The 57671-nt window shown below is 44.0% G+C and carries 52 protein-coding genes, 1 rRNA gene and 3 pseudogenes (1 of these 56 running past the window's edge); 9 read left to right on the top strand and 47 right to left on the bottom strand.

Going from position 1 to position 57671, the window contains the following annotated elements; genetic code table 11:
- A protein-coding gene (secA, locus tag DW904_RS15060; protein ID WP_118582194.1) for a preprotein translocase subunit SecA crosses the window boundary here: on the bottom strand, nucleotides 1-954 show its 5' end (the start). 1623 nt of this gene lie to the left of the window's left edge; only the first 954 of its 2577 coding nucleotides appear in the window; its start codon is at nucleotides 952-954; its stop codon lies off the left edge, out of view.
- 237 nt (nucleotides 955-1191) lie between these two features.
- On the opposite strand from secA, the gene DW904_RS15055 reads away from it, so the two are divergent.
- Entirely contained in the window at nucleotides 1192-1812 is a 621-nt protein-coding gene (locus DW904_RS15055) for a 4'-phosphopantetheinyl transferase superfamily protein (RefSeq protein WP_118582191.1), read from the top strand.
- A 3-nt stretch (nucleotides 1813-1815) separates the two neighbouring features.
- Here the strand turns inward: DW904_RS15055 and DW904_RS22975 are convergent, their stop codons facing one another.
- From DW904_RS22975 to DW904_RS14995, 13 genes are all read right to left on the bottom strand, one after another.
- Entirely contained in the window at nucleotides 1816-1956 is a 141-nt protein-coding gene (locus DW904_RS22975; protein ID WP_202187736.1) for a hypothetical protein, read from the bottom strand.
- 70 nt (nucleotides 1957-2026) lie between these two features.
- On the bottom strand, nucleotides 2027-2554 hold the full coding sequence (raiA, locus tag DW904_RS15050; RefSeq protein ID WP_118582188.1) for a ribosome-associated translation inhibitor RaiA: 528 nt from the start codon (nucleotides 2552-2554) through the stop codon (nucleotides 2027-2029).
- 94 nt (nucleotides 2555-2648) lie between these two features.
- Nucleotides 2649-3419 carry a phosphoribosylformimino-5-aminoimidazole carboxamide ribotide isomerase gene (gene hisA, locus DW904_RS15045; RefSeq protein WP_118582185.1) on the bottom strand — a complete coding sequence of 257 codons (771 nt, stop codon included), beginning with the start codon at nucleotides 3417-3419 and terminating at the stop codon, nucleotides 2649-2651.
- A gap of 146 nt (nucleotides 3420-3565) precedes the next feature.
- On the bottom strand, nucleotides 3566-4012 hold the full coding sequence (locus DW904_RS15040) for a hypothetical protein (RefSeq protein WP_118582182.1): 447 nt from the start codon (nucleotides 4010-4012) through the stop codon (nucleotides 3566-3568).
- A gap of 205 nt (nucleotides 4013-4217) precedes the next feature.
- Complete coding sequence (locus tag DW904_RS15035) at nucleotides 4218-5450, bottom strand: amidohydrolase family protein (protein WP_118582179.1); 1233 nt, start codon at nucleotides 5448-5450, stop codon at nucleotides 4218-4220.
- Nucleotides 5451-5464: 14 nt separating this feature from the next.
- The gene (locus tag DW904_RS15030; RefSeq protein ID WP_118582176.1) at nucleotides 5465-5920 is read right to left on the bottom strand and encodes a hypothetical protein; all 456 of its coding nucleotides are present in this window, start codon (nucleotides 5918-5920) and stop codon (nucleotides 5465-5467) included.
- Nucleotides 5921-5926: 6 nt separating this feature from the next.
- Entirely contained in the window at nucleotides 5927-6667 is a 741-nt protein-coding gene (locus tag DW904_RS15025; RefSeq protein ID WP_118582173.1) for an amino acid ABC transporter ATP-binding protein, read from the bottom strand.
- The gene (locus DW904_RS15020; RefSeq protein WP_118582170.1) at nucleotides 6668-7318 is read right to left on the bottom strand and encodes an amino acid ABC transporter permease; all 651 of its coding nucleotides are present in this window, start codon (nucleotides 7316-7318) and stop codon (nucleotides 6668-6670) included.
- Nucleotides 7319-7471: 153 nt separating this feature from the next.
- Nucleotides 7472-8359 carry a transporter substrate-binding domain-containing protein gene (locus tag DW904_RS15015; protein ID WP_118582167.1) on the bottom strand — a complete coding sequence of 296 codons (888 nt, stop codon included), beginning with the start codon at nucleotides 8357-8359 and terminating at the stop codon, nucleotides 7472-7474.
- 394 nt (nucleotides 8360-8753) lie between these two features.
- Complete coding sequence (gene dapB, locus DW904_RS15010; protein WP_118582164.1) at nucleotides 8754-9512, bottom strand: 4-hydroxy-tetrahydrodipicolinate reductase; 759 nt, start codon at nucleotides 9510-9512, stop codon at nucleotides 8754-8756.
- A 173-nt stretch (nucleotides 9513-9685) separates the two neighbouring features.
- Nucleotides 9686-10579, bottom strand: a complete 894-nt coding sequence (gene dapA / locus DW904_RS15005) for a 4-hydroxy-tetrahydrodipicolinate synthase (RefSeq protein ID WP_118582161.1) — start codon at nucleotides 10577-10579, stop codon at nucleotides 9686-9688.
- 24 nt (nucleotides 10580-10603) lie between these two features.
- Complete coding sequence (locus DW904_RS15000) at nucleotides 10604-11107, bottom strand: cob(I)yrinic acid a,c-diamide adenosyltransferase (protein ID WP_118582158.1); 504 nt, start codon at nucleotides 11105-11107, stop codon at nucleotides 10604-10606.
- 266 nt (nucleotides 11108-11373) lie between these two features.
- The gene (locus DW904_RS14995) at nucleotides 11374-11997 is read right to left on the bottom strand and encodes a single-stranded DNA-binding protein (RefSeq protein ID WP_118582155.1); all 624 of its coding nucleotides are present in this window, start codon (nucleotides 11995-11997) and stop codon (nucleotides 11374-11376) included.
- Nucleotides 11998-12273: 276 nt separating this feature from the next.
- On the opposite strand from DW904_RS14995, the gene typA reads away from it, so the two are divergent.
- Nucleotides 12274-14109 carry a translational GTPase TypA gene (gene typA, locus DW904_RS14990; protein ID WP_118582152.1) on the top strand — a complete coding sequence of 612 codons (1836 nt, stop codon included), beginning with the start codon at nucleotides 12274-12276 and terminating at the stop codon, nucleotides 14107-14109.
- 75 nt (nucleotides 14110-14184) lie between these two features.
- Here typA and DW904_RS14985 read toward each other — a convergent pair whose 3' ends face one another.
- From DW904_RS14985 to DW904_RS14915, 15 genes are all read right to left on the bottom strand, one after another.
- Nucleotides 14185-14895 (bottom strand): glycosyltransferase family 2 protein, encoded by a 711-nt coding sequence (locus DW904_RS14985; RefSeq protein ID WP_118582149.1) that lies wholly within the window; start codon nucleotides 14893-14895, stop codon nucleotides 14185-14187.
- A gap of 129 nt (nucleotides 14896-15024) precedes the next feature.
- A complete protein-coding gene (locus tag DW904_RS14980; RefSeq protein ID WP_118582146.1) occupies nucleotides 15025-16218 on the bottom strand; it encodes a pyridoxal phosphate-dependent aminotransferase in 1194 nt (397 codons plus the stop codon).
- A 45-nt stretch (nucleotides 16219-16263) separates the two neighbouring features.
- Complete coding sequence (locus DW904_RS14975; protein WP_118582143.1) at nucleotides 16264-17730, bottom strand: sodium-dependent transporter; 1467 nt, start codon at nucleotides 17728-17730, stop codon at nucleotides 16264-16266.
- 340 nt (nucleotides 17731-18070) lie between these two features.
- Nucleotides 18071-18472: an ATP synthase F1 subunit epsilon gene (gene atpC / locus DW904_RS14970; protein WP_118582140.1), complete on the bottom strand. Its 402-nt coding sequence runs from the start codon at nucleotides 18470-18472 to the stop codon at nucleotides 18071-18073.
- Nucleotides 18473-18484: 12 nt separating this feature from the next.
- The gene (gene atpD, locus DW904_RS14965) at nucleotides 18485-19888 is read right to left on the bottom strand and encodes a F0F1 ATP synthase subunit beta (protein ID WP_118582137.1); all 1404 of its coding nucleotides are present in this window, start codon (nucleotides 19886-19888) and stop codon (nucleotides 18485-18487) included.
- A 34-nt stretch (nucleotides 19889-19922) separates the two neighbouring features.
- Nucleotides 19923-20777, bottom strand: coding sequence for an ATP synthase F1 subunit gamma (gene atpG, locus DW904_RS14960; protein WP_118582134.1), 855 nt, complete (start codon nucleotides 20775-20777; stop codon nucleotides 19923-19925).
- Between the two features lie 22 nt (nucleotides 20778-20799).
- Nucleotides 20800-22329 (bottom strand): F0F1 ATP synthase subunit alpha, encoded by a 1530-nt coding sequence (gene atpA, locus DW904_RS14955; protein ID WP_118582131.1) that lies wholly within the window; start codon nucleotides 22327-22329, stop codon nucleotides 20800-20802.
- 15 nt (nucleotides 22330-22344) lie between these two features.
- Complete coding sequence (gene atpH, locus DW904_RS14950; RefSeq protein ID WP_118582128.1) at nucleotides 22345-22884, bottom strand: ATP synthase F1 subunit delta; 540 nt, start codon at nucleotides 22882-22884, stop codon at nucleotides 22345-22347.
- Nucleotides 22881-23384 (bottom strand): F0F1 ATP synthase subunit B, encoded by a 504-nt coding sequence (atpF, locus tag DW904_RS14945; protein ID WP_118582125.1) that lies wholly within the window; start codon nucleotides 23382-23384, stop codon nucleotides 22881-22883. Before atpF ends, atpH begins: the two co-directional genes overlap by 4 nt.
- Before the next feature lie 143 nt (nucleotides 23385-23527).
- Nucleotides 23528-23806: an ATP synthase F0 subunit C gene (gene atpE / locus DW904_RS14940; protein ID WP_179962564.1), complete on the bottom strand. Its 279-nt coding sequence runs from the start codon at nucleotides 23804-23806 to the stop codon at nucleotides 23528-23530.
- 122 nt (nucleotides 23807-23928) lie between these two features.
- A complete protein-coding gene (locus tag DW904_RS14935; RefSeq protein ID WP_118582122.1) occupies nucleotides 23929-24687 on the bottom strand; it encodes a F0F1 ATP synthase subunit A in 759 nt (252 codons plus the stop codon).
- A 108-nt stretch (nucleotides 24688-24795) separates the two neighbouring features.
- Nucleotides 24796-25221, bottom strand: coding sequence for an ATP synthase subunit I (locus DW904_RS14930; RefSeq protein ID WP_118582119.1), 426 nt, complete (start codon nucleotides 25219-25221; stop codon nucleotides 24796-24798).
- Between the two features lie 86 nt (nucleotides 25222-25307).
- Entirely contained in the window at nucleotides 25308-25571 is a 264-nt protein-coding gene (locus DW904_RS14925) for an AtpZ/AtpI family protein (RefSeq protein WP_118582116.1), read from the bottom strand.
- A 664-nt stretch (nucleotides 25572-26235) separates the two neighbouring features.
- Nucleotides 26236-27336, bottom strand: a complete 1101-nt coding sequence (locus DW904_RS14920; protein ID WP_118582113.1) for a substrate-binding domain-containing protein — start codon at nucleotides 27334-27336, stop codon at nucleotides 26236-26238.
- Nucleotides 27337-27476: 140 nt separating this feature from the next.
- Nucleotides 27477-28208, bottom strand: coding sequence for an RluA family pseudouridine synthase (locus tag DW904_RS14915; protein WP_118582110.1), 732 nt, complete (start codon nucleotides 28206-28208; stop codon nucleotides 27477-27479).
- A gap of 1182 nt (nucleotides 28209-29390) precedes the next feature.
- Between DW904_RS14915 and DW904_RS25780 the strand changes: the two are divergent.
- A pseudogene (locus tag DW904_RS25780) lies at nucleotides 29391-29441 on the top strand (hypothetical protein); the annotation flags it as partial.
- 210 nt (nucleotides 29442-29651) lie between these two features.
- Here the strand turns inward: DW904_RS25780 and DW904_RS14910 are convergent.
- Entirely contained in the window at nucleotides 29652-31910 is a 2259-nt protein-coding gene (locus DW904_RS14910) for a hydratase (protein WP_202187735.1), read from the bottom strand.
- A 279-nt stretch (nucleotides 31911-32189) separates the two neighbouring features.
- Here DW904_RS14910 and DW904_RS14905 point away from each other — a divergent pair, with 279 nt between their 5' ends.
- Both DW904_RS14905 and DW904_RS14900 read left to right on the top strand, forming a co-directional pair.
- Nucleotides 32190-32465: a hypothetical protein gene (locus DW904_RS14905; protein ID WP_118582107.1), complete on the top strand. Its 276-nt coding sequence runs from the start codon at nucleotides 32190-32192 to the stop codon at nucleotides 32463-32465.
- A complete protein-coding gene (locus tag DW904_RS14900; protein WP_118582104.1) occupies nucleotides 32462-33286 on the top strand; it encodes a transglutaminase-like domain-containing protein in 825 nt (274 codons plus the stop codon). The genes DW904_RS14905 and DW904_RS14900 overlap by 4 nt, the downstream gene beginning before the upstream one ends.
- Nucleotides 33287-33372: 86 nt before the next feature.
- On the opposite strand, the gene DW904_RS14895 is transcribed toward DW904_RS14900, so the two are convergent.
- From DW904_RS14895 to DW904_RS14860, 8 genes and pseudogenes are all read right to left on the bottom strand, one after another.
- Nucleotides 33373-33990 (bottom strand): ribonuclease H family protein, encoded by a 618-nt coding sequence (locus DW904_RS14895; RefSeq protein ID WP_118582101.1) that lies wholly within the window; start codon nucleotides 33988-33990, stop codon nucleotides 33373-33375.
- A 128-nt stretch (nucleotides 33991-34118) separates the two neighbouring features.
- A pseudogene (locus DW904_RS14890) lies at nucleotides 34119-35032 on the bottom strand (D-2-hydroxyacid dehydrogenase).
- A 345-nt stretch (nucleotides 35033-35377) separates the two neighbouring features.
- Nucleotides 35378-36016, bottom strand: a complete 639-nt coding sequence (locus DW904_RS14885; protein WP_118582098.1) for a hypothetical protein — start codon at nucleotides 36014-36016, stop codon at nucleotides 35378-35380.
- 432 nt (nucleotides 36017-36448) lie between these two features.
- Nucleotides 36449-37816: a UDP-N-acetylmuramoyl-tripeptide--D-alanyl-D-alanine ligase gene (murF, locus tag DW904_RS14880; RefSeq protein WP_118582095.1), complete on the bottom strand. Its 1368-nt coding sequence runs from the start codon at nucleotides 37814-37816 to the stop codon at nucleotides 36449-36451.
- A gap of 42 nt (nucleotides 37817-37858) precedes the next feature.
- Nucleotides 37859-38893, bottom strand: coding sequence for a D-alanine--D-alanine ligase (locus DW904_RS14875; RefSeq protein WP_118582092.1), 1035 nt, complete (start codon nucleotides 38891-38893; stop codon nucleotides 37859-37861).
- A gap of 196 nt (nucleotides 38894-39089) precedes the next feature.
- Entirely contained in the window at nucleotides 39090-40490 is a 1401-nt protein-coding gene (locus tag DW904_RS14870) for a L,D-transpeptidase family protein (protein ID WP_118582089.1), read from the bottom strand.
- Nucleotides 40491-40806: 316 nt separating this feature from the next.
- Nucleotides 40807-42087, bottom strand: coding sequence for an aminotransferase (locus tag DW904_RS14865; RefSeq protein ID WP_118582086.1), 1281 nt, complete (start codon nucleotides 42085-42087; stop codon nucleotides 40807-40809).
- Between the two features lie 267 nt (nucleotides 42088-42354).
- Nucleotides 42355-43215, bottom strand: coding sequence for a class I SAM-dependent methyltransferase (locus DW904_RS14860; protein ID WP_118582081.1), 861 nt, complete (start codon nucleotides 43213-43215; stop codon nucleotides 42355-42357).
- A 326-nt stretch (nucleotides 43216-43541) separates the two neighbouring features.
- Between DW904_RS14860 and DW904_RS14855 the strand changes: the two genes are divergently transcribed.
- Nucleotides 43542-43730, top strand: coding sequence for a hypothetical protein (locus tag DW904_RS14855; RefSeq protein WP_118582078.1), 189 nt, complete (start codon nucleotides 43542-43544; stop codon nucleotides 43728-43730).
- 120 nt (nucleotides 43731-43850) lie between these two features.
- Here DW904_RS14855 and DW904_RS14850 read toward each other — a convergent pair whose 3' ends face one another.
- The 4 genes from DW904_RS14850 to DW904_RS14835 all read right to left on the bottom strand — a co-directional run bounded on the left by DW904_RS14850 (nucleotide 43851) and on the right by DW904_RS14835 (nucleotide 48819).
- Nucleotides 43851-45224: a radical SAM protein gene (locus tag DW904_RS14850; protein ID WP_118582075.1), complete on the bottom strand. Its 1374-nt coding sequence runs from the start codon at nucleotides 45222-45224 to the stop codon at nucleotides 43851-43853.
- A 12-nt stretch (nucleotides 45225-45236) separates the two neighbouring features.
- Nucleotides 45237-45821 carry a DUF308 domain-containing protein gene (locus DW904_RS14845; protein WP_118582072.1) on the bottom strand — a complete coding sequence of 195 codons (585 nt, stop codon included), beginning with the start codon at nucleotides 45819-45821 and terminating at the stop codon, nucleotides 45237-45239.
- Nucleotides 45822-45986: 165 nt separating this feature from the next.
- A complete protein-coding gene (locus DW904_RS14840; RefSeq protein ID WP_195590897.1) occupies nucleotides 45987-46568 on the bottom strand; it encodes a TetR/AcrR family transcriptional regulator in 582 nt (193 codons plus the stop codon).
- Nucleotides 46569-46701: 133 nt separating this feature from the next.
- Nucleotides 46702-48819, bottom strand: coding sequence for an EAL domain-containing protein (locus DW904_RS14835; protein WP_118582066.1), 2118 nt, complete (start codon nucleotides 48817-48819; stop codon nucleotides 46702-46704).
- A gap of 460 nt (nucleotides 48820-49279) precedes the next feature.
- Here DW904_RS14835 and DW904_RS14830 point away from each other — a divergent pair.
- Nucleotides 49280-49974, top strand: a pseudogene (locus DW904_RS14830) (response regulator transcription factor).
- A 90-nt stretch (nucleotides 49975-50064) separates the two neighbouring features.
- The gene (locus DW904_RS14825) at nucleotides 50065-52953 is read left to right on the top strand and encodes a HAMP domain-containing sensor histidine kinase (protein ID WP_118582063.1); all 2889 of its coding nucleotides are present in this window, start codon (nucleotides 50065-50067) and stop codon (nucleotides 52951-52953) included.
- Between the two features lie 72 nt (nucleotides 52954-53025).
- Here DW904_RS14825 and DW904_RS14820 read toward each other — a convergent pair whose 3' ends face one another.
- Nucleotides 53026-53442: a hypothetical protein gene (locus DW904_RS14820; RefSeq protein WP_227198921.1), complete on the bottom strand. Its 417-nt coding sequence runs from the start codon at nucleotides 53440-53442 to the stop codon at nucleotides 53026-53028.
- Nucleotides 53443-53819: 377 nt separating this feature from the next.
- Complete coding sequence (locus DW904_RS14815; protein ID WP_347562164.1) at nucleotides 53820-54215, bottom strand: Rrf2 family transcriptional regulator; 396 nt, start codon at nucleotides 54213-54215, stop codon at nucleotides 53820-53822.
- Between the two features lie 582 nt (nucleotides 54216-54797).
- Here DW904_RS14815 and DW904_RS14810 point away from each other — a divergent pair.
- Complete coding sequence (locus DW904_RS14810; protein WP_118582060.1) at nucleotides 54798-55622, top strand: RNA methyltransferase; 825 nt, start codon at nucleotides 54798-54800, stop codon at nucleotides 55620-55622.
- Between the two features lie 43 nt (nucleotides 55623-55665).
- Here DW904_RS14810 and DW904_RS25775 read toward each other — a convergent pair whose 3' ends face one another.
- The 3 genes from DW904_RS25775 to DW904_RS14800 all read right to left on the bottom strand — a co-directional run.
- Nucleotides 55666-56334: a PD-(D/E)XK nuclease domain-containing protein gene (locus tag DW904_RS25775; RefSeq protein WP_347562163.1), complete on the bottom strand. Its 669-nt coding sequence runs from the start codon at nucleotides 56332-56334 to the stop codon at nucleotides 55666-55668.
- Nucleotides 56335-56418: 84 nt separating this feature from the next.
- Nucleotides 56419-57345 (bottom strand): AAA family ATPase, encoded by a 927-nt coding sequence (locus tag DW904_RS25770; protein WP_347562162.1) that lies wholly within the window; start codon nucleotides 57343-57345, stop codon nucleotides 56419-56421.
- Nucleotides 57346-57513: 168 nt separating this feature from the next.
- Nucleotides 57514-57671: ribosomal RNA gene (locus DW904_RS14800) — 23S ribosomal RNA — on the bottom strand; the annotation flags it as partial.

Below are 57671 nucleotides of genomic sequence, written 5' to 3'. Positions count from 1 at the left end.
ATTATGAGCACGAAGTGCAAGGATGATATTGTGCTGGATCTCAAGGTTCTCCGGATCTGCAAGGTTCTCAATATTAAAGAATTTCTCAACCTTCTTCACACCCTGCTCGGTAAGGTTGACAATCTTATCCTTCTCATTTACAACAAAGTCACCGGTCTCGATAACTTCCTCACCCATGATGGCTGCCATCTTAGTCATCTCATGGCTGGCTTCTCCACGCTCCAGCTGCTGTGCAAGGATATCGCAAACCTCATACAGCTTGGTGGATTTACCACTCTGACCGGAAATGATCAGAGGTGTACGTGCCTCATCAATCAAAATGGAGTCAACCTCGTCGATGATACAGTAGTGAAGGTCACGCTGTACCAGCTGCTCCTTGTAGATAACCATGTTATCACGAAGATAGTCAAATCCAAGTTCGTTATTAGTAACATAAGTAATATCACAGTTATATGCCTCGCGGCGTTCTTCCGGCTTCATGTCGTTCAGAACTACGCCTACAGTCAGCCCAAGGAATCTGTGAACCTGTCCCATCTCGTCGGCATCACGTTTCGCCAGGTAATCATTGACTGTGACAACGTGAACACCTTTGCCCTCCAGGGCATTCAGATAGGAAGGCAATGTAGCTACAAGGGTCTTACCTTCACCAGTTTTCATCTCGGCAATACGACCCTGGTGAAGTACGATTCCACCGATGAGCTGTACTTCGAAATGCTCCATTCCCAGTACTCGCTTGGCAGCCTCACGGACGGTAGCAAATGCCTCTGGTAAAAGATCATCCAGGGTAGCTCCCTCTTCCAGGCGTTTCTTAAACTCTCTTGTCTTACCACGAAGTTCTTCGTCGGTTAATTTCTGCATTTCGGGACGCAGATCCTCGATTTTCTTAACGAGAGGCATGATACGCTTAACCTCTCGCTGGCTGCGGGTTCCGAAAACTTTTGAAAACATGTTCATTTAGCTTTTATACTCCTGTCTATCTTTTTAGATGCTATATTGTGTAATATAACTGATTTCATTTCATTTAAAATTATTTATTTTGTTTAACATACCAGTCTATTTTAACACTTTTTGTCATGGAAAACAATAAATATTTGATGAACAAAATATGTCTCCCATATGATATATTAAAGTAAAATGAATTTATACCCCAAATCAGCCTCAAATTATTTTATGTTTTAGGAGAATTTTTATATGATTTATCTTTTTCAGGAACTGGACTTAATTTCAAACGAATTGCTTCACCAGATGATTTTCTCATTGCCTGTTGCACGCAGGGAATATGTTCAGCATTTTAAATTGCCGGAAGACCAGAAGCGTTCTGCCCTGGCCTGGCTGCTTTTGCGTTATGGACTTAAACAGGAATATGGTTTCCGGGAAATCCCGGATTTCCAAAAAACCTCTTCTGGGAAACCATTTTTCCGTGGGGAAAATATGCCGTTTTTTAATCTCAGCCACAGCGGAAATTTCGTAGGCTGTGCCTTGCATGACAGGGAAATTGGTCTGGATATCCAGAAGCTCACCGAGCCCCGGGAATCTCTTATCCGAAGAGTCTGCACTCAGGAGGAGCTTATTTCCCTAAAGTCCCCCCAGGATTTCTGCCGGATCTGGGCTATGAAGGAAAGCGCCGTCAAACTTACCGGAGAAGGGATCACCGGAAATTTCCGGGAGATTCTCACTCTGCATCCGGATATGCACACCCATACCATCCCATTAGAAAATGGAACCGGATTTCTGGCCTACAGTATTTATGACGAAAGCAAGCTCCCTGTCCGCGTACTATCCGCCAGGGAGCTTGCTGAAGAATTACTTTAAAATTCAAATTTTTATCACTTTTTCATCAGGGAACGGATCATCCAGAAATCTGGTCACATGATACTGATCCGTTTCTGCCAGATGAAGCTGCAGCAGTGCCAGACCAATTCCAGCTGCTCCGTAAAAGCAAAAAAACAAGGGCATGTGAAAAAACTTTCGTTTTCACATGCCCTTCCTATTCACCTGTTTTATTTTTCAAACAGATATATCTCTATTAATCCTCCGGCTCGATCAGTCCGTAGGTATTCCCCTTACGCTTGTAAACTACATTCACCTGATCAGTCTCTGCATTGCAGAATACGAAGAAATTATGTCCAAGAAGTTCCATCTGGACACATGCATCTTCTGGATACATAGGCTTGATATCGAATTTCTTGGTACGAATGATCTTAACCTCTTCGTCCTCTTCATAATCCTTGTCCAGATATGCTTTCTGGAAGTTGGCAGCTGACTGCTGCTTATCTACGATCTTGTTCTTGTATTTCCTGAGCTGACGTTCAATTACTTCCTCTACAAGGTCGATTGATACATACATATCGTTGCTGACCTGCTCGGAACGGATGATGTTGCCCTTAACCGGGATCGTCACCTCGATTTTCTGTCTTTCTTTTTCTACACTAAGAGTTACGACAACTTCAGTGTCAGGAGTGAAATACCTTTCCAGTTTACCGAGCTTATCCTCTACTGCTGTACGAAGCCCGTCTGTCACTGTGATGTTCTTTCCGCTGATAATGAATTTCATGCTTCCATCCCCTTTGCTGTTTGATGGGTATATTATAACACATTACTCTTAAAATTAACATCATTTTCTGAAAAAATTACGAATTTTTTCACATTTATAAATTACCTATCAATTTTACAAATGGTATGGTACCGCCGAACAGATCCAGGGCACTTCCTACTGTCACATCCAATTTTCCTCCTGCTGCCTGTTTCAGGAGCTGGATATCCTCCACGCTTCCAACACCGCCAGCGTAGGTCACAGCATGGCCTTCGTATTTTCCCAGAAGCTTCGCCAGGGAAACTTCTATACCTTTTGCCTTGCCCTCCACATCCACTGCATGGATGAGAAATTCATCGCAATAGGCACCCAGCTTTTCCATCAGTTCCAGAGTTACCTCCTCCTCTGTAAATTTCTGCCAGCGGTCTGTGACTACATAGTATGCATCCTCTTTTTTACGACAGCTGAGATCAAGGACAAGGTGTTCTTTTCCGGCTGCATCTACCATCTTCTCCAGATTTTTCCAGGAAATATGGCCATCACGGAACACATAGGAGGTGACGATCACATGACTGGCTCCAGCAGCAAGATAATCTGCCGCATTGTCCGGGTTTACACCGCCTCCGATCTGAAGACCTCCTGGATAAGCACCAAGGGCCAGCATGGCCTGGGCTTTTGTAGCCTGGAAGTATTCAGAATCCGCACTGTTCAGAAGGATAATATGTCCTCCCTTCAGACCTTTTTCTTTATATAATGAAGCATAAAAAGCTGCATCCTGCTCTGACACAAAATTCTCCTGTGCCTGGTTTCCCTCATCCTTCAGACTTCCTCCTACGATCTGCTTTACCTTTCCATTATGTATATCTATGCATGGACGAAATTTCATGATGATCCTCCTTTTCTTGCATTTGTAATTAAGTTGTAGCTATCCTGTATTTTGCTCACAAATTTATTGAAATCATATCACAAAAAGGCGTTGAATGAAACACCTCTCTTCATTCAACACCTTTTCATTTTACCTCTATTTTTTTATTATCTTCCATTCGCTGCATTATCCACAGCATCTCCAACATCTTCTACAGCGTTGCCCACACCTTCACCAACATCACGGACACCATCAGCTACTCCATCACCTAATTCTTCCACACCTTCTCCGAGAGCACCGGAAACGGAATTGTTATTGTCTGTCACATTATCACCGGGAACATCTGCATCTCCGGCAGTGCCTGCATCATCTGGTACTGCGGTATCAGCAGTTCCAGCTCCGTCTGCACCATTATTTACGCTGTCGCCCGCGTCATCCACCATGTTTTCATCCTCTGCAGTTCCATTCTCCACGTTATCCTTATCAATGGCGTCCTCATTTGCATTATTTTGAACCTCATCCGCTGCATTGTTATTGTCATTTCCACAGGCTGTAAGCATACATAATGTAAATACCAGCAAAGTACCTATGAGCATTCGTTTCATTTTTTTCATCTCATCTGTCTCCTTTTCTTATTTTCAGCTGAAAACACGTTACTGTCCACTTTCGCGAAAATGACCGTTCCGCCTGGCGGAACTCAGCCTGCGAACAGTAAACATTGCTGTATGCTTCTAATATGTACAGATGAGAAAGAAACTATTCTGGAAGAAATTTACATTTTAAAAATCCATCAATCCGGACATTTTCATTCTTCACTTATCACTGTTGTTTCCGCACGATCCTGCCGCTTTTGGAATTTCTCCACACGTCATGGGCTACCGCAATCTCTCCGCCCACCAGCACATAATCAAATCCTGTACAATACTGGTTTGGATTCTGGAAATCTGCATGAACGCTTAACTGGTCCAGATGAAATACATTGATATCTGCGGGCATTCCTTTTTCCAGGGTACCCAGAGGGAGACCCAGCACCTGCGCCGGTTTTGCTGTCATCTTATATACAGCATCTTCTATGGAAAAAATCTTTTTATCACGCACGTAAGCAGTAAGAAGCTTCGGAAAAGCCCCGTAAACTCTGGGATGATATTTGCCCCCTGCGGGATAGATCGCATCTGAGATCAGATTTGCCCGGCTGTCTTTCAAAAAATACAGCATGTCCTCCTCTGAGGCAATGGTATCCAGCATGGTAACCTGGCAGCGCTCTTCCAGGAGAATGTCATACAGGGTATCATAAGGATCCTGTCCAAACTGCTCTGCGATCTTCGCAATAGACTGTCCTGCAAAGCTGCCGAATTTCTCCGTATGTAAAGTGCTGGCATAGATCATATCAAAGCCAGCCAGCTCCACAATGTTCTCAAAAATATCGGAAGGCTGCTTCAGCACCTTCGTAATCTCCTTCCTGCAAAACGGATCTGCCAGCCTTGCGCAGATTGCATCGGTACCGCCCTCCTGAAACTGTGGGGGAAGAAGATGTACCAGCTGGGTGGAACCAGTCAGATAGGGATACAGGTCAAAATCCACCTTCACGCCCCGCTCTGCCGCCTGGTCAAACAGCTTCAGGATTTTCACCGGAGTCCCGCCCCAGTTTTTCCGCCCGATACACTTCATATGGCTTACATGCAAGGGAATCTGCAGCTCTTCCGCCACGGAAATCACTTCCTGCAGAGCCAGCAGGATTCCATCTCCTTCATTTCGGATATGGGTGGTAATGGGAATGTCCGTCCCCTTCAAGGGCTGCAGTGCTTCCACAAGCCCATCTCTGTCATATTCAAATTCCGGGGCATAGGCAATTCCAAGGCTGATTCCAAGCGCTCCTGCTGACAGAGCTTCCTCCACAGCCTTCCACACCTGATGTAATTCTTCCTTGGAAAGCTTCCCGGAAGCATAGCCTTTTACACTGGCGCGGATGGTTCCATTTCCTGCAAGCATTCCAGTGTTGACGCTGCGCTTTTCTTTTCCAAGAGCTGACATGTAGGCGGACATGGTTGACATAATTCTAAGAGCAGCTATCTCGATTTCTTTCTCTGAAATTCCGCAAGACTCCTCTTTCTTTTTTGAGAAAAGTACACCTCGGTATCATCTGTATTTTCATCTTTTCCCCAACGAAAATCCCCAGTCACACTGCTGAGAAATCTGGCAATCTCTTTCCCAAATTTCTCCCCGGCCGGAGCCACCGAAAGCCCACAGTTTCCATTCACAACAGTCGTCAGTCCCTGCCGGTTCAAAAGCTCATCATCCCCGTTTCCAAAGGCCTGCCAGTCTCCGTGTCTGTGAATGTCAAGGAAGCCGGGGGTTATATAACCACCGGCCGCATTCAGAACACGCTCTTTTGGAAAATCGGCTGGAATCTCCACATGAGTTCCCACTTCCGCAATTTTCCCATTTTCTATTACAAGATCTCCATGAAATGGCTTTTCCTTTTTCCCATTTACGATCCAGCCATCTTTGATTATGTAGTCCATCCCGAATTACCTTTCCTCAACTTTCCTGATAAACTGACGAATACGATCATTCTTCGGATGCTCAAAAAACTCTTCCGGAGGCGCATCCTCCACGATCACGCCATCTTCCATAAACAAAATCCGATCCGCTACTTCTCTGGCAAAATTCATCTCATGGGTGACAATGACCATGGATACTCCTTCCGCTGCTACTTTACGGATAACACTTAAGACCTCTCCAACCAGTTCCGGATCCAGTGCGCTGGTAGGCTCATCAAAAAGGATCACTTCCGGATTCATAGCCATTGCTCTTGCGATCGCAACCCTCTGCTGCTGGCCGCCGGAAAGATTCTTTGCCATTGCCTCTTCCCTGCCTTCCATCCCAACCATTTTCAGCAAATCTTTTGCCTTTGCAATTGCCTCCTGTTTGGGGACTTTTTTCACATGGACCGGTGCCTCGATCACATTCTGCAGCACACTCATATGGGTAAAAACGTTAAATCTCTGGAAAACCATTCCAATATGCTGCCGCAGCTCATGCAGCGCCTGACCGGAATTCACAGGTTTTCCCATATAATTGATTTCACCGCTGTCGTAGGTTTCCAGCTGGTTGATACATCGAAGAATTGTGGATTTACCAGAACCGCTAGGACCAAGGATTGCAATCTTTTCCCCTTTATGTATGTCAAAACCGATTTCCTTCAGCACCTGAAGATCCCCAAAGCTTTTGCTGATATTTTTTACACTTAAAATAACATCTTCTGCCATTTATGCCATCCTCCTTTCCAAAACTCCTGCAATCTGGGTAAATATAGTTGTCAGGATCAGATATAATACCGCAACAGCTATGTACGGCTCAAAATAATGGAAAGAATTATAAGCGATCAGGGTTCCCTCTCTTGTCAGCTCTGTCAAAGTGATGGCGGACAAAATAGAGGTATTTTTGATGGTGGCAATAAACTGGTTTACAAGAGGAAGAATGCAGATCTTGGTTGCCTGTGGTGCCACAATTCGAAGCATTTCCAGATGCCAGGGCATTCCAAGTGCTTTGGCTGCTTCTCTCTGCCCCGGGTCAATAGCATGGATACCGGAACGGACAATTTCTGCAATGTATGCGCCTGTATTTAAAGACATGGAAAGCACACCTGCTGTCATAGCGCTGAAAGTAATGCCCAGGTTTGGCAAACCGAAATAGATCAGAAATGCCTGCACCATCAGCGGGGTTCCTCTCCAGATCCAGATGTACAGCTGTGCCAGTCTGGATACCACTTTTATGTGGCTGTCCCTCATCAACGCAAGCACAACACCCAGAATCGTACCAAAAATAAGTGTGAGAACCGATATTTCCATCGTCACTGCGCATCCCTGGAGCAGTGATGTCATTTTATCAAATACAAGTGACCATTTCAATGTTACCATACTATTTCCCCTGTGGCCAGTAATTATAGCCGGTTTATCCTTTCTTCCTTACTCTTCCGGTATTACTGTTCACTCCGTGACCAGTAACGCGTTTTCTGCATAGAAACATATCTGTGTTTTATTGTAACTGTTCAGTCCTTTCACTATTATGCTTTATTCAGCGGTTTCCGCATCTTCTGCTGCAGCTGCTTCTTCTCCCTCGCCGGAAGCATCGATCCATTTTGTCCAGAGTGTATCATAAGTGCCGTCTGCATAATACTCGTCAATACATTCATTGATAAATGCAAGCAGATCATCTTTTCCCTTCTGTACGGCAATGGCGTTCTCTGCGTGAGTAAATGGATCACACACGATTTTAGCACCTTCGTATTCCTGGGAAAGGATCTTCTGGTTCAAAAGGTCGTTTACCACAACATCCACACGGCCTGCCAGAAGGTCTGATACACATCCTACCGTATCCTTGTACTGAACAATTTCATAAGAAACATCCGGATTCTCATCCAGGAAGCTCTGCGCTACGTTATAAGAAGTTGCGCCCTCTTTTACTGCAACCTTCAGACCATCGCAGTCTGCCAGACTCTTAACGGTGTCTGCATACTCTGAATCCTCTTTCACGGCAAGGATCATACCACTGTCGCAGTAGGATTTGGACATATCCACAACCTCGCATCTTTCGTCTGTCTTATACATTGCTGCGATAGAAAAATCATACTCGCCATTCTGGATAGAAGGAACAATAGACTGGAATTCCATATCTGTCACTTCCATATCAACTCCAAGCTTGTCTGCAATGTACTGTGCCAGGTCAATATCAAAACCTACAATATTGTCGTCATCATCTCTGTATTCAAATGGTACATAAGTTCCGGTTGCGACGGTGATCACACCTTTCTCCTTAATTGCTTTAATATTTTCACCGTTTTCCCAGTCAACTGCTGCCGTGTCCTCTGTATCTGTACTCTCTGCGTAAACCGGGGTAAAAGCTGTCATAATCATAGAAGCTGCTGTAAGAAGTGCCATTGCTTTTGCTGTTTTTCTCATAATAATTTCTCCTCTCTGACTCTCGCCGGTACAGATAGTCTTCTGTTATCGTTTCCAAGATGGACAATAACAGCCTGCGCAGTTATGCTATCCCGATTTCCAGCTTTACTAACGCAAAAAGGACCGCCCTGTGGCAGCCCTTTCTGCATGGCAGAAATGCGATATTGCATTTCTCTCTTATGAAGTTTCGGTACGTTATGGAAACAAGTGCAAAAATGCTTTATCAGCAAATACTCTGACCTGCCATACCATAAACGCAAAAAACGGAGCAAACTCTCTAAGTAGTTTGCTCCGTTGCAACTTATGATGGAATTATAGCAAACACATTGCTATCTGTAAATCCATAAATTCAACAATTATTTTGTATGCATTTTACAATTTTTGTATATTTCTGTTAACCTTCGATCACGTTGCTCATATCATATCTTCCAGCTGGTTTTCCGGCAAGATATTTCGCAGCTTCTACAGCACCCTTGCCAAATACAGCCTTAGAATATGCTGTGTGCTTAAATTCGATCACTTCATCCGGTCCGGCAAAAATCACTTCATGCTCGCCAACAATAGAGCCTCCGCGAACTGCGGAAATACCGATCTCCTTAGCGTCACGTTTCTCTCTTCTCTGGCTGCGGTCATATACGTAATGATACTGGTTGTCCATTGCCTCGTTCAGACTATCTGCAAGGGCAAGAGCTGTTCCGCTTGGTGCATCCACTTTCAGGTTATGGTGCTTCTCTACAATCTCCATGTCAAAACCAGCTGCTGCCAAAACCTTAGCTGCATCCTGAACCAGTTTCAAAAGAGTATTGATTCCAAGGGACATGTTGGCAGATTTCAGAACGGCGATCTTTTTTGCACTCTCCTCTACTCTTGCAAGCTGCTCTTCACTTAAACCTGTGGTGCAAAGAACTACCGGCATATTTCTCTTCTCGCAGTAGTCCATCAGCTTATCAAAAGCCTTCGGGGAGGAAAAATCGATAACAGCATCTGCTTCCACCTGGCAATCGTCAATGTTTGTGAATACCGGATAGCTGTTTTTCCCCTGGTCTGCAATGTCGATTCCTGCTACGATCTGGGCATTTGCATCTTTCTCAACAATATTGGAAATAACCTGTCCCATATGACCGTTACATCCGTGCATGATAATTTTAACCATTTTATTTTTTCCTTTCTTACTGTAAATTAACGAGCTTGTAAAAATTATTTCAACAATCTACGCGCTCTGTTTTTCTCTGCTTACATATTACAAAGAAATCCCGTCAGCCGCTGTCAGACAATATGCTGCCGCACACCAGAGCTGACAGGCTCTGTCCGGGATTTCAACATTATTTATGCAAGCTTAATTCCATAATCAGCAAGAGCTTTTTTCAGTCTCTCCTCGTTCTCCGGCTCCATCTCACAAAGAGGCATACGGGTCGGTCCGACTTTCCAGCCCATCAGGTTCAGGGCAGTCTTAACCGGAATCGGGTTTACCTCGCAGAACAGTGCATTGATAAGAGGAACAGCCTCAAGCTGAAGTCTGGCAGCACCAGCAAGGTCTCCCTCCATAAATTTCATAACCATGTCATGTGTATTCTTCGGAGCAACATTGGATAAAACAGAGATTACTCCAAGTCCGCCAAGGGAAAGAATCGGAAGTACCTGGTCATCATTTCCGGAATAAAGCTCGAGAGCTCCGTCAGCCATGGACATCATCTTGGCGATCTGGGAAAGATCTCCGCTTGCAGCCTTGATTCCCACAATGTTCTTCACATTCTTCGCAAGAGCAACTGCTGTAGCAGGCTGGATATTGCAGCCTGTACGACTTGGCACATTATACATAATGATCGGAGTTTCCGGTACAGAATTGGCAATCTCTGTATAATGACGGATAAGACCCTTCTGGCTTGCCTTGTTGTAATATGGAGTCACGATCAGAAGTGCATCAGCGCCATAAGAAGCAGCTTCCTGCGACATCATGACTGCAGTCTCTGTGCAATTAGAACCGGTACCTGCAATAACAGGAACTCTTCCAGCTACCTTGTCAATTGCAAATTTGATGGTCTGGAGATGTTCTCCGTGTGTCAATGTAGAAGACTCGCCTGTAGTGCCGCAGATAACGATTGCATCTGTGCTGTTCGCAATCTGATATTCCAGAAGTTCTTCCAGTTTCTCATAATTTACCTTTCCATCTTCATGCATCGGGGTTACAATTGCAACGGCTGCACCTTTGAAAATTGCCATATTATTTCCTCCTATTCATCTTTATCATGAGTTCTGCTCTCTTCCAAGAGTGGTAATGGTAGTCACACTGTCCACATAATCCAAAATGCCAGGGTCTACCCGATTTCCTGTAAGTATCAAATGCATAGATTCGTCCTTCTGTTTCAAAAGCCCGACAACCATATCAACAGTAGCAATATGCTTATCCAGAAGTCCCAGAATTTCATCCAGTACCAGGAAATCACATTCCTGTGTAGCAATCACTTTACGGGCAAAATTTAAACCATTGAGAATATTGCGCTCCTCTTCAACCTGCTCTTCCTCATTCAACTGGTCGTAACAGGTCTCCATCTTTTCGAAGCGGAAGATCTTGATATCCAGCTGATCCAGTTCTTCCAGAAAGTCCAGCTCGCGCCGTTCATTTCCTTTCAGGAACTGAATGATGATCACACTTTTGCCCTGAGAAGATGCCCGCAGTGCCTGACCAATTGCCAGTGTGGTCTTACCTCTGCCATTTCCGCAATATACTTCTGTTATTTCTTTTTCCATACTGATTCCTCTTATTGTTAAAAATAATGTTACCGTCTGCCATAGATCAATAACATTCCTCGCAATGCCGTCTCCGCAAATGATACCATTCATTCAGATATCGCGCTTTGCAAATAGAAACCGCAAACTGCGCCATTTTTAATATGCTTATATTACCGCAAAACCAGCAGAAATGCAAGCAGAAGAAACTTGGAGAAAAATTGGGCTGGCTGCCTTCCATAAAGCAACTAGCAGACCATGGCGTATTTCCCGCCACTGCAGTTGGTTTACACATACTCCAGCTTGCTCACCGATACCTCATAAGCGATTCTCTTCTGTGTCTCATTTTCCCCGATTCGCTTCATGTATTCCCTGCTTTGGATCCTGCCCCAGATCAGTACATGACCGCCCACTTCAAAGGCTGAAGCATAGCGGGCATTTCGTCCCCAGCAAATACACGGTATGTAATCTGATTTTCCATAAGGTCGGTTCACTGCAAGAAGCAGATCGGCAATCTCTCTTCCCAGCGGTGTTTTCCGGTAAACAGGCGGCTTACAGATATATCCGTCCAGGAAAATCTGGTTTACCGGTGCCAGAGAATCCTCTTCTTCCAGAAATTTTAATTCCCGTGCAAATGCGGAAAGCACCAGCCGGTTGTGTTTTTCTTCATGACGGTTATAGGAACGGAACTGTCCGTGAATTTCCACATACTGTCCCACGTAATCCTGGGTAACGTCCACCAGCCTTTCAGATACCATCACCGGAATCCTGTCTTCAGAATCGCTAAGCCTCTTTACCAGAAGATCCATGGTATAAAATCCTTCTCCGTAAACCTGGTGGCTGAATGTGAAACCTGTAACGATTTTTCCCGTGATGGAAACCTGATTGTTTTCAATAATTTTATCTGCCATGTTGTAGTTCTCCTTCCTTATTTTCACTTTTTTCTGCAGACATATAATACTTGTCTTACTTGTTGGTCTATAATATCTATGAGAAAATCACCCTGTTTAGAACCAGAAATTTAAAATATTTTTTTCATAGAAATTCAAAAATTTTTTTTCAACACCTTGTAATTCGCGAAAAATGTGGTAAACTGAGGTTTTGGACAATATAAAGAAGAAACTACATTAATATGGAAAGAAAGAGGCAGAATCCCTCTGCCCGATAAAGAAAGGATTTCGATTTTTATGAAGACGAAACGCGAAGATGTACGTAACGTAGCCATCATTGCCCACGTTGACCATGGTAAAACCACTCTGGTAGACCAGCTTCTGAAACAGAGCGGTGTTTTCCGTGCCAATCAGGAGGTTCAGGAACGTGTCATGGACTCCAACGATATTGAGAGAGAGCGTGGTATCACAATTCTCTCCAAGAACACAGCAGTTCATTACAAAGACACAAAGATCAACATTATCGATACCCCAGGACATGCTGACTTCGGCGGCGAGGTTGAGCGTGTACTGAAAATGGTAGACGGCGTTATCCTTCTGGTTGACGCTTTCGAAGGCGCTATGCCTCAGACCAAATTCGTTCTGAAAAAAGCTCTTGAGCTGGATCTGCACGTAATCGTCTGCATTAATAAGATAGACCGTCCAGAAGCAAGGCCAGACGAGGTTGTTGACGAGGTTCTGGAACTTCTTATGGATCTTGGTGCTTCCGATGAGCAGCTCGACTGCCCATTCCTCTATGCATCTGCAAAAACAGGACACGCTGTTCTGGATCTGAAGGATACACCAGAGAACATGGAGCCGCTGTTTGAGGCTATTCTGAAATACATTCCGGCTCCGGAGGGAGACCCGGATGCAGACACACAGGTACTGATCAGTACCATTGATTATAACGAATATGTTGGACGTATCGGCGTTGGTAAGGTTGAGAGCGGCACTATTGCCGTAAACCAGGAGCTTACTCTTCTGAACCACCACGATCCGGACAAAAAACAGAAGGTTAAGATCAGCAAGCTTTATGAGTTTGACGGTCTGAATAAAGTTGAGGTAAAAGAGGCAACTATCGGATCAATTGTTGCAATTTCCGGTATTGCTGAAATTCATATCGGAGATACCCTTTGCGGCGGAGATAACCCGGAGGCAATTCCATTCCAGAAGATTTCTGAGCCGACTATCGCCATGAACTTCCTGGTAAATGACAGCCCGCTTGCAGGACAGGAGGGTAAATACATCACCTCCCGTCATCTCCGTGACAGACTTTACAGAGAGTTGAACACAGATGTCAGCCTTCGCGTAGAAGACACTGAGACAACTGAGTGCTTTAAGGTTTCCGGACGTGGTGAGCTTCATCTTTCCGTTCTTATTGAGAATATGAGACGTGAGGGATATGAATTTGCAGTCAGCAAGCCAGAGGTACTTTACAAAATTGATGAACGTGGCAAGAAATTAGAGCCAATGGAAATTGCCTACATTGATGTTCCGGAGGAATTTTCCGGTACCGTTATCCAGATGCTCAGCGAGCGTAAGGGTGAACTGCAGGGAATGAGCACTGCAAGCGACGGTTCCGTTCGTCTTGAGTTCCACATTCCTTCCCGTGGACTGATTGGTTTCCGAGGAAATTTCCTTACTTCCACAAAGGGAACTGGTATTATCAATACTATTTTTGATGGCTATTCTCCATATAAGGGAGATTTCCAGTATCGTAAACAGGGTTCCCTGATTGCTTTCGAGGGCGGCGAGGCTGTTACTTATGGTCTGTTTGCAGCTCAGGAGCGTGGTACTTTATTTATCGGACCTGGTGCAAAGGTTTACAGTGGTATGGTTATCGGACAGAATGGCAAGGCAGAGGATATCGAGCTGAATGTCTGCAAGACCAAGCATCTGACCAATACTCGTTCCTCTTCTGCTGATGAGGCACTGAAACTGACTCCGCCAAGAGTTCTCAGTTTGGAGCAGGCTATTGAGTTTATCGATACAGATGAGCTTCTGGAGGTTACTCCAAGCAGCCTTCGTATCCGTAAGAAGATTCTGGATTCCCGTGATCGTAAGAGAGCTTCTATTAAGAAAAATGCGTAAGGGATTATAAGAAAATAGAGCAGATAGATCTTAGGTTGAGTAAGATTTATCTGCTCTTTTTGTATATAGCAAGCTCTAAAGCTCTTTCTTTAGTTTATAGAAGTCCTTCACAGCCTTCCAGCCAATTTTCACAATCTTCTTCACATTAATGGAATTAGTTCCGCCCTGTCTGGGTTTGAAGGTGATGTCTATGAATTGTACTTTTTCTTTGTAGTGGACAAAGTATGTAGTAAACATAATGTTTGGAATATTGAAATCTTCTGGGAGTTTGTCGATATATTTGGCTACTAGGCTGGATTTCATCAGGCGGTACGGCGCATTGGCGTCGGAAACTTTTACACCGAAGATCATTCTCAGCAGAAAGCATACAACATTCTCTACGAATTTTCTGGATTTTCCGTCGCCACGTACAGCGCGGCTACCGATTATTGCATCATACCGACCCCTCTGGTTCCAAAATGGCTCGAATTCGTCAGGGTTCGTCTGACCGTCTGAATCAGTCTGGAAAATATAATCGGCTTTCTGACGGATGGCATAGCGATATCCATAAAGTACTGTAGGGCCGTGACCGCCGTTTGGCTTATCCAGAGGGACAAGAAGTGGTCTTGTAGCAGCGCATTTCTGCAGAAGTTCATAGGTGTTGTCTTTACTTCCGTCGTTAATAATTACCAGTCTGGATTCCCCCTCGTCGTTATGGCGTTCCACTACTTGGTACCACTGATCAATGGTTTTCTCAATATTCTCCGATTCATTATATGCCGGAATTACGATATATAAACTGGACATAACTTCCTCCCATTTACTGATTTTTCAAACAGGCTTTAAGCTTTAACAGCATATCTTTAACCGTACTTTATATATCATATTGTAACTGTTCAGTACCTTCACTGCTACACGCTTCGCGGTACACAGAAATCATGCTTTCAGCCCGAATTCTTCTGCTAATTTTCCAAACTGGGGCAAAGAGTTCATAATCGTGTCATACGATACACAATAAGCCAGTCTTACATATCCAGGGCAGGCAAAGGAGCTTCCCGGCACCATAAGGATATTGTATTTTTTGCCAGCTTCGCAGAAGGCTTTTTCATCTGTAACTGGAGATTTCACGAATAAATAGAACGCTCCCTGTGGCTTAATACATTCAAATCCCAGTTCTTTCAGTCCATTGTAAAGAGCAAGGCGGTTCTTGTCGTAAGCTGCCACATCTACCTCTGCATCTACGCATTTCGCGATTACTTTTTGGATCAGGGATGGAGCATTTACGCAGCCGATAGTACGATTAGCAATGGCTGCTGCTGCGATCAGTTCCTCGCTTCCGTCTGCCTCGTCTGGAATAACCAGATAACCGATACGCTCACCTGGAAGAGAAAGGGATTTGCTGTAGGAATAGCCTACGATTGTATTTGCATAATATTTTGTCAGATAGGGTACCTGTACGCCGTCATAGGCCAGTTCTCTATATGGCTCATCAGAAATCAGGTAAATCACTGTGCCAAATTCTTTCTGCTTCGCTTCCAGAATTGACGCAAGTTTCCTGATTGTTTCTTCTGAATAAACAACTCCAGTCGGATTGTGAGGAGTATTCACAATGACAGCACGGGTCTTCGGTGTGATTTTCTCCTCAAATTCCTTCAGATTCGGCTGGAATGTGGTAGTATCCGGTGAGATTTCCACAAGATTGCCGTCATAATTGCGTACATATGCACCATACTCCAGAAAATAAGGTGCAAAAACGATCACCTCTTCTCCAGGATTCAGGATTGTCTTAAATGCTACGTTCAATCCGCTGGCTGCACCAACTGTCATGATCAGATTTTTTGCTGCAAAAGAAGTGCCAAATCGACGGTTCAGGGACTCTGCAATTGTCTGGCGAACATCCTCGAATCCTGCATTGCTCATATAGCCATGGAGAACTGTCGGCTCTTCCTCATTTACCAGATCAATAATGGCCTGACGAACACAATCCGGTGCGGGAACACTTGGATTTCCAAGGCTGAAATCAAATACATTTTCCGGTCCGTAAATCGCGCGAAGGCGATTGCCTTCCTCGAACATCATACGGATTGCAGAATTGTTTTTTACATATGGTTTCATTTTTTCTGCTATCATTTTATGTCACTCCTCTTTTGCTTATTTCTTATTAAGATTTCTCTATTATTTCGTCTTATTTTTCCCAAATATAATCCATCCTACAAGTCCCAGCACCAGCAGACTCACAATCATCCACACGGTCAGCACAACCGGTCCCTTCGGGCTGAACATATCATAATATCCTTTCAGATAAATCACAACTACAATCGCCGGAATCACATACAGCATGTATTTCTGTACGTTTGCAGGGAATTTCAGCCCTTCTCCGGTATCCGCCTCTTTAATAAAGCGCTTCCAGCCCCAGCCATATTTGGACACGCAGAACATTACAAATACTACAGAACCCAGTGGAAGAATATTATTGGATACAATGAAATCTTCCAGATCCATGATGTTCGTTCCTGCTCCAAGCGGCTGTATTCCTGACAAAATGTTGAAGCCAAATACTGCCGGCAGAGAAAGAAGGATCATTGCCACCATGTTGACTATAACAGCTTTTCCACGGCTCCAGCCTTTTCTGTCCATTGAATAGGATATAATATTTTCAAAGACCGCAATTACAGTAGACAGGGAGGCAAAGGACATAAACAGGAAAAACAGAGCTCCCCAGATTTTCCCTCCTGTCATCTGGTTAAATACATTAGGCAATGTAATAAATACAAGTCCCGGGCCTGCTCCTGGCTCCACACCAAATGCGAAGCATGCCGGAATAATGATCAATCCTGCCATCAATGCGACAAAGGTATCCAGAATCGTAATATGCAGAGATTCTCCCAGAAGGGATCTATCCTTTCCAAGATAGCTTCCGAAAATCGTCATAGAGCCTGCACCAATACTTAATGTAAAAAATGCCTGCGACAGTGCCCCAAAGATCACATTTCCGATTCCGATCTCGGCCATAGCGGCAAAATCCGGCACCAGGTAAAATTTCACTCCCTCCATCGCTCCGTCAAGCGTAAACGAATGAACCGCAAGCACTACGATCAGCGCCAGAAGACATATCATCATTACTTTTGTGATTTTCTCCAGGCCACGCTGCACTCCCAAAGAGCACACTCCGAAGGATAAAACAACTACAATGATCATCCATAAAGTCATTGTACCAGCTGAATCCTGAAGTCCTGTAAAATAGTCTGCCACCTGTGCAGAATCTTTCCCGTCCAGTTTGCCGGCTGCCATTGCATAACAGTAGTAAAGCATCCATCCTGCAACCATGGTGTAGAACATCATCAGCACATAGTTGGAAACCATGCTCATGTAACTGAAATTATGGAAGTTGGCGCCCTCCGGCTCCAGATCATGAAATGCCCTTGCCGTACTTTTACGGCTTGCACGTCCTACAGCAAATTCACATACCAGTACCGGAAGTCCTAACAGCACCAGAAATACCAGATAAATGAGAATAAATGCTGCACCGCCGTATTTCCCTGCCATGTATGGGAATTTCCACACATTTCCCAGCCCAATGGCGCATCCTGCAGAGACCAGGATAAATCCCAGCCGTGATCCAAATGTTTCTCGTTCTTTCAAATCGTCCCACTTGTTTTCTTTTTCATTTTATAGTGCCTGGCAGCTGCACCTTCCAGGCTTTGTTTTTGTTGGAAAGTAATAAAAAGGACCGGTTATATCCAGCCCTTTTTCATATTTTTCCCGATATCTTATTGTAACGCGCCCACACTTTTATGTCAACGCTTTTATGTGATGGGAATTTGACGTTTTAAAGTCGAAAATAAATCATTGGTGATAATTTACGATTTTTTTCGCAGTAACAGAGACCAATGTATTGGTGTCCGCAAACTTTTATACATAAAAAGAACAGTCTCACCTTAAACACCATTTTCCAGGCAAAACTGTCCTCTTTCATTATTCCTTAACTTTTCACACTAAGTCTCACCAGCGCCCTCTGCAGCTTGGCTTCAACGATCTTGTATTCCTTATCGGAAAGTCCACCCTTGGCCAGCTTTTCCTGGGCACGCTCTTTGGCTTTTCCAGCGCGGTCGGCGTCGATGTCCTCCTGCCATTCCCAGGTGGTTGCAAGAAGACTGCAATTGCCATCCATTACGGTGAGCATGCCACCGATGCAGGCTGCACTGCGGCTGGTGCCATTCTCCAGTATCACATGGGCCTCGCCCATTCCAAGAGCGGTACAGAAGTTGCAGTGTCCTGCCAGGATTGCCAGATCACCGGTAATGCTGCGGCACACAATGCGCTGCACCTCTCCCTCAAAAAGCAGGCCGTCGGGGGTACCGATTCTAAGGGGAAATGTCCTCATAGGCAGCCTCCTTTACTGATTCTGGTTATTTTTTGCTTTCTCAAATACATCGTCAATAGTTCCGGCAAACAGGAAACAGCTCTCTGGAATACTGTCGCACTCGCCATCCAGGATCATCTTAAATCCACGGAGAGTCTCTTTCAGCGGAACATACTGTCCCGGCATACCTGTAAACTGCTCTGCAACAGAGAAGCTCTGTGACAGGAATCGCTGCACCTTACGCGCGCGGCTTACTGTCAGCTTATCCTCTTCTGAAAGCTCATCCATACCCATAATTGCAATAATATCCTGCAATTCTTTATAACGCTGCAGAACTCTCTGTACTGCACGTGCAATCTCATAATGCTCCCGTCCAACTACCTCCGGGGAAAGGATACGGCTGGTGGAATCAAGCGGATCCACTGCCGGATAAATACCCTGGCTGGCGATCTCACGGGAAAGTACGGTGGTCGCATCCAGATGGGTAAATGTGGTAGCCGGAGCCGGATCTGTAAGGTCATCGGCAGGTACATAAACAGCCTGTACAGATGTGATGGACCCCTTTCTGGTAGAAGTAATACGTTCCTGAAGAGCACCCATCTCAGTAGCCAGAGTTGGCTGATAACCTACAGCGGAAGGCATACGTCCAAGAAGTGCGGAAACCTCTGAGCCAGCCTGTGTAAAACGGAAAATATTATCAATGAAAAGAAGCACGTCCTGATTCTTCACATCACGGAAATACTCTGCCATAGTCAGTCCGGAAAGACCAACTCGCATACGTGCTCCCGGCGGCTCGTTCATCTGACCATAAACCAGTGCAGTCTTGTCGATAACGCCGCTTTCCTTCATTTCATTGTAAAGGTCATTACCCTCACGGGTACGCTCTCCAACACCTGTAAATACGGAAAGTCCGCCGTGTGCTGTGGCAACATTGTGGATCAGCTCCATAATAAGAACTGTTTTGCCAACACCAGCACCTCCGAACAGACCGATCTTACCACCTTTTGCATACGGGCAGATCAGGTCAACAACCTTGATACCGGTCTCCAGGATCTCAGTTGCCGGCATCTGCTCCTCATAGGATGGTGCCGGACGGTGGATTGCCCAGTGCTCTTTCGTCTCTGGTGCCGGAAGATTATCTACCGGATCACCAAGAAGATTAAATACTCTTCCCAGGCACTCCTCTCCAACCGGAACCTTAATAGGTTCACCTGTATCCACAGCCTTAGTTCCTCTCACCAGACCGTCGGTAGAATTCATTGCAATACAGCGCACTGTATTATCCCCGATCTGCTGGGCAACCTCCGCTGTGAGCCTGGTGCCTTCATGATCAATTTCGATGGCATTAAGAAGTGCCGGCAGCTCGTCATGACCAAACCGGATATCCAGTACCGGTCCGATTACCTGCACCACCTCGCCAATGTGTTTTTCGCTCATTTAGCAGTCTCCTTATAACATACTATGCGATGGGTCATACACCCTCCGCACCTCCAACAATCTCTGTGATCTCCTGCGTGATGCTTGCCTGACGTGCCCGGTTGTAATGCAGATTCAGCTTCTCGATCATTTCCTCGGCATTGTTGGTCGCAGCCTCCATGGCGGTACGTCTTGCAGCCAGCTCACTGGCAACACTCTCACAAACCGCGCCATAGATCAAACCGGCCAGATACTCCGGAACAATGGCATCAAATACTTCCGACGCATCCGGCTCATACAGAATCAGATTCCGGATGCTCTTTGTATCCTGTTTATCTGTCAGGTCCTTCAGAGGCAGCACCGGAATCGCTGATGGCTGCTGGGAAAGCATGGAAACAAACTTTGTATAACAAAGATCAATGTGTCCAAATTCTCCCTTCTTAAATTCCCCGCAGAGCAGATTCGCCATCTCAAAGCAGTCTGCAACAGAAACATCGGCAATTTCGCCAAAGCTTTCTGTAACACAGGCAAATCCATTTCGCTTCGAATACTCCACAGCCTTTTTCCCAATGGGAAGAACCAGGAAATCCTGATTCACAGAGGCTGCTTCCAGACATTTAAACAAGTTGGTGTTATATCCGCCAGCCAGACCACGGTCTCCGGCGATCAGTACATAGCAGCACTTCTCATTCCCGGATTCTCTGGCATATACAGAAGAAAAATCTGTATTCCCCTGTGCAATATCCACCAGAGTCTGATGCATAGTCTCAAAATAGGGCCGGCAGACTTCCGCCCTTTCTTTTGCTTTACGCAGTTTGGAGGATGCTACAAGCTCCATTGCCTTGGTAATCTGCATAGTGCTCTGCACACTTTTGATCCGCAGCTTTACCGCTTTCATGTTTGCAGCCATAAAAAGTCCTCCTTGTCACAATTTATTTCTCAGGTCTTGTATTTACAAAATTCTCAGTATACTGTTCCAATGCGCCCTTCAGCTTCTCTTCTGTCTCCGCAGATAATGCACCTGTGGAACGGATTTCCTGCATTGCAGCAGCACCCTGTGCATCACTGTCAATCCAGGTATAAAGACCAGCTTCATAGGTTCTTACATCCTCTGTAGCAACCCTGGAAAGGATTCCCTTGGTTACTGCATAAAGGATAGCTACCTGCTTCTCAACTGGAACCGGCGCATTCTGGTTCTGCTTCAGAACCTCCACAATACGGGCTCCCTGCTCCAGTCTGGCTTTTGTATCAGCATCCAGATCTGAACCGAACTGTGCAAAGCTCTGCAGCTCTCGATACTGGGAATAAATCAGCTTCAAAGTACCGGCAACCTTCTTCATTGCCTTGATCTGTGCATTTCCACCAACTCGTGATACGGAAATACCAGGGTTTACAGCCGGCATAACACCGGAATGGAACAGCTCTGTCTCCAGGAAGATCTGTCCGTCTGTGATGGAAATAACATTCGTCGGAATATACGCGGAAACGTCTCCTGCCTGTGTCTCGATAATAGGAAGAGCAGTCAGGGAACCACCGCCGTGTGCCTCGTCCAGTCTTGCGGCACGCTCCAGAAGTCTGGAATGGAGATAAAAAACATCTCCAGGATATGCCTCACGTCCCGGTGGACGACGGATCAGCAGGGAAAGTGCACGGTAGGCAACTGCATGCTTACTTAAATCATCGTAAATGATAAGCACATCTTTTCCCTTATACATAAAATATTCACCCATTGCACATCCGGAATACGGTGCAATGTACTGCAGCGGGCTGGCTTCTGAAGCAGTAGCCGCTACAACGATGGTATAATCCATAGCGCCATTTCTTGTAAGAGTCTCAACCAGGGAAGATACGGTGGAACGCTTCTGACCAATTGCAACATAGATACAGATCACGTCCTTCCCCTTCTGATTGATAATAGTATCTGCTGCCAGAGTGGTCTTACCAGTCTGACGGTCACCGATGATCAGCTCACGCTGACCTCTTCCAATGGGAACCATGGAGTCAATTGCCTTAATACCGGTCTGCAGAGGCTGGTTAACCCCCTGTCTCTCGCAGATACCTGGTGCCGGGCTCTCAATCGCCCTGTATTCACTTGTCACTACAGGTCCTGCACCGTCAATAGGCTGTCCAAGGGCATTTACAACTCGCCCGATCATAGCCTCACCAACCGGAACGGATACCACCTTTCCGGTGCGCTTTACGGTCTGACCTTCGCCAATACCGGAATCATCCCCAAATAAAACGATAGAAACACTGTTTTCTTCCAGGTTCTGCGCCATTCCGAAGCTTCCGTCCTCAAACTCAAGAAGCTCTCCTGCCATACAGTTGATAAGACCGCTGGCTCTTGCAATACCATCACCAACCATAAGAACCGTACCGGTCTCATTCTGTTTGATAGCGTTATCGTAGTATTTGATCTGACTGCGGATGACTTTTGAAATTTCTTCAGGTTTAAGCTGCATTTTCTCTATCCATCCTTATACTATAAGCTCGTTTAATTTCCTGGAAAGATCATCCAGACGGCTCTTTACTGTACCGTCCAGCTGTCTGCCCTCCAGTTCCACTTTAAGACCTGCAAGCACTGTAGGATCTGTCTTCTGGGTCAGGGTAACGGTCTTACCGCTTATCTTCTCCAGCTTGTCCTTAAGCGCTGCCATCTGCTCATCTGTCAGTGCAACCGCGCTGGTCACCACTGCAGTGGCAATGTTATGGTCCACATTGTACCGCCGTGTAAATTCCTCACAGCATCCGGAATACTCTCCCAGGATTCCGCGCTCACACAGCAGTTTCAGAAAATTCACCAGATACCGTTCTGCTTCTGTTCCAAATGCAGTATCAAGAAGTTTTGTCCTCTCTTCCTTCGGGATTGAAGGCTCTGACAACAATTTCACATAATCGGGATTCTCCCGGAAAAGCTGCCGGATTGTCTGCATCTGCTCCAGCACAGTGTCGGTAAGCTGTTCTTCAGCAGCAAGATCATACATGCTGCTGCCATATAATCTGGCAATCTGCGTCATGATGCCTCACCTACATTCGAAATAAACTCGTCGATCAGTTTCGCGTGATCCTCTTCTTTGATCTCACGCTCGATCACCTTGCCGGCAATCTCCATTGCCATGCCGCCGATCTCATTCTTCACTTCATTGACAGCTTTGCGTTTCTCCTGTGCAATGTCGCTCTCAGCCTTCTCTTTCATAGCACGGGCTTCCTGGGCTGCACTTTTCAGGATCTCCTCACTCTGGAGGGAAGCTGTCCTCTGTGCCTCTGTGACAATATCGCTGGCCTTTGCTTTGGCCTGCTGCATATTCTGTTCATACTCTGTCTTCATGGCAAGAGCTTCTTCCTTCGCCTTTGTAGCATCCTGGATTTCGGCATCTGCCATTGCTCTTCTCTTCTGAAGCATTTCATTGACAGGCTTAAACAAAAATCTTTTTATCAGATACATTTGAAGAAAAAGATTGCAGATCTGTGCGATAAACGTCCACGGCACAATTCCTACAAGTTCCTGTACCTGCATGTTCTAACCTCCTGTTGTAACTGCTACCATTCATACCGTTCCAGTATCTTACCAGTATAGAAACCAGCTGCTTTGGTGCCGTCTCTATGGAGCTTCCATAACAGCGGTCTGTGAATGGTAACGCCTGTGATACTTGTCCTTAATTATCCAAGGAACTTCATGAAGGTACCAGGTGCAACAAAGATCAGAAGCAGACCGGTTACGAAACCGTAAATACCTGTAGTCTCTGCGATCGCACAACCAAGAAGCATGGTAGAGGTTACATCACCTTTACACTCTGGCTGACGTCCGATTGCTTCCAGAGCTTTTGCAACTGCGTTACCTTCTCCAATACCAGGTCCGATACCTGCGATCAGTGCAAGACCAGCACCAATTGCACAACCAGCCAGTGCGATACCTTTTGCCAATACTGTAAAATCCATAATCAAATCCTCCTGTTATTTATGATTTCTCTTGTTAGAAATTCAATTCATCCGGAAACTGCAAAATATTTTCTGCATTTTCCGATTTTCTGCCCACTTCGTGAACATCCGCCTTCTTTACGCTACTCTTCTGCTGCATTCGCGATATACATTACAGTCAGCATACAGAAAATAAATGCCTGCATGATTCCGGAAAACCAGTCAAAATAAACTGACATAATTGCCGGAATACCAACGTCCAGGAATGGGATCTTCGACAAAACATCTCCCACAATACCCGGAATCAATCCAAACAGTTTGGAGCTTGCCAGCGCCAGCGCTGCATAGATCAAACCATTGATAACTACACCGGAAAGAATATTTCCAAAATGACGGCACGCCATACTGATCGGTGTGGCGATCTCAGAAAGAATATTAAATGGTGTCATAATAGGGATCGGAGTTGTAAATCCCTTCATATATCCACCGAAACCATTTGTCTTGATCTTCTGTGCCGTGATCATGGTAAATACAACAACTGCCCATGCAGCTTCTGTGGAAAGATCTGCTGTAGGGCTTCGCAGTCCTACAAGGCTGATCAGGTTGGATACCACACTGGTGGCAAAAAGCGCCGCCACAAAAGGAATCATATAGCTGAATTTCTCACCCATATTTCCGATGACGAACTTATTTGCTGTCTCCACCAGAAGTTCAGCCACAGCCTGTCTCCTGGATATTTTCTCCACTTTCAGATCATGTGTCAGCCAGATACAAAGTCCTGTGATCAACAGCATAACCAGCCAGCTTACAACCAGAGTCTCCGTTATCTGGAATTTCCCCAGGATGGGAATCTCGAACGGAAACGTATAGAATATCCTGCCACCGGTTATTTCGATATCCATGTACTCTCACCTCCTGTCATTATAAATTTGTAACTGTTCCGTACCACATCTGTCACACACTTCGCGGAGCAGTACCTGCTGAATAGTTACATAAAATTGTATATATCATTATGCGGCCTTCCTCCCCCCAATGATTCCAACTGTCTTGATCACAATGTTTGGAAAAAGCAATGGTAAGATTCCGGCTACAAACTGAAAACAGGGAACCGCAATCGCCAGAACGCCCCAGATAAGCTGAAGCATCATTCTCTGACTATAGCTGGCCTTCATCTTCGCTGCAGCCTGTTTATCGTCCTCCATGGAAACTATCTTCTGAACGGTCAGTCCCATAAGGAAAAAGTTCAGTACTGCCACCATCCCGCCAATAAATCCGGCGAGAAGCACTGTATAATCAAACGGAATCTGCTCCGGCACTGCCAGATGTCCGATTCCAAATACAGCCCACATCAGGACTACGCATACAAATGTACCAATCGCCACCTTCTTCGTCTCTTTCCTCACTGCCGGCTGCACATCTGCAAACATTTTGCTCATACAAATCTCCCTTCTGAAACGTGTTTGAAAAAGGTTTTCTGCAAAATGTACGTCACACTTTGCAGGAATGATTCCTCAAACACACTCTAATGATGTCTGTTAAATGAAACTTTATTCTTCTTTTTCTCTTTCTTCTGATGTCCGGTTACGGACAGGTAAAGCTTATAGGCTACTGTAAAGGAGCCTCCCAGTCCGAAAAAAAAGCCAGGAATAAAAATCCATTCTCCTATTCCCAGGCTGGTACTCATCCACCAGCAGATCAGCAGGCACAGAAGCAGAGGAGTGATAAAGGATAAGCTAAATTGACTAAGCAAAGTCATATTCTTGATAATATCTCCCCATTTTTTCATAAAAGCCTCCTGTCTCAAGTCTCATTTTATAGACAGATTTTAACACAATTCAGTATGGATAGCAACTTCTATTGTGCACATTATTTAAAAATTGACTTCCATTTTATTGCATATCGTCAATTTTTTCACACTTCAAAAAGTAATTACATGCTAACAAATTCTTGTTATTTTGTCGTTATACAATCGTTAAACATTGACTAAAATTCAGACACGGCAGGTAGTATTGTCTAGTACATTGAATATTAAGTAACCGCCATATTGACTTGTCTGATTTTTCATCTGCTGCGTTGTCGTCGGTCGCCGTAGCCACCGCTACGCCTCCTTCCTCCGCCTTGCATATGAAGAAATCATCCTGCGTCAATATAGCAGAAACTTAATTTTCGATGTACTAGAATGTGTTTGAAACAGGCTCTGGCTGCAATATCCTTTGATATGCAAAAAACTGCCTTGTATCAGCATTCCCATTCCTGGTAAATTCATGCTGTACAAAGCAGTTTCTCTTTCATAGTTTCTTATGAACCGCACTATCTTATTTTAGAGCGTATTTATAAAATCATTCTCGCAATCTGCACGCCCCGCTTTGCGACATATTTTGCCCAAATTCGTAGAGCGTGTTTGTGAAATCATTCCTGAAAATTATGACGTGCCTCTTATGAAAGCTATTTCAATTTGCATACAAATAAGAACTGTATGTAGGATCATCAATGTTTGAGGAATCAATCCATGCCGGGTCGATACGCACATTCCGCTTGATTTCCACACTCTTCTTTGGTGCTGTAGTCAAAAGTGCTGTCCAGATGGTCTGATATCCCATCGCGTAAGGCTGCTGGGAAACCACACCGACCTCTTTACCATTCCGGATAGCCTCCTGTTGTTTCGCTGTGGCATCCACACCAACCATCACAATGGAATCCTTTGTCTCATCCTTTTTCATGTCCAGATACAGATCGGCAATATCTGCATTATCGCAGAAAACACCGTCCAGCTGCGGATATTTGTCAAGAACCTCCTGCATGGCAGCTGTCATATCATCTACCTGATCCTGATAAACAATCTCCACAACTTCAATATCCGGATAATTGGTGATATAATTGGTAAAACCGCTTACACGTTCCTGAATGCTCTGCGTCTTTTCCTGCGCAGAAAAGACTGCAACCTTACCCATTTTTCCGATGGCTGTGGCTAATCTATACGCAGCGATTTCGCCCACCCTGGTATTATCCGTACCACGAAATGCACGGACCATCTTGCTGTCTGTAACACCAGAGTCAAATGCCACAACCGGGATTCCATTCTCCTTGGCAGCTTCCAGCTGCGCCTGAAGGGAATCCATATCGCTGGCAGAAACACAAAGTACATCCGGATTCTCTGCAATTACCGCATCTATGGTATTTACCTGGCTCTCCACATCTTTCTCATCGCTGGCGCCTTCAAAGGTCATGGTCACCTGATCTTCTTTCTTGAAGCCATATGCCTCGTTTACATCGGCAATTGCCTGCTCCATTCCTTTCTTAACCAGTCCCCAGAACTCTCCGCTTGTACTCTTGCTTACAACTGCCACCCGGGATCCTGCCTGGAGTTCTACAGATGTATCAATTTCAGGAATAAGAGGATCCTTTTCTTCCTGGGCTTCTTCTGTGGATTCCGTAGTCTGCCCGTCAGAAACCAGTGGCGCGATCACTTTCTCCACTTCTTCTTTCTTACAGCCTGTGAAGGTGCATAATGCAGCCAGAACAACAGCAGGTATCACTGCTACTTTTTTCATTTTATTCACTCCTCATCTGAATGTTTAAAGTTTTTCATAGAAACTTTTTATAACTATTTTTCGCAGTCTTCATCTTTGTTTAATCTTGCTTTTACATTATACACAATTTCGGTTCCACGTCTATAGTTTTTATGTTTTTTTCACATTTGCGGGATAGAAATCCCCTTAAATTCCGCCCCTTCCGGATTTGTCACGAATTTCATCACCTTTCCGGTTATCGGATGGAAAAAGGTGAGGCTTGCAGCGCACAGAGCCAGGCTGCCTGCCCCGATGGTCACATTCGTTCCGGCACCATATTTCCGGTCACCAGCCAAAGGCATTCCTGCATGAGCCATCTGAACCCGGATCTGGTGATGACGGCCTGTATCCAGATGAATTCGAAGCAGCCATTTTTTCTTTCCGGAAATTGCATCCACAGCTTCACCGAGAACCTCATAGGAAAGTCTGGCTTTCTTCGCACCAGGAGTGTGCGCATTTACCACGGAAGAAGTATTGGATTTTCCATCTTTTTTCAGATAATCCTCCAGAACTTTTTCTTTTTTCCCAGCCTCGGCCTGCTTTCCATATGTTACTGCCAGATAAATTTTTTCCATCTTTCCAGCTGTAATCTGTGCACTTAACGATTTCGCAGCCTCAGGTGTCTTCCCAAATACAAGAATACCTTCTACCGGCTGATCCAGCCTGTGGATTACTGCCAGATATGGAATCCTTCTCCCACCACCGTCTTGCATTGCCAGATAATTTTTCAGGCTGCTCTCCAGATCCATGGCACCGATTCTTGCATTCTGTACCGCAATTCCCGCTGGCTTACGGCAAACTATAATTTCTTTATCTTCGAAAAGAATGTAGTCCTCTATTTTCCCACTAAACATCGTCTGCTTCCCTCATAGTTTCCAATTTTCTCCGCTCATTATAGCGGATTAAAGCCTGATTTACAAGCTCACACTTTCTATTCCGGTATGCTTTATGCTGCATATCGGTTCCTGTTCACTTCGTATCCAATACATCATCCCGCTTTTTTGTCTCTCACAGCATGGAAAAGGACGGTCATCATTTTACTTATATTTCAAATGATGACCGTCCTAAAATTCTTCAGTATTCAATGGTCTTTTCCTCGTTTTTCAAATTGATTTACAATTTAATATTTACGTGGTCTTTATTCAGTTGTTCTATATTCAGTTTTAAGTTTTTATTTAAAATATCTTATCTTATTTCCTGCTCATAAACGATATGATGTTTATCATTCGGTTTATTTAGAAGTTTGATAGATTGAAATTATAATTCACGTTTTATAATTTCTTCTGCAGAAATATCGGATATACTTCTCAGGCTCTGAATCATTATCATAAACAATTTCAAACTTAATTCGGTTAAATCCAAAACCACTTACTGGTTCATATGCTCTCTTATATGTATTATACAAAAAAGTTTGAGCGGAAGTTCCTGATCTATTTCTGACTGGAATATCAATTATGATATTCTTCTAATGCAAAGTTTCGATTCATATTCTAAAGGTTCAATAAGAATCTCAAGATATCCTGCTTATCTGTGATAAGGGGTTATATCCTCTGGAGAAATGTTTCTTTACACAAGTTCCAGATCTTTGTATTAGTGGTGGACAGTTATTCAATATAAGTAATCGCTTCTATTTACCTTGGATACGTTTATAAGTATCAGCTGAATCAAGTGATACTTTATTTTCTATTTACACGGTTCTCGTATCAGGTCTTCTTGCAGGAAATGCGATTCCTGTCTCTCTTATATTGATTAGAAAGATTTTATGTTCCCATTGGAATCACTAAGCTCCTTTCTTTATGAAGTTGTTTTTCTTTTCTTTTGATGAGCTTATATTACCATCTCCTGTCTTATTTGTCAATACTTTTTCGTGTATTTTTTGTTTTATTTCTGTTTTATTTTGGCGCTTCGCGTTGTATTTCTGTGTTTTTTACTAATTATTGTAATTATTCAGAATATTTGTTTATATAACAAGAAAGGCTCCTTTTTGCAAAAGTCTAAATAGGTGTTTAAAAAAGGCTTTCTGCAAGATATACGTCATGATTTGTGGGAGATTTTGTCCGGTTGAGGGTATCATAGCGGGCTACGACAACCGAATTCGGGAAAAATATACCGCAAAGTGGGACGTGCAGATTGCGAAAATGCTTTTTTAAACACGTTCTAGCCTATGTAGAAACACATTGAGCGATATTTGCCTTTTCATTGCAGTGTGATCATACCATGTAGAACTTTTTATGTAACAGGGAATTCTGATAAAAAGGCAGGTCGCTCTCAAAAAGAATGACCTGCCTCATAACATTTTATTTTCTATTGTAATTGATCAGACAGCCTTTCAGGATGATTTCCCGCTCATCATCTGTCAGCTCTCCAAGTGTTACGGTAAACGGAACCAGTCCGCTCTCTTTTACCACATAACCGGTAATGCTGTCGGTTTTCTCTTCCACTGCCTTGCGGATTTCCGGGAAGAACAGGTAATCACCGTTTACAAACGGAAGATCACCGGCCGGGATCAGGAACGGGAGCATTCCCCAGTTAATCAGGTTGGAACGGTAACGTTTGGTAGCGTATTCGTTGGCAATGTTTGCCCACCCGCCAAGTACTTTCTGACAGGAAGCAGCCTGCTCACGGGCAGAACCATCTCCGGGCTTCACTGCGAAAATAGTACTTCCAACGCCAAGATTGCCTTTGCCAGCTTCCGGATACTCTTTGTTCACCGCTTCCATAACCGGCTTCAGCTCTGGCAGTGCATCCAGCGGACATTCGCCGTTCTCAATGGCATGCTCTGCTTTCTGAACCTCTTTTGCCCGTCCAACATAAGCCGGATCCTTTCTGGAAAGAGTAAACTCAGCCAGTCCAAGAGGATTGGAACGGTAGGAGGAAGTCTCACCGGACGGGATCAGCTCGTCGGTAGTAGTTACCGGATCGTGAATTTCGGAAACAACCTTCAGAACCAGATTCTCTGCAAGTGCCGGCATCTTCGGCCAGTCTTTGATGTTCGGTCCAAACTGGATCTCAACAGACGGATCAGCCACGCCCTTGCTGTCAAATACACGGTTATCGTAAATCGTTTTATCAAAGAAATATTTCTGTCCTCTGTACTCTCCTGTGAAATTCTCAGCAGAGGTAAGGAATCCCTTGTTTGCAGCTGTAGCAGCGATAGAACGGGCATCCATAAGTGCAACAGAAGAAATCTGACCATTCTGGATCTTGGAGCCTTCACGGTTCGGGAAGTTTCTGGTGGTATGGCGGATACTGAAAGCATTGTTTGCCGGAGTATCTCCAGCACCGAAGCATGGACCGCAGAATGCAGTTTTCACAACAGCACCTGTCTCAAGAAGATCTGCCAGAACTCCATTCTTAGCCAGTTCCATATAAATCGGAGTACTTGCCGGATATACGCTTAAAGTAAAGGCATCTGCACCGATGCTGGTTCCGCGGAGAATATCCGCTGCAGCACAGATGTTCTCAAATCCACCGCCTGCACATCCTGCAATAATTCCCTGGTCAACATAAAGCTTTCCGTCTACAACCTTATTACGGAGAGTATAAGGAACCTTGCCGTCCAGACTTACCAGAGCTTTTTTCTCAACATCGGCAAGGATGTCATCCAGATTTGCATTCAGTTCATCAATTGTATAAGTATTGCTTGGATGGAACGGCATAGCGATCATTGGCTTGATCTCGCCAAGGTCAATCTCCACACAGCCGTCATAGTAAGCCACATCTCCCGGTTTCAGCTCTTTATAGCTCTGGGCTCTTCCATGGATCTCGTAAAACTCCTGAATCTTCTCATCTGTCTGCCAGATGGAGGAAAGGCAGGTGGTCTCAGTAGTCATAACATCGATTCCAATACGGAAATCAGCACTTAAATTAGCTACGCCAGGACCTACGAACTCCATTACTTTATTCTTCACATAACCATTTGCAAATACTTTACCAATGATAGCAAGAGCAACGTCCTGCGGTCCTACGCCCGGACGGGGACTTCCTTTCAGATAAATAGCAACAACTCCTGGCATATTGATATCATATGTCTGGGAAAGAAGCTGCTTCACAAGCTCCGGTCCGCCCTCTCCCATAGCCATGGTACCAAGAGCGCCATAACGGGTATGGCTGTCTGAGCCAAGAATCATCTTGCCGCACTCAGCAAGCATTTCGCGGGCAAACTGATGGATAACTGCCTGATGTGGCGGAACATAGACACCGCCGTATTTTTTCGCACAGGTAAGACCAAACATATGGTCATCCTCATTAATAGTACCGCCAACTGCACAGAGGGAGTTGTGACAGTTGGTCAGAACATACGGTACCGGAAAACGCTCCAGTCCGGAAGCACGTGCAGTCTGGATAATTCCTACAAAAGTAATATCATGGGATGTCAGTTTATCAAATTTAATCTGAAGCTTGTCCATATTACCGGAAGTATTATGGGCTTTTAAAATAGAATAGGCAATGGTATTTCTTGCTGCATCTTCTCTGGAAACAGGAAGCTGGGCTTCAGCTGCCGGAATGATTTCCTTTCCATTCTGCAGATACACGCCAGTATCATATAATTTCATAATAAAGCTCCTCCTCATCTTGAGAGATTTATAAGTAACAAATATTATGCAGCTGTTCACCAGCAACATTCTGAGAGGTATTTTTTGTGAACAGCAGCAACATTATCGTTAATTATAGTAGATTTCTCCGAAAGGGTCAAGCAAAAACACTTTAGCGTGCTAAAAAGCTTTTTCTGCAAAAAATGGTCTGTAATTTTGCTCCACATTTCTGTTGCAACTTTTTCAAATCAGTGATAAGGTAGAATCTACCAACACTGAAATAATGGGAGGTGTTCTAAGATGTTTCGCCTTTGGGGACGAATCTGGAAAGATAACCATATGCTGAAGGATACCGTGATCTGTGATGACCGCCAGGAGACCAGAACGCACAAGGTTTTTCACTGTCTGGAGCAGATCTGTTATGAGCTGGATCTTGGTAATCCAATCTGGCTGGATACTACGGTGCGGGATTTTAAGAAGCACAGTAAAACACGTTTTTATCAGGATAATTTTATTGAACAGATTGACTTTGATTACCTGGAAATACAGGTAATAGAGGAAGATGGAGGAGAATGATGAAAAAGACAAAAATGTTTATGCTGGTTCTCACCAGCGCAGTACTTGCCCTTACTCCGGTAACTGCAAACGCAGCTGAAGCTGCACCTTCTCAGGTAACGGAAACTGTTATTGCCACCCCTACTCCGACACCCAAAAAGCCACAGAAAAAAGGCTGGGTGAAGACCAAATCCGGAATCAGAAGATACTATCGAAAAGGAAAACGCCTCACCGGTTTCCAGAAGATTGGCAAGAATTATTTCTATTTCAGTGCCAAGGGAACCCTATTAAAAAATACTACTGTTAATAAAGGTTACAGGGGATTTACTTACTACATCGACAATAAAAGTCATGTAATCGGCAGAAAAAAGGGTTCTACCTACTATACTGCCAGCGGAAAGAGAATGACTCAGGTTCAGATTGCCAACCTCCGCTCCAAGCAGATTGCAGCAGAGATCACCAATTCCAGCATGTCCAAATCCCAGAAGCTTCAGACATGCTTCAACTGGGTGATCAAGGGCTATTATAATATCTGGCGTGATTTTGACCAGGGCGGCAAGGACTGGCCGGCTACTTTTGCAAATGACCATTTTCTCCATCACAACGGAGACTGCGTTTCTGACGCTGGCGCATTTGCTTACCTCGCCAAAGCAATCGGATACAAGAATGTTTATGTATGTGCCGACGCTGTGCAGAGCAACAACAATGCCCACGCATGGTGCGAGATCAACGGGTATGTTTATGACCCGCTTTTCGCAGAGGCAAAGAGTTACAGCAAGTATTACGGTGCTACTTACGGCTCTTATGGACTTTACCCGGTTTTGAAATATAAGATCTCATAAATAGTTAATATTCGCTGTACTGGCTGCAGTAACTAAGTTCAGACAAAATATATGCGGCGCACAGATTACAAAAGCTCCCGGATCCGCTACAGGATTCCGAGAGCTTTTTTGGCAAGCTGGTCAGCCATATCGTTGTATTTGTCGTTGGAGTGTCCTTTTACTTTTACAAAATGGACTTTTACTTTCTTCATGGCTTCCCGGTAAAAGGCCTGATACGCAATTGTTCCGGGTTTGGTAGCTTTCCAGGCACCGGTGCACCATTTGGCAATGCCTTCATAATCATGGTAAATGGTAATTTCCGGAATATTATGATCCACAGCATACTGCATTGCCGCTTCGGAGCCTTTGATTTCTCCTGCTACATTATGCATCAGTGCCAGCTCTTTGTCTGTCATTTTTTCGCAGAATGTGTGCTCTTCTCCATCCTTCAGGATGACCATTCCGTAGGAAAATTCGCCGGTGTCAGAGCGGTAACTGCCATCTACGTAGGCAATCACCTGGTCTGACGCAGGTTTTTCTGCCCTGGGAAGTGTATCCGGGATGCCCTCTGCATTCACACCGGCAAATGCCTGTGCCTCTTCCATAGTGGGAAAGCTCTTAAATTCTGCTCCCGAAAATCCCGTGACCTGTTTCTGACACTCTGCCCAGGTCATAAATACACCTGTTTTTCTGCCTGTTCTTACTGCATAGTATTTCTTTGCCATGTAGTCTCCCTTCTGTATCAGACATTCTCAAACACTTTTTCTTTAATTATAACGAAACTGTTTCTTATCTTCAATAATAGATTAGAGCATGTCCACAACACACTCTAATCTATCCCTGGCCCGAAACTTTAATATACCCTGTTTGTCCTGTCGTCACGTTGGAACCGCTGAATGTTTTTCACCACTTCATCCACTACGCGGAATCTGGTCTCTTTCGCAGCCCATGCAATATGCGGAGTAATGATCAGTTTATTGCTGTCCTGGATCTTAAGAAGCGGATTCTCCGGATTCATTGGCTCTTTGCAAAGAACATCAAGGCCTGCACCTGCAATGGAGCCTTCGGTAAGAGCTGTATACAAATCTGGCTCATTTACAATGGCGCCTCGCGCAAGATTCAGGAAAATAGCGGATTTCTTCATCTTGCGGAATTTTTCCAGTGTCATCAGATTCTCCGTGTACCCGTTCAGCGGTGCATGGACGGAAAGAATATCAGAGCGGGAAAGAAGCTCATCCAGGCTTACCTGTTCATATTCTGTATTGTATTTCTTCCCGGAAGCGGAATAGCAGATAATATGGCAGCCAAATGCTTGGCAATCTGCGCCACCCTGTTTCCAATTGCGCCAAGACCGATAATTCCCCAGGTTTTTCCATCCAGCTCGAAGAAATTCTGTCCGAAATGGGAGAAACAGGTTCCTCTTGCATATTCTCCGGATTTTACGTAATTGTCGTAATAATTCAGTTTTTCCAGAATATAGAAAAGAAGAGCGAAGGTATGCTGTGCCACTCCGTTTGTAGAGTATCCGGCAACATTGTAAGCTGCAATTCCCCTCTTTTTCAGATAGTCTCCATCCAGGTTGTTAAAGCCTGTTGCGGTCAGGCAGACCAGCTTTAGGTTCTGTGCTTTTCCAATGGTAGACTCGCAGATTGGAACCTTGTTGGCCACGATCACATCTGCGTCTTTTGTCTTTTCTTCCATTTCATCTGCTGTTGTACTTCGATATATTACTACTTCGCCCAGTGCCTCAAATGGAGTAAATACCATATCCTGTCCCAGGCTGTCTGCTTCCAGAATTACAATTTTCATAATGTGCTCCTCGCTTTCTTCTGTGCTCATTTATATAGTCGTGCGTTTCCTCATCTGTTTTATAAAATACCGTTTTCTCCGGGAAAATGCAATCCCAAACTATAAAATGTACAATAAGTGTTACTATCCTGTTATTATTCACTGGTGATGTTCTGCGAGGTGTTTTTTGTGAACAAAGTTCACAGAACCCCCGAGAATTAAGTTTGCGCAGCGTGTTGCTGTAAATGGGGAAAACAATAATCCCAAAAATACAAGAGCGCAAGGCTGATAGTGCCTGCGCCCTCATCTACCATTCTGTAATTGTCAAGCCATAAATTCCCGGATAATTTCCCTCATAATCTTCTCTTCCTCAGGAGTCAGCATCTTACTGAAATGACTTCCGGAAGCAGCTGTCTGCTTGATGCTACTGGTAATCTTATCCACGATTTCTTCCTGTAAAACAGGGTCCGCTTTTTTCGCGTCTGGAATCTCTTCTGTCCAGCTTCTCATCTGCTCCACATAATCTGCCAACGTATCCATCACCAGCTCTTCTTTGTAAGAAAAATCCAACGCCTGACGTAAGAGCAATAACACCACCGGTACAGTGGCGCCCACATACAGATAAGTCAGAGGAAGTCCCTCTTCTATCCTTAACGTCTTGGAAAAATAGATGGCACAGCCAAGAATCACAGTGGACAAAAGTGCCGGATACCACACCAGCCGATTCATTCTGTGAAGAAGCCTGTCCCGTGTTTTCCAAAGTCTCAGCCATTTTTCCTTCAGGCTGATCCGCTGACTGCTGCCTGCTCCTTGGGTGTTTTTCGTGCCTGTGTTTTTGCTTCCGGTACTTTTCAGCATTCTTCTGTAGGTGAGGTTTGTCGTCAGCATTCCAATTGCTCCAAGGGTCCCAAGGGCCGCCATACTGTAGAGCAATATCTGCAGATCCATAATTTTCTCCAGCATAATGTCCTCCCATGCTTTCTTTCAAATTGGGAAACTGTTCAATATCTTTGCACCGCAGTTCTCTTTTTTTGTATGAACCTGATTTCAAAAAATACCTGGCGGAACATTGCCAATAAACAGTAACCTTTTACGAACATTATACCGCTGTCCTGTTCTGTATGAAACATAAATCGTTCGTCAAATTCTCGGTGAATCCCGCTTATCCTGTGGTTTCTCTGCATATTTTCCTATTTTATGATCACTTATATAAAGACTTTCCGCAATATATCAATTAGTTTTTGATTTATTGCGGAATAAGTATGATATATTGCGGAATAGCATTGATTTTTCGCGCTATAAGTCAAATATATCGCGGAAATAAATGTAAATGCCCCTTAAACAGATTCTGATTATATCTACAGAGTCTGCTTAAAGGGCAATACATTATCTTCCCTACATTTCCTGCAATGCAGCTACCACTTTCTCAAACTGCATAAAGTGAGACGCCTTTACCAAAATGGTATCACCAGTCTGCACATAATCAGACAGATGGGACAAAAGGCTGTCACGATCCGGTTCTTCTATAACGATAAGCTCCGGGTTCTTTCTCGCCATCTTCGCAATGTTCACGGAAAGAGGACCGGTGCAGATGCATACGTCAATTCCACACTGGGCTGCATGCTCGCCTACCTCTGCGTGAAGCTGAACTTCATTCTCTCCAAGCTCTCCCATGTCGCCTAAGATTGCCACTCTTCTGCCAGCACCATCTTTCAGCACATCCAGTGATGCTTTCATGGACATTGGGTTGGCATTATAACAATCGTCTACGATAAGGAAACGATCTGTCTCGATCATGTGGAATCTGCCGCTGATGGCTTCCAGGGTCTCAATTCCGTGACGGATCTGCTCCAGTGTCAGCCCATAAATGCGGCCTACTGCTGTAGCAGCCAGCGCATTGTATACCATATGGATTCCCGGCATCGGAATATCTGCCATAAAGGATTCTCCGCCTATATGAATACGGCAGGTCATTCCCTTTAAGCCTCTGCTTGTAATCTCGTCTGCATATACATCCTTGTCAGCTTCCATGCCGAAGAATACAGGCTTGATTCCTTCGTACTCTTTTACCGTGCAAAGCTTATCGTCATCACCGTTTAACACGATATGACCGTCTTTTTGCAGATATTTAAAAATCTCAGTTTTTGCTTTCAGTACACCGTCTCTGTCCCCAAGATTCTCCAGGTGACAGGTACCGATATTGGTGATCACACAGGTGTCTGGTCTTGCAATTTTTGCCAGACGGGTCATTTCGCCGAAATCGCTGATTCCCATTTCCAGAACTGCGATCTCATCCTCGTCACGAAGACGGAAAACAGTGAGAGGAAGACCTAACTCATTGTTAAAGTTTCCCTGTGTTTTCAGGGTACGGTATTTCTCTTTCAGCACAGAGGCAATTACCTCTTTTGTACTTGTTTTTCCCACACTTCCGGTAATTCCAACAACCGGAATCTGAAGCTGCTGCAGATAAAATTCTGCAATGTCCTTTACAGCCTGAAGGGAAGATTCCACCTTGATATATGGGAAATCAGCATTTTCCAGGATTCTCTCAGATAAGGTAGCAAGCGCACCTGCCTCCATCACCTGGGGAATAAATTTATGGGCATCTACACGTTCGCCTACGATGGGAACAAATAAGGTTCCGGCTTCTGCTTTCCGGCTGTCTGTTGTAATAGAGGAAACCTCCTGCTCCAGCTTGTCAGACGGTCCGAAATAAACACCGTCGCAGACCTTGGTCAGGTTTTCCAGGGTAAGATTTTTCATTTTATTTAATCCTTTTTATATTTAATATAAACATTCGGTATATTATTCGTACTTCTTTAAAGAAATCCGGATCAGTTCCTCGCAAAGCGTCGGATAATCCATTCCCAGTACCTTCGCCTCCTGAGGAATCAGACTGGTAGGAGTCATTCCCGGAAGGGTATTTGCTTCCAGACAGTACATATCTCCGTTCTCTTTCATCATGAAATCCAGACGGCTGTAGCCAGTAAGTCCCAGTGCTTTCGCTGCCTTCACTGCATTCTCCTGCATTTTTGCTGTGAGCTCCGGAGAAATCTCAGCCGGGCAGGTCTCTACAGTAGAGCCAGCCTGATATTTGTTCTTGTAGTCATAGAATCCCTGGATCGGAGCAATCTCGATGATCGGATACGCCTTGTCATCCACAACTGCAACAGAAAATTCACGGCCTTTGATATACTCCTCCACAACAATATCCGCGCCATACTGGCATGCATCTGTAAGAGCCTCTTCGTATTCTTTCTGATCATTTACAATATAAACACCTACGCTGGAACCGCCGCAGCTTGTTTTTACAACTACCGGGAATTCCAGTCCATGCTTAGCAATGTCTTTCTCCAGATTGTCTCTTGTCATGGTAAATCCGCCTGGGGTAGGAACATGGTTCATCAGGAAAACTTCCTTGGTGATACGCTTATCCATAGCCATGGCACTGCTGAGATAACCGGTTCCTGTGTAACAGATTCCCAGCAGGTCAAAGGTAGCCTGCACCTTTCCATCCTCACCATTTGCGCCGTGAAGTCCAAGGAACACAATGTCACATTTTTCACAAAGTTCCAGAACATTTGGTCCGAAAAAGCTTCTGCGTTTTTTCTCCATCTCCTTGATCTGCGGATTGAAGCTGCTCATATACTCTGCTGCTTTTTCCACATCATATTCAGCCGGGAAAGGATTCTCCCAGTCTACATTCTCAACTCCACAGAAAATATCTACAAGTATTGCCTCATGACCTTTCTGGCGCAGTGCACCGCAGATTCCGGTACCGGATACAATGGAAATCTCTCTCTCCGTACTGGTTCCTCCAGCCAAAACTACTATCTTCATAATCTTATATCTCCTTTTTTGTTCGTAAACGTAACTGTTCAGTTCCTTCACAGTTACACGCTTTGCCATGCACAGGAATCATGCATTCGCATGATTTCGCGCTGAATTTCCGTGGGGCGTGCAGATTGCGGAAATGATTTTTCAAATAGACTCTAATTTTCCCAAAACACCTCGCGGAATATTCTCTACTGAATAGTTACTCATACACAACCACCGGCATGCCAACCTCAATATTTGCATAAATCTCGGCCGCCTTGTCATATGGAACATTTACACATCCATGGGAGCCTTCCCACAGATAAAGATTTCCTCCAAACTCAGACCGCCAGGAAGCGTCGTGAATTCCCACATTTCCTGCAAAAGGCATCCAATAGGTCACATTTGCCTCATAATCCTCTCCCGTAAGCACAGCCGGAGATTCCTTGGCATCCAGTGCATAACAGCCTGTAGGAGTGCCACAGCCTTCAATATCCGGATTTCCGCTTACAATAGGTGTGTCCACGATCGGAGTTCCCTTCTGGTAAAAAACAAGACGCTGGTTTGTCAGATCTATCTCCACGTAGGTGGAACCAATATCATTGGTTCCGCGACTATAGCCTGAATACAGATAAACAGGCTCACGAACCTGGGTAACACCGCTTTCGATAGCAGCGATCAGCGCTTTTACTTCTTCGTCCTGATCGATCACCCAGCCGTAATCGCCGCCTTTAATTTCCACCTGGCGATTATCGTAAGTCAGAAATGTCCTGGTCTGTCCCATAGTATCATATTTCAGCCCAAGGTCTGCCACATACTGCCGCACCAGATTTTCATCCAGTATCACATTGCCATCCTCATTATAACCGAACCAGTTCTTGATCAGGGTACAGTCCACAGTCTCAGTACGATCAGCAAAGTCATAAGTTATGATCACCTTGACAAGCTGGTTCATTTTTTCACAATTGGCTTTCAGCTGTTCATCTGTGCTGTATACCGAAGGCTTCCGGTAGCAGCTCTCGTTCTCCAGATTTACAGAAGTTTTTCCCCGGAGCATGGCTGCGGAAATCACTTCCTCCGTCTTAGTGCGATCCAGAGCATTTCCCATTACTTCCGGAATGATTTCAAAAGTATCTCCGGTATCCTGGATCTGGGCATCCACAGGCTGGACTACATTCTCTGGCTGCATGCATTTCAGATTATCAACAGCCTGCCCCATCAGCTCCACATTATAGCTGAGGGATTCTGAAATATCATAATTCTTATCCTGGTTAAAAGCAAGAAACCAGGTAAAACGGTCCTGATCTTTGATCAACTGCTTCACAATTCCAGTAGACACATAGGAAAGCCCCACATCCTGGGCAGAAATTGCTTCCTGACCGTTTTTCATGGTCTCCACAGCAAGAACATAAGCGCCTACACGCTGGTTCAGAAGGTCCTCGGTATCTTCTGAAGCCATATAGGAACAATTAAAGCCATTTACCATAGATCCTGGAAGAAAATGACTGGAAAAGTAGTACACGCCATATCCATAGGCTCCTGCTGTAAGAAGCAGCAGCAAAACCACAAGTAAAATAACAATCGTTCTTCCTGCGCCTGCTTTTTCCTTATTTTTTGCCATAAATTCCTCCCTGCTTATGATGAATTCTTATTGTCTTTACACGACCACATCTTCTGTTTAACCTTATGCAGGAAATAAACTCCATAGTCGGCATTTATTTCTGACTTCCAAATGCAGACGGGTAAAGACAATAAAAAGCAGATGATTACTGTTCACAGATAACAGTAGATTACTCTGCCTCTTTTTATATGCCAGATCAGGTACTCTTCCTGATCTGGCATGGTTACATTCTATGCGCAAATTTCCGATTTCAGAGCCTGTTTGAAAATAGCGGCTCACCTTTTACGGAAAGGTTACCGTTCACAGCAACACGCTTTTAGCCGAGAAGTTTTTCTACACTGACAAGTTTCACACAAAGTACGAATACCTGTGCTGCTTTGCCAAGATCCTCAAGTGTAGGGAAGGATGGTGCAATACGGATGTTGGAATCTTTCGGATCCTTGCCGTATGGATAAGTAGCACCTGCGCCAGTAAGGACAACACCAGCCTCTTTTGCTCTGGCTACAATTGCCTTTGCGCAGCCATCCAGGGAATCAAAAGAGATGAAATATCCGCCGTGTGGCTTTGTCCACTCACCGATTCCAAGCCCGGAAAGTTCTTTGTCAAGCGTATCCAGAACCAGCTCGAATTTCGGGCGGAGGATATCTGCGTGTTTTCTCATGTGGGCGTGAAGTCCGTCAAGATCCTTGAAAAATCTTACGTGACGGAGCTGGTTCAGTTTATCATGACCGATGGTCTGAACCTGCATATATTTGCGGAAATCATCCAGGTTTGCCTTGGAAGCTGCAACGGCAGCGATTCCAGATCCTGGGAAGCTTACCTTGGAAGTGGATGTAAATTTATAAACAAGATCAGGGTTACCAGCTTTTGCACACTCACCAAGAATTTCAACCAGGAAATCCTGATTATCATCATAGAGATGATGGATGCTGTATGCATTATCCCAGTAAATACGGAAGTCAGGTGCTGCCGGTTTCAGTCTTGCAAAACGCTCTACGGTTTCTTTGGAGTAAGTGTAACCCTGTGGGTTGGAGTATTTCGGAACACACCAGATTCCTTTGATCGCTGCATCTTCACTTACCAGCTTCTCTACCATGTCCATATCCGGTCCCTGTGGAGTCATCGGAACATTGATCATCTCGATTCCGAAAAATTCGGTGATCTTGAAGTGACGGTCATAACCTGGTACCGGACAGAGGAATTTCACCTTGTCAAGCTTGCACCATGGAGTATTTCCCATTACACCCTGAGTCATGGAACGTGCGATACTGTCGAACATAACGTTCAGGCTTGAATTTCCATATATGATAATGTGTTCCGGATCTACCTCAGACATTTCTCCAAGAAGACGCTTGGCTTCCGGAATACCGTCGATCACACCGTAGTTACGGCAATCTACTCCAGTCTCGCATTTCAGATCTGAATCGCCCTTCAGAACGTCCATCATTTCCATAGAAAGTTCCAGCTGTGCATTGCTTGGCTTTCCTCTTGACATATCAAGGGCAAGTCCCTGTGCCTTGATCTCTTCAAATTCTTTGTCCAGCTCTTTTTTCAGTGCCAGAAGCTCTTCATGATTCATTTCGGTATATTTTTTCATAAATTCCTCCTTCGGCAATTGCCTGTTTGGTGTATCCTCCTCGTATATCTTTTCCATTTTAGTATGCTAAATTGTCGGTTGTCAAGTGTTTGGCTCTATTTTATATAAAATCCCTCTTAAACCGGTTACTGTTCACTTCGTTCACAGTAACACGCTTCGCGATGCACAGAAATCATGCTTTGCATGATTTCGCGCCGCAACTCTCGGGTTTTCTGTGAACTTTGTTCACAAAAAACACTTCGCGGAATGTTACCAGTGAACAGTAACTTAAACCGCTTCCCATCTTCCAGAAGCACCGCATGGCAATACCAGCCCATTTGACTTCACCGGAAGACCAATTTCCTGGGAATCTACATGTCCCTTATACTTCTTCATCTCTGTTGCCAGCATATAAGTAAGTACAGCCGGAGCAAGTCCGGTGGTGTAGGAATTGATCAGGAAAAACAGGGGATCATCGCTGAGAATCTTTGTGCAAAGCTTCACAAGTGGATGAATGGCATCCTCAATTTTCCAGATCTCGCCTTTCGGGCCTCTTCCATAGGAAGGCGGATCCATGATAATTGCGTCATAGTGATTACCTCGGCGGATTTCACGCTCTACAAACTTCACACAGTCATCTACCAGCCAGCGGATTGGTGCATCAGCAAGACCACTTGCTGCCGCATTCTCTTTCGCCCAGGTAACCATTCCCTTAGAGGCATCTACGTGTGTAACGGATGCACCTGCGGCTGCTGCCGCAAGAGTTGCACCACCTGTATAAGCGAACAGGTTCAGCACCTTGATCGGTCTGTCAGCCTTACGGATCTTGTCTCCAAACCAGTCCCAGTTTGCTGCCTGCTCCGGGAAAAGACCGGTGTGCTTGAAGCTGAATGGTTTCAGATGGAACGTAAGCTCCTTGTAATGAAGATCCCACTGCTGGGGCAGATCAAAGAACTCCCATTCACCGCCTCCCTTGGAGCTGCGGTGATAGTGTGCGTTCATCTTGCGCCATCCTGGCTCTGTCTTCGGTGTATCCCAGATTACCTGCGGATCCGGACGGACAAGGAGATATTTTCCCCATCTCTCCAGTTTCTCGCCGCAGGAAGTATCAATTACTTCGTATTCTTTCCAGCCATTTGCTATCCACATTTTATTTTTACCTCATTTTCTATTATTTCGCACAAAAGTCCTAAATGTCATCCATGAATCATATCTGTATAAGTAAAATCATGAATCATTTATAGCACGAATGCGGACAACCCCTGGGAATCGCCACAAACGCAATGTAACTGACTTTCATTTCGCCTAATATCAAACAACAAATTTATGATAGCAGAAAACTGTACCCACGTCAATTTTGTTCATCTTCTTCCCTGAAAAAGTGCCCAAAAATCCGCCTCACTTTTTTCGGATTTTTCCCATTGAACCACATATTTTTTCGCACTATAATCACATTAAAAAGGAGCGTGATTCAAATGTCAGAAAAGACTACCGATAATAAACTTCCTTACACCTGTACCTCCGCCTACGACCGCAACGCCTGCAAGGGTTGCGTCTGTTCCACCTGCTATGAACAGGAATTCTGCGACAGGTGCAGCAGCTGCGAAAATCAGTCGAAGCGCAAGGAGCGCTGCAATGCTTATGAGGGTGCATACAATTATTAGTCCTCTGTTTTTTTCTCCTCATGCACAAAAAAGTCTGAGTACAGATGCCGTTTCAAGCGACATACTATACTCAGACTTTATTATGAAATCATTCTTTCTGCATATTCCTGCAGCAAACTATCAGCATCTGGCTTTTTCTGCCTTTTCCTTCTGTCTCTCATCCCACAGCTGATCTGCTCTCTCTTTCCAGCAGGCTGCATATTTATCACATTTGCCGCAAAGATGCTCTGCACTCTCCGGTGACTGAAGATCAGTGGATTTCGCGCCGGTCTCTGCAACTAATTTACGCAGGATCTCCGGATTCTCCAGCATTGGACATGGACGAAGCATGTTCTCGTTGAAAGGCTGGTTATCATGATAAGCCTGGAAAATCGGGCTCTTCAGTGCGTCCAGAAGAGAAGTATCTTTGATATTGCAGTTTGAATAATGGATGAATACACAAGGCTCCACATCACCATTTGCATTAATATGCAGATAATGTCTTCCACCTGCAATACATCCATGTACAAATTCAGCATCATTCTGGAAATCCAGCGTAAAGATTGCTTTTGTGCTTCTGAATTTACGAATTGCATGATACATTTCTTCTCGCTGGTCCGGTGTAAGAAGAAGCTCCGGTGAAGCATCATTTCCAACTGGCATGTAATGGAAGAACCATGCAAATAATGCACCACAGTCAATCAGCTTGTCAAAATATTCCTCACTGCTTACACTGTCTACGTTCATGCCTGTATAGCAGGTGGAAACTCCAAATGGAAGACCTCTGTCCTTCAACAGTTTCATTGCATGCATAACCTTCTGATAGATTCCCTCTCCACGGCGTCCGTCGTTGGCTTCCTCGGAACCTTCCAGACTGAATGCCGGAACGAAGTTCTTTACTCTTAAGATTTCATCACAGAATTCCTCATCGAAAAGTGTCCCGTTTGAGAAGGAAAGGAACTCACAATCCGGATGCATCTCACAAAGTTTAATAAGATCCTTCTTACGTACAGTAGGTTCACCACCGGTATAAATATACATGTAAACACCAAGCTCTTTACCCTGTCTGATAATGGAGTCAATGGTCTCCAGATCCAGGTTCAGCTTGTGACCATACTCTGCTGCCCAGCATCCTGTGCAATGCAGATTACAGGCACTTGTAGGATCCAGAAGGATTGCCCACGGAACATTGCAATTGTTCTGTGCAGCAACCTCTTCCTGTCTTGCACTTCCCTTTAAGCTGGCATTTACAATAAAGTTCTGGAAAAATACTTTTCGAACACCTGGATCCAGCTGATACAGGTTCATGATCAGCTTATACCAGTTGCTGTCTGTGTCCTGGATTGCATTACGAATGGCATCTCTCTGACCTTTATACCAGTCCTGCGGAGTGAATTTATCTACCAGCTCCATCAGCTTCGGAATGTTTGTCTCCGGATCCTTTTCCAGATATTCTAATGCTTTTGTTACAGCACCTTCCATAGCGGCCTGTTTTGCTTTATCAATCAGTTTCATAATGCTCCTCCTTTAAATTTCTCTGAATTCATCTTCCCAGACTACATTTTCATTCTCACGGATTTTCACAGTGTATACTACCACGCAAAGCTTCAGTATTCCCTCCAGCAGAAATGCCACGCCTGTAAAAATCACAGTCAGCTTTGCACCTCCTGCCGGATCAACAAGAAGAAGCATTCCAAATATTCCGGTTGCTACTGCAATAAGCAAAACTGCCCACCAGAGCTTCAAACCGAATTTTTTCGCTTCCACTGACATTTGGATCCGAAGCAATGCATCGGTCAGAATCACAAGACCGAAAATCACGAAAATCAGTCTTAGTATGGCTTCCCTTCTCACCAGAATCAGAATTCCAACTGCAATCATGAGAATTCCAAAGCCAAGGTCAAATTGAAAAGCCAGACAGTAAAAATCTCTGGAAAAATATCCGATTATTTTTATAATTCCATCTGCAATAAACAGAATTCCTGCAAGAACACAAATTATTTTCACGGCTTTTTCCGGAACAGCCATCAAAAAAATTCCCAAAGCACAGAAAACAACTGCTATCACTATATATCCATTTCGTGCTATTTTCAAAGTTCCTGACGAATTCATTCTGATTCTCCTTTCTGCTTTTCATGGATTTATTATAGTAAGATAAATTTCAAAAAGGAACGGACAAAAAAAGGACTGTGTCTGAAATTCAGACACAATCCCATATTTGCCTAAAAGCTTACCGCATTTCCATTTTCCGAGGAAAAAAGCAGATTTACAAATTCCCTATACGATTTTCAGATAAACAGGTTTGGTTCCTGCCACCTTTTCCAATGTTTTCTCAAAAGTATTTTCATAGAGTTCACGCAGCTTCTCTGCATATTCTGTCAGATCATAAGACATCCTGTGATCCATCCAGTCCAGAATCACTCCAATCATTACACATTTATAAAAATGCATGAGCACCTTCATATCTTCTTTTTCCATAATTTCTTCTTTAAAATTATGTACGATATACTGCTTTATAACATACTGGCACATTTTATCCAGTGCACTGGTAAACGTTTCTCTCTGCACGGAACAGTAAATATGGAGCATGGCCTTCTTGTTCTCTCCGATCAGCTTCACCAGTACCTCAAGGCATTCCAGCATAGAATCCACTTCCACCGGATGTTCAAAAGCGTTGTCTACTTCCCGAAGAAGAGCTGATTCCACAACATCAGAAATATCGCGGAAATGATAATAGAAAGTATTCCGGTTCACACCGCAGCGCTCCACAATATCCTTCACTGTAATTTTCGCAAGAGGTTTCTCATTAAGCAGTTCAAACAAAGTCCTGATAATAATTTCTTTCGTAAAACCAGACATTTTCTCACCTGTCATCTTGAAATGAAGCCGTAAAAAAGCCTAATCGGCTATGTTTCCGGCTTGTTAAGTTATTATCACAGATTATGCCACAAACCAATTTAAAATGCAAGGACAACGCGCCCTTGCATTTACATTAATTTCCCCTGTTCTGATAAAACATCAATTTCTGGAACTGATTCATTTCTTCGGATACGTCCCGGACAGCTCCATAAAACATTTTATGTCCATCCTGTTCTCTCAGGAAAAATGCTTTGATATTTATCCATATATACTGACCATCTTCTCTTCTGCGGCGCACAGTTCCCTCTGCACCTTCAGCCAGTCTCTGGAAAGACCGTTGGAAAATATTCTGCATTTTTTTCCTGTCATCCGGGTGTATTGCCTCCATAACCTGAACATTCTCTGCCAGATCCACAGGATCCTGTCCAACCAGCAGACAGTATTTATCATTTACCTGCAGCAATTCTACATTATTACAATATACATCATAAATGGCAATTGGTCCAAGAATATTATTCAGTATGCTGTCACTTGCCAGCTCAGACTGAAACAGATCCTTGAAACGTACATGCTCAATTTTTCGTGCCTGAATCCCCCGGTAATCCACATTATTCTCATCATTGAGAAGTACTTTTATTTCTTCAACCGGAAGAGGCTTATAGAAGAAATAACCCTGGCCATAAATACAGCCCATATTCAGCAGATAATTGATCTGGTCTTCCGTCTCAACGCCCTCTGCGATCATGCGAAGTCCCATAATATTTGCCATTCTGGTAACAGCCTCAAGAATTCCCATTCCCTTGTCCATGGTATTCTCATCCATTTTCAGAAACTTCATGTCAATCTTCAGAACGTCTACATTTACATCCTTCAGCATATTCAAAGAAGAATATCCGCTTCCAAAATCATCCATCAGAACGGTAAAGCCTGCATTTCGCAGTGCCTCTGCCACACCGGTGATCACCTTATATTCTTCTACATAAGCACTTTCTGTAATCTCCAGCTCTACATATTCCGGCGGAAGCCCATATTTGCGAACCAGATTTTTAAAATGCTCTACTACATCAATTGCATAAATATCCACACTGGATACATTGACAGAAATAGGAATTACCTTGTGTCCGCTTTTTATCCAGTCCTGCAGCGTCTGGCAAACCTGCTCCCACACCTTCATGTCCAGTTCTGTGATCAGTCCGTTACTCTCCATAACCGGAATAAAATATCCAGGTGCCACAATTCCCTTCTCAGGATGCTTCCAGCGCACCAGTGATTCCAGCCCGACGATCTTACCTGTGTTCAGATTACATTTCGGCTGAAGATAGTAGATAAACTCATCTCTTTCCAGACCGGCCTGCACTTCAGCAAGGAGCACATGATTATTCTCCAGGCGTGTCTTCATATCTGAGCTGTAATAAGCACAGCGTACAGCATAATTTCCCTTTACTGTCTCCTGCGCAAGAATTGCCCGGTCATACATCTGTGAAGCACTGAGACTGATATCATCAATTACATAAAAACCAAAAGCAGGAAGGAATCCGGTATGTCCACCGTATGCACGCACAAATCCGGTAATACGGCATTTCAGATTTTCGAGAACTTTTTCATCATTTGGAAGAACAATTACAAAGTCATCCCCACCCATATATCCGGCAATCCCGCCAAATTCCTGACGCATTTTATTAAGATGCGCCCCGATTTCTCTCAGGAGCTTGTCTCCTGCCACCTGACCATACCATTCGTTAAAAAGCTTAAAATGTTCAATATCAATGGCTACCAGACAATATTTCCCTGCCGCAGTTTCATTTACTCTGAGGAAAGCTTCTGTCTGTGTAAAAAAAGGAATTCTGGCAAATAAACCTGTAAGCTTATTCTTCTCCGTCTTGCCCAGGTTTCTCCGTTCCAGGATCTCCTTCTTCATATTTACAAAACGGCAAAGATTATCCATATCTTCCTCGTAAATATCCTTTGCCAAAATTACATGACAGTTCCTTGCTCCCGGCCACTCGACCTCTCCGGCATTGATTTTCAGCCATTTCCCCTGATCTTCATTATAGAATAAATCTGTCTTCCGGTTCGGATGTGCCAACGGGCAATTACGACAGGGCTTCTCTCTTCCCCGAAACTTCTCATAACAGATCTCTCCGGGCTCAAAATCCGAAAACTGTTTCATCAGTGCTTTACTCATATACTGAATTCGATATGACTCATCTACTATGTATGTAATTGTCTCAGTTCTCTTCTCCTGTCTCATACGCGTCCTTTTCCATTTCTGAATGTAAATCCAACGATTAAAACTATTAAAAATATTATAAGCTATTCCTTTTCAATACGCAACAGGTCAACTCGCGAAAGTTTTTCTGTTTTTTTTTAGGCATAATGACACATATTACGATAAAGCTAAGAAATACTCCCGCCAGAAAACAATAGAATCTATTGGCTGGCTGGATGAATTGGAAAAACAGTATGATGACCCTATTGCTCACTTTCAAAAAAGAGTGGAGCAGCTAAAAGCTGACAAAAGCCGACAATATTGTTGCATTTAGCGTGGCTTTCTTTTACACTCATATTTATCGGACAAGTACGTTTTTATACGGTGCAGTGTATCCATAAGCTTACGTACAATATTTTCATAAGAATATCTTAAGATTTTACCCCTTTCATCTTAAATTTTGTCTGATACCTTATATATTACAGGGGAGGTGAAAAAGAAAATGGCAACAATTCTTGTATGTGATGATGATAAAGATATTGTAGAAGCCATCAGCATTTATCTGGAACAGGAAGGTCACCAGATTCTAAAGGCTTACGATGGACAACAGGCACTTTTGGTTTTACAGAAAAATGAGGTAGACCTGTTGATCATCGACGTTATGATGCCGAAGCTGGATGGCATCAGGGCAACTTTGAAAATCAGGGAGGAGCATTCTCTCCCTATTATTATTCTTTCAGCAAAGTCCGAGGATGCAGATAAAATTCTTGGATTGAATGTTGGAGCTGACGATTACGTAACCAAGCCCTTTAGTCCTTTAGAGCTGATTGCCAGGGTTCGTTCCCAGCTTCGAAGATATACCCAGCTGGGTGCAGCGGTTTCCTGTGAAAGTCAGCATATTTATACAACCGGCGGGCTGACGGTGAATGACGATCAGAAAGAAGTTCAGGTGGATGGCGAAGCCCTGAGCTTACGCCAATTGAATATAATATTCTGCTTCTTCTCATAAAGAATCAGGGCCGGGTATTTTCCATCAATCAAATTTATGAAAATATCTGGAATGAAGAAGCAATTGCGGCAGATAACACAATTGCCGTGCATATCCGGCATATCCGGGAAAAGATTGAGATCAATCCCAAGGAGCCCAGGTATTTAAAAGTTGTCTGGGGACTTGGGTATAAAATTGAAAAGCTTTGATTAAAAGTATTTGAAAGATTCGCTATTGGATATGCCAAATGGCGTTACCAATACGATAAGCAGCACATTATCAAGAAAGGGGTTAATCATATGGAAAAGAAAAAATGGCACCGCAGCCCTGGTATCAAAGGGCTTTTGCTCCTATTGCAATATATTTTTCTGGGAGCTGTAATCTTCTCAGGTTTATTTTTAATTACCTCTTTGGCACATGATCTGAGGCTTTCTGATTCCGGGAAAGATTATCTGGATTCCACGGCATTTGCCAATACCCTCTACGACGCAGCCTATGACGTGATGTACGGAATTTCTGTTACATTTCCCTATACTAATGTATCCTGGAAAGGCCTTGCCCAAAATGAAGATTCCCAGTCATCTGACAAAAATGTCTCATCTGAGGCTCACGCTTCTTTAAATCAGACATCTGCATCCCAAGTAGTTGATCTTAATGAAATTGCCAACGATGAAGAAATCTCTTTTCAAAACACCTCCGGTCTGGCCTATTCAGTTTCAGACCTGGAAAAATGGGCGCAGGACTTTGATACCTCCAGTGGAAATCCCATTGTGATCTGCCACCAGGCTTCTTCTGCCGGCGAGTCACTTTCCCGGCATTATTATTATGTTCAGGATTTTCTGGAAAAAATTGACAGCGGAGAACTGGATTTTTCTGTGGATATGGAGTATTACGGACTCAGTGACTCTGCAACTGAAATAGCATCCTACGATGAAAATCTCAAACAGCTTATCGAAGACATCAAAGACGACATGCAATATGGTGTAATGGATGATCTTTCTGGCATTCAGATCACATCCGGGGACGGCAAAGTGCTCTATGATTCCATCTCCCTCTATGATGGATATTATGAACCAACAGAGGCTTATCCGCCCAAAGGCGCAGACAGCATTCTGGATGTTCTAAATTCCAATGCCAAATGGAACGACCGCATAGATAAGGCTTTCGAATCTCTTTACAGCCTTCTTTCCAGAACTGACTTTTATATCCAGCAGGAGCAGATTCTGAAAAATTATTCCCAGGGTCACTCCAACATGAGTTACATTTACATTAACGAGGATGACGGACAGGTTATTTCCAATGACAGCGAGCTGGAAGCAGCTGGCTATACCTTGGAACGCAGTGTAACACACGCTGATTCAGCCATAGAAAATCCTACAGCTGACAATATGGGGGGCACCATCGATTATTGCACAAAACTGACAGATCTTTTAAAATCTATAAATGGTATTTCCTATGTTCTTATCCAATATCAACCAGATGGATTTACCAGCAACCTGGCAGGGCTCAGGAAATACAATACTTTCCCCGGAAACAATGTTACCTGCGACTCCTGGAAGGAGGTGGCAAACTCCCTGCTGCCAGCAGTAAACAGCAATTTCATCTTTGCCGCCTATGTGGATCAGGCATTTCCTGTTTCCGATACCTTTGCCACTGACAAAACATTTTTTGAAAACTATTCCAGATATCAGAAGCCGGTATTTCTTTTCTTCCTGCTGTGCAGCTTTCTTTTCCTGGCTGCGTTTGTATGGCTAACAGCAATTGCCGGAAGAAAAAACAGCGACCAAAAGCTGCACCTTTGCTTTTTTGACCGCTGGCCAACTGAGCTTTCTGCAGGACTGATTCTGCTTGCATGGTTTCCTGTCCTGGTACTCCTTTTACAATGCCTGTCCTTTGCAGACTATCAGACTGACAGACTGCGTGCCACATCACTCCTTGATGTGAGTCTGTTGCTGAAGCTTATGATTCTGGGGCTTTACACTTTATTCTGGTTCCAGATTGGCTACCTTAGCCTGGTACGGCGGATCAAGGCAAAGCAGCTCTGGAAAAACAGCATCCTGCGCCGTCTTCTTGTCCTGACCTCCAGACTGATTCATTCAGCCAGTCACAAGCTTCACGCCCTTGCTGATCTCTACTCCAGAAACACTGCTGCCAGACTGAAAGCAACCTTCGCTTTTCTTTGCTTTCTTTTCATCAAATATATAATCTGCGGTCCCTTACTTGGCAGCATGCAGCTGTTCTTTTTCTTCAGCTGTCTGGCTGATCTTTTGATACTGCTATATGTTATTACAAAAGCCTGCAGCAGAGAACAGATCATAAAAGGACTGAGAGAAATTTCCAATGGAAACCTGCAATATAAAATTCCTCTGGAACGGCTTTGGAGCGATGATAAACATATTGCAGAATATATTAATAACATTGGAAGCGGTCTTGACGCAGCTGTAGAAAACAGTGTGAAAAATGAGCGGATGAAAACCGAGCTGATCACCAACGTTTCCCACGATCTGAAGACACCGCTGACTTCCATTATCAGCTACATTGATCTTCTGAAACGTGAGAATTTTACAGATCCTAAGGTTCTGGAATATCTGGATATTCTGGAAGCCAAGGCAGCCCGGCTGAAGGTACTCACAGAGGATGTTGTAGAAGCCTCCAAGGCCAGCACCGGAAATCTGACACTGAACATGAATAATCTTGATTTCGTAGAAATGCTCCATCAGGTAATCGGAGAGTTCGAGGAGCGTTTCGAAGAACACCATCTTACCATGATGGTACATTTTCCAGATGAGCCTTCTGTAATCTATGCAGATGGCCAGCGGCTGTGGCGTGTATTGGAAAATATTTTCGGAAATGTAACAAAATATGCCATGGAAGACACCCGGGTTTACGCGGAAGTAATGAACGCCCACGGTCAGGTGGTTTTCACCCTGAAAAATATTTCCGCCCAGCCGTTAAATTTCGCTGCTGAGGAACTTACCGAGCGTTTCGTCCGCGGTGATGTAGCCCGTGGCACCGAGGGAAGCGGGCTTGGACTTAGCATTGCCAAAAGTCTTACTGAGCTCCAGGGCGGCAAATTCCAGCTTTACCTGGATGGGGATTTATTCAAAGTGACTATCACCTTCCAAGCGCAGAATTCCAAGTGCACTGACGCAGAAGTCCCTGCTCAGCCCAAACCGGAAGCGAGATGATTTTTATCATATGCAGCTATAAAAATAGCAGCAGGAGTAAGCGATTAGTTTACTTCTGCTGCTGTTTTGCAATTAATATTCCAGTCTCGGCATACTCTTAAATTTCTCAAACTCTCCAATGGTAAACATGGAAAGAGCAATGCTTGGAAGTACACTGGACATGCCTGCATTGTTCGCTTTGTACAGCATCGGGAACCACTGGAGGCGGAAACCAAGGCTGTAGCTAAGAGCAAGAGCAAATACGTAAGACGGCACCGACACACCGATTACCGATATGACCGTGGCCAGCGAATCCCATATGGTGTTATATTTCAGGGCTGCCAATAGTCCCAGTAGCAGTCCTACTATCGCTCCGATGATAACGGCAAGTCCTCCGATTCCAATAGAAATTGGAAGTCTTGTCTGAATCATCTGGGAAATAGGAGTGTTCTTGGAAATATTGTAGCTGACACCAAGATCACCTTTTAACATATTTTTTGCGTAGTTCACAAACTGGACAGCTACTGGCTGATCCAGACCGTACTTTACATACAGCGCTTCACGCAGGGTAGGTGTGTTTATGCGGCGGACATTCCATCAAAAATTTGGAATAGAAAACCCCAGTGCTGCAACACTGGGATTTTCGTTTGTAGTTGAACTACATGGATTTTTCACATCTCATTGCCCATTGGCATTATAGCATATGTTTTTTTCTTTTCAACATGCATTTTATAATTAAATGTAACTGTTCAGTACCTTCACAGTTACACGCTCCGCGATGCACAGAAATCATGCTTTGCATGATTTCGCGCCGCAATTCTCGGATTTTCTGTGAACTACGTTCACAAAAAACACCTGGCGAAATACTGCCTTCTGAATAGTTACAATTAAATTACATAATCATCTGCGCTTGCAGCCTGCCAGTCAAGAAGGTCTCCTAATGTAATATTATCTACCACTTCATTGATAGCATCATCAATCTTCTTCCAGAGGATACGTGTGACGCATGCATCACCTTTCTCGCAGCCGCCTCCGTCTGGTGCGACACAGTCTACCGGTGACAGACAGCCTTCTGTCAGTCTGAGGATCATGCCTACTGTGTACTCTTCTGGTCTTCGCTGCAGGGAGTAACCGCCCTGTGGTCCGCGGACACTCTTCACATATCCAGCCTTATTTAATACAGAAATGATCTGCTCCAGATATTTCTCAGAAATCTCCTGTCTGCGCGCTACATCCTTTAACCTGATCGGCTCTCCGTTGTCATTGGTAGCCAGATCAAGCATTAACTTTATTGCATATCTACCTTAGTGGATATTCTCATCTTCATTCCTCCTGCTCTGTGATTCTGCAAATGCAAAATCACTCTACAGAAGATTATACCTTCTAATTCCTATTATTTCAATAGGAAATTACCTTTTTATTCGCAGATAATCCAGTATTCCGGAAATAGTTATCGTCTGCGCATGAGCCGCTGCGCGAACTGATAAGCTGGTTCGCAATGTGAACTTTTTCTCACTCTCTGATGTTCCCTCATAAATTACCAGAACTGCTGTGTCGTCATAAGGCTGTCAAGAGTTTCAACTGCCTGATCATTCTGGATGATTTTAAACGTGACATCCTTTTCCCCATCAATTGGCGAGTAATAACAGCAGTCCCTAAAATTCTAATTTTTCTCATATCGTTTCCTTTCCCGGGCTAGAGCGTGTTTGACAAAATATACCGCCAAGCGAGGCGTGTCGATTGCAGAAATATGCTAAAAAAAGAATCGCAATTTACCTGTCTTTCCCTTATAATAATGCTGATAATAAAATGCTTTATCAAACAAGTAGCATTTAAAAAGCACTTGAAAAACAGGAGAAAACGAAATGAGTAACCGAATTGAGATAACAGATTTCACTGCCCCGGAGCTGGATGTTTACGCCAGAATCCCGGAGGTGCAGCTTCTACGATTCTATGAGCCCAAACCAGGACTTTTTATCGCAGAAAGCCCAAAGGTAATCCAACGCGCGGCCAATGCCGGATATCAGCCGGTTTCTTTTTTAGTTCAACACAAGGATCTGGAAAAAGAAGGAAAAGAATTGTTACAAAAGTTCCCGGGAATTCCGGTTTATACAGCAGATTATGAGGTACTTGTAAAGCTTACAGGCTTTGCACTTACCCGTGGAATGCTTTGTGCCATGACTCGCCGGGACCTTCCCTCTGTGGAAGATATCTGCAAAAATGCCCGCCGTATCGCCATTCTGGAAAATGTAGTGAACCCAACCAATATCGGAGCCATTTTTCGTTCAGCTGCCGCGCTTCATATGGATGCGGTTCTTCTCACCCCAGGCTGTTGTGATCCTCTTTACCGCAGAGCCACCCGGGTAAGTATGGGTACTGTTTTTCAGATTCCATGGACTTATTTTCTTAAAAAAGTGTCCTGGCCGGAAGCTGGAATGGAGCAGCTTCGCTCTCTCGGATTTAAAACTGTAGCAATGGCTCTTCGGAACGATTCCATCAGCATTGACGCCCCAGCCCTTCAAGCCGAAGAAAAACTGGCGATTATCCTTGGAGCTGAAGGAGACGGACTGGTGGATGCAACCATCACCGGCTGCGATTACACCGTAAAAATCCCCATGTCCCATGAAGTGGATTCCCTGAATGTAGCTGCCGCAAGTGCTGTGGCTTTCTGGGAACTTGGAAAAAGGTGAGGGAATGCTTCCTCACCTTTTCCAGAGCGTGTTTAAACAGGTTCTAAGACTCCAGCATTTTCACCAGACATTCCTTTTTATAAAATGAGATTCCATAACAAAAGATATCTTTATACCTGTCCTTATAATCCTCTGCATACTTTCTCTCTTTCATCTGCGCCAGTGCTTTATCACAATCTTTATTTAACTGTTTCATGCTTTGCGAATATTTTACTTCGAAAATCGCTACCTTTCCATTGGCTTTATCAATAATCACAAGATCTGGTCTTCCCAATCCATGCTCTTTGTTCGATTCAATCTGTTCACCAGCTCCCATAAAAATGCCTGTGAGAAACGCATGATAGAAGTCTTCTTTATAATCATGATAACTGATGGTATTCCACAGCAATAGATTCATTTCTCTGGTTATAATTTCTGTTTTTTGATTCCAGAGAGCCTGAAAAATCGCTGTTCGATTCCATTTTTTCACACTGTCAGCAAACCATTTCATTACCGTAGTTTCAAAAATTTCTCTTATTTCCGCATTTGGTATCTTTAATGCTTTGGTATCCGGTGAAAATGCAATTTTCCCTTCTGAAATCCGCGCTTCTGTCAGATAACCAGTCATGTAAAGAATACTCCAAAGATTACTTTCGGATGAATGCAAATAATCATAAGTCAGGTTCTCATCAATATCCTGAAGAATATATCCACCAGAAAGCAATGTTTCCATTTTGTCCGTAATGCTATTGCCTGCAAAATCGATGAAAGAGCGGATAATTGCATTGTCACTGGTATTTTTCCAATAACTGACTGGCTACGCTTTGGGATTTCTCTGAAGTTCCCGCAAATAATTCATAACATCCCACGGGCAGTACACATCAATTTCTCCCATATGATATCCATCGTACCATTCCTTCATCTGCTTTGCATACTGCACTGTCCCTGTATCTTCCAGGATTTTGTTGACCTCCTGCTGGGTAAATCCGAAATATTCATTGAATCCGGTATTTGCAATCGTATCTGTAACAAAGTTATTTGTCCCTGTAAAAATGCTCTCTTTTGCAATCTGCAGACAGCCTGTGATAACAGCAAATTTCAATGAAGTATTATCTTTTAATGCAGTACTCATCATACCTCTGATAATTTCCAGCATTTGCTGGTAATATCCTTTGCTGCTGGCTTTTGCTATAGGAACGTCATATTCATCTATAAGCAAAATCATCTGCTTATGGTAATAATTCTCGAGCAGACGCATAAGCAGACTAAGAGATCTGATAACCAAAATTTTGCTTCCCTCACCAGATTTCAGAAGTTTAAAGCGCTTACGATCTTCTTCATCAATTTCTTCGCTTTCCAGCAAAAAACTGTATTTCTGATACAAATCAGAGATGGTAAATACCAGCTGGTCATACGCACTTGCAAAATCAAGTCCATCTATATCTTTAAATGTCAAAAAAATAGTAGGCCACTTATTCAACCATTTTTCACAAAGCTCGTGATTTCTTGAAATTTCAAGCCCTTCGAATAATTTCTGACTCTCATTTCGAACATTAAAGAAATAGTAGAGCATGCTCATGCCCAATGTTTTCCCAAATCGTCTCGGTCTGGTAATCAATGTTACTTTCGCTGCACCATCGGTTAGGAGTTCAGATATGAAACCGCTTTTATCAATATAATAGTTATTATTCTCACGTATCTCTTTAAAATCAGAGATACCTACTGGAATATTAGGATTTCCCATATGCCCTTCCTTCCTAAACAGATATTTTTTATATAAACATAATAACACAGCAGTATAGTTTCAGCAAATAAAAAAACGATAACCAAATGGTTACCGTCTCATTTACTGTACCTTCAAAACTACATACATGTTACATCCTAATGGAATCATTCTTCAACCTTGCGATTGTTGGTCAAGCCCTCACCCTATTAGTAACAGTCAGCTCCGTACATTACTGCACTTCCACCCCTGCCCTATCTACCTCGTCGTCTTCAAGGGGGTTTACTTCTTTCGAATGGGACATCTCATCTTGAGGGGGGCTTCACGCTTAGATGCCTTCAGCGTTT

The sequence above is a fragment of the Ruminococcus sp. AM42-11 genome, assembly GCF_003480145.1.
In the GTDB taxonomy this organism is placed as follows: domain Bacteria; phylum Bacillota; class Clostridia; order Lachnospirales; family Lachnospiraceae; genus Blautia_A; species Blautia_A faecis.
The sequence above is the reverse complement of the archived record's forward strand: the minus strand, read 5'-3'. Positions and strand labels throughout refer to the sequence as shown.

What these genes read in the sequence shown, in the direction of transcription:
- DW904_RS14810 (WP_118582060.1), top strand. Translation starts at nt 54,798, where the DNA reads ATGAGTAACCGAATTGAGATAACAGATTTCACTGCCCCGGAGCTGGAT.
- atpC (WP_118582140.1), bottom strand. Translation starts at nt 18,472, where the DNA reads ATGAGGACATTTCCCCTTAGAATCGGTACCCCCGACGGCCTGCTTTTT.
- DW904_RS14980 (WP_118582146.1), bottom strand. Translation starts at nt 16,218, where the DNA reads ATGATAGCAGAAAAAATGAAACCATATGTAAAAAACAATTCTGCAATC.
- DW904_RS15015 (WP_118582167.1), bottom strand. Translation starts at nt 8,359, where the DNA reads ATGAGAAAAACAGCAAAAGCAATGGCACTTCTTACAGCAGCTTCTATG.
- DW904_RS14900 (WP_118582104.1), top strand. Translation starts at nt 32,462, where the DNA reads ATGATGAAAAAGACAAAAATGTTTATGCTGGTTCTCACCAGCGCAGTA.
- typA (WP_118582152.1), top strand. Translation starts at nt 12,274, where the DNA reads ATGAAGACGAAACGCGAAGATGTACGTAACGTAGCCATCATTGCCCAC.
- DW904_RS15020 (WP_118582170.1), bottom strand. Translation starts at nt 7,318, where the DNA reads ATGGTAACATTGAAATGGTCACTTGTATTTGATAAAATGACATCACTG.
- DW904_RS14915 (WP_118582110.1), bottom strand. Translation starts at nt 28,208, where the DNA reads ATGTTTAGTGGGAAAATAGAGGACTACATTCTTTTCGAAGATAAAGAA.
- atpE (WP_179962564.1), bottom strand. Translation starts at nt 23,806, where the DNA reads ATGGATTTTACAGTATTGGCAAAAGGTATCGCACTGGCTGGTTGTGCA.
- DW904_RS14825 (WP_118582063.1), top strand. Translation starts at nt 50,065, where the DNA reads ATGGAAAAGAAAAAATGGCACCGCAGCCCTGGTATCAAAGGGCTTTTG.
- DW904_RS14850 (WP_118582075.1), bottom strand. Translation starts at nt 45,224, where the DNA reads ATGAAACTGATTGATAAAGCAAAACAGGCCGCTATGGAAGGTGCTGTA.
- murF (WP_118582095.1), bottom strand. Translation starts at nt 37,816, where the DNA reads ATGAAAAATCTTACCCTGGAAAACCTGACCAAGGTCTGCGACGGTGTT.
- DW904_RS14930 (WP_118582119.1), bottom strand. Translation starts at nt 25,221, where the DNA reads ATGAGCAAAATGTTTGCAGATGTGCAGCCGGCAGTGAGGAAAGAGACG.
- atpA (WP_118582131.1), bottom strand. Translation starts at nt 22,329, where the DNA reads ATGCAGCTTAAACCTGAAGAAATTTCAAAAGTCATCCGCAGTCAGATC.
- DW904_RS14855 (WP_118582078.1), top strand. Translation starts at nt 43,542, where the DNA reads ATGTCAGAAAAGACTACCGATAATAAACTTCCTTACACCTGTACCTCC.
- DW904_RS14895 (WP_118582101.1), bottom strand. Translation starts at nt 33,990, where the DNA reads ATGGCAAAGAAATACTATGCAGTAAGAACAGGCAGAAAAACAGGTGTA.
- DW904_RS14995 (WP_118582155.1), bottom strand. Translation starts at nt 11,997, where the DNA reads ATGGCAGATAAAATTATTGAAAACAATCAGGTTTCCATCACGGGAAAA.
- DW904_RS14870 (WP_118582089.1), bottom strand. Translation starts at nt 40,490, where the DNA reads ATGGCAAAAAATAAGGAAAAAGCAGGCGCAGGAAGAACGATTGTTATT.
- raiA (WP_118582188.1), bottom strand. Translation starts at nt 2,554, where the DNA reads ATGAAATTCATTATCAGCGGAAAGAACATCACAGTGACAGACGGGCTT.
- DW904_RS14815 (WP_347562164.1), bottom strand. Translation starts at nt 54,215, where the DNA reads ATGCTTGATCTGGCTACCAATGACAACGGAGAGCCGATCAGGTTAAAG.
- DW904_RS15035 (WP_118582179.1), bottom strand. Translation starts at nt 5,450, where the DNA reads ATGTCAACCATGTCCGCCTACATGTCAGCTCTTGGAAAAGAAAAGCGC.
- DW904_RS14885 (WP_118582098.1), bottom strand. Translation starts at nt 36,016, where the DNA reads ATGCTGGAGAAAATTATGGATCTGCAGATATTGCTCTACAGTATGGCG.
- DW904_RS14840 (WP_195590897.1), bottom strand. Translation starts at nt 46,568, where the DNA reads ATGTCTGGTTTTACGAAAGAAATTATTATCAGGACTTTGTTTGAACTG.
- DW904_RS25770 (WP_347562162.1), bottom strand. Translation starts at nt 57,345, where the DNA reads ATGGGAAATCCTAATATTCCAGTAGGTATCTCTGATTTTAAAGAGATA.
- DW904_RS25775 (WP_347562163.1), bottom strand. Translation starts at nt 56,334, where the DNA reads ATGGAAACATTGCTTTCTGGTGGATATATTCTTCAGGATATTGATGAG.
- atpF (WP_118582125.1), bottom strand. Translation starts at nt 23,384, where the DNA reads ATGCAGGTACAGGAACTTGTAGGAATTGTGCCGTGGACGTTTATCGCA.
- DW904_RS14985 (WP_118582149.1), bottom strand. Translation starts at nt 14,895, where the DNA reads ATGTCCAGTTTATATATCGTAATTCCGGCATATAATGAATCGGAGAAT.
- DW904_RS14835 (WP_118582066.1), bottom strand. Translation starts at nt 48,819, where the DNA reads ATGAGACAGGAGAAGAGAACTGAGACAATTACATACATAGTAGATGAG.
- DW904_RS14925 (WP_118582116.1), bottom strand. Translation starts at nt 25,571, where the DNA reads ATGAAAAAATGGGGAGATATTATCAAGAATATGACTTTGCTTAGTCAA.
- DW904_RS14860 (WP_118582081.1), bottom strand. Translation starts at nt 43,215, where the DNA reads ATGTGGATAGCAAATGGCTGGAAAGAATACGAAGTAATTGATACTTCC.
- DW904_RS14845 (WP_118582072.1), bottom strand. Translation starts at nt 45,821, where the DNA reads ATGAATTCGTCAGGAACTTTGAAAATAGCACGAAATGGATATATAGTG.
- dapB (WP_118582164.1), bottom strand. Translation starts at nt 9,512, where the DNA reads ATGGTTAAAATTATCATGCACGGATGTAACGGTCATATGGGACAGGTT.
- DW904_RS14920 (WP_118582113.1), bottom strand. Translation starts at nt 27,336, where the DNA reads ATGAAAAAAGTAGCAGTGATACCTGCTGTTGTTCTGGCTGCATTATGC.
- DW904_RS15000 (WP_118582158.1), bottom strand. Translation starts at nt 11,107, where the DNA reads ATGGAAAAAGAAATAACAGAAGTATATTGCGGAAATGGCAGAGGTAAG.
- DW904_RS14875 (WP_118582092.1), bottom strand. Translation starts at nt 38,893, where the DNA reads ATGAAGATAGTAGTTTTGGCTGGAGGAACCAGTACGGAGAGAGAGATT.
- DW904_RS15040 (WP_118582182.1), bottom strand. Translation starts at nt 4,012, where the DNA reads ATGAAAAAAATGAAACGAATGCTCATAGGTACTTTGCTGGTATTTACA.
- DW904_RS15030 (WP_118582176.1), bottom strand. Translation starts at nt 5,920, where the DNA reads ATGGACTACATAATCAAAGATGGCTGGATCGTAAATGGGAAAAAGGAA.
- dapA (WP_118582161.1), bottom strand. Translation starts at nt 10,579, where the DNA reads ATGGCAATTTTCAAAGGTGCAGCCGTTGCAATTGTAACCCCGATGCAT.
- DW904_RS14935 (WP_118582122.1), bottom strand. Translation starts at nt 24,687, where the DNA reads ATGGATATCGAAATAACCGGTGGCAGGATATTCTATACGTTTCCGTTC.
- atpH (WP_118582128.1), bottom strand. Translation starts at nt 22,884, where the DNA reads ATGACGCAGATTGCCAGATTATATGGCAGCAGCATGTATGATCTTGCT.
- DW904_RS14905 (WP_118582107.1), top strand. Translation starts at nt 32,190, where the DNA reads ATGTTTCGCCTTTGGGGACGAATCTGGAAAGATAACCATATGCTGAAG.
- atpG (WP_118582134.1), bottom strand. Translation starts at nt 20,777, where the DNA reads ATGGCTGCAAACATGAAAGCGGTAAAGCTGCGGATCAAAAGTGTGCAG.
- DW904_RS15025 (WP_118582173.1), bottom strand. Translation starts at nt 6,667, where the DNA reads ATGGCAGAAGATGTTATTTTAAGTGTAAAAAATATCAGCAAAAGCTTT.
- DW904_RS22975 (WP_202187736.1), bottom strand. Translation starts at nt 1,956, where the DNA reads ATGCCCTTGTTTTTTTGCTTTTACGGAGCAGCTGGAATTGGTCTGGCA.
- DW904_RS14910 (WP_202187735.1), bottom strand. Translation starts at nt 31,910, where the DNA reads ATGAAATTATATGATACTGGCGTGTATCTGCAGAATGGAAAGGAAATC.
- atpD (WP_118582137.1), bottom strand. Translation starts at nt 19,888, where the DNA reads ATGAGCGAAAAACACATTGGCGAGGTGGTGCAGGTAATCGGACCGGTA.
- hisA (WP_118582185.1), bottom strand. Translation starts at nt 3,419, where the DNA reads ATGAAATTTCGTCCATGCATAGATATACATAATGGAAAGGTAAAGCAG.
- DW904_RS15055 (WP_118582191.1), top strand. Translation starts at nt 1,192, where the DNA reads ATGATTTATCTTTTTCAGGAACTGGACTTAATTTCAAACGAATTGCTT.
- DW904_RS14865 (WP_118582086.1), bottom strand. Translation starts at nt 42,087, where the DNA reads ATGAAAAAATATACCGAAATGAATCATGAAGAGCTTCTGGCACTGAAA.